The organism is Dyella sp. PARNA 12/25, assembly GCF_055702865.1.
The window spans coordinates 113656-169419 of sequence record NZ_JBVQCI010000003.1; the positions used below are offsets into that span (position 1 = coordinate 113656).

Consider the following 55764-nt stretch of genomic DNA (forward strand, 5'->3'; position numbering starts at 1 on the left):
GTCATGGCAGCCACATCCAGCATCTCGAACACACGCTGCTTGCGACGCAGCCCGAAATACCAATCCCATAGGCGCGGCTGGCGCACGCGGATCAATCGCGCCAGATCGATCAGTGCATACACGTCCGACAGCGCATCGTGCGCGCGTTCCTGTTTCAGGTGATTGGCGGCAGCCAGGTGCTCGAGCTTGAAGCTCGGTGTGCCGTCCTCGCGCTTGGGCCACTCGATGCCTTCGGGGCGAAGCGCCTGGCACATACGCACCAGGTCGATCAGGTCCCAGCGCGAATTGCCATTCTCCCACTCGCGGCCATAGGGTTCGAACATGTTGCGATAGAACAGCTGCCGGCTTACTTCGTCATCGAAGCGCAGCGAGTTGTAACCCACCCCGCAGGTGCCGGGCTGGGCTAGCTGCTCATGCACGCGTGCGGCAAAGTCGGCCTCGATCACACCCTCGCGCTCGGCCTGCTGTGGGGTGATGCCCGTGATCAGGCAGGCTTCTGGGTGGGGTGGCATTTCACGCGGCGGCTTGCCGTAAAACATCACCGGCTCGCCGACGATCTCCAGCTCCATCGTGGTGCGAATGCCAGCAAACTGCACCGGACGGTCGCGCCAGGGATCGGCCCCGAAGGTTTCGTAGTCATGCCAAAAGAAGGTCTGCATGCCGGGGATCATCGCATGCCCATCCCGGTCATGGATGCTGGAGAGCCGGTTCGCGCTTTCCCCCGTGTGGGCCATGGAGAAATCGTGAACAGGCTCTGCGGCCCGGATGGTAGACTGCGCGTCCAGGAGGGCGCATGAGCCTAGCGAACGAAGACAATCTGATCTGGATCGATCTGGAAATGACCGGGCTCGATACGGACAACGACTCCATCCTCGAGATCGCCACCATTGTCACTGACAAGGACCTTCGCATTCTGGCCGAAGGTCCGGTGTTCGCGATACGCCATCCGCTGGAGCGGCTGGAGGGCATGGATGCATGGAACCGCAACCAGCATCGCCGATCCGGTTTGTGGGATCAGGTGGTGGCGTCCGCCGACGACCATGCAGCGGCCGAGCGCGCCACGCTCGAGTTTCTGAAAGAGTGGGTGCCCCTGGGCAAATCGCCGATGTGCGGTAACTCCATCTGCCAGGATCGTCGCTTCCTGCATCGCCAGATGCCGCGCCTGGAGCGCTACTTCCACTATCGCAATCTCGACGTTTCCACGCTGAAAGAGCTGGCACGCCGCTGGGCGCCTGCCATCGGCAAGGGCTTTGCGAAGGAGTCGGCGCACACGGCGTTGTCGGACATTCGCGATTCCATCGATGAGCTGCGCTACTACCGCCAGTTCATGGGGCCGCTGAGCGGCGAGTCCTGACACCACCTCACGCGTCCACGGGAGTTGCCATGTCCACTGATCTGTTTGCTCCCGTGCTCGACTGTGCCGGCCGGCCTCTGCGGCTGGACCGGCCACGTGTGGTTGGCATCCTCAACGTCACCCCCGACTCGTTCTCCGACGGCGGCACCCATGCCACGGTGGAGGAAGCGGTGGCGCATGGTTTGCGCATGGTGGAAGAGGGTGCCGACATGCTCGATATCGGCGGCGAGTCCACCCGCCCCGGTTCCGAAGACGTGCCGCTGGAAGAAGAGCTGCGCCGCGTGGTGCCGGTGCTGCAACAGCTGGCCGCTCGCACCACGGTGCCGCTGGCCATCGACACCTCCAAGCCTGAAGTCATGCGCGCGGCGGTCGCGGCCGGCGCAGGCATGATCAATGACGTCTATGCCTTGCGGCGCGAGGGTGCCCTGGACGCAGCCGCCGAACTGGGCGTGCCGATCTGCCTGATGCATATGCTGGGCGAGCCGCGCAGCATGCAGAATGAGCCGCACTACGACGACGTGGTGGGCGACGTACATCGTTTCCTCACCGACCGTCTGTTCGCCTGCGAGCTGGCCGGTATCGACCGTCGCAAAGTCATGGTCGATCCCGGTTTCGGCTTCGGCAAGACGCTCGAACACAACCTGGCCCTGCTGCGCGCGCTGGAGCAGTTTGCCAACCTTGGCAGCGGGGTGTACGCAGGGCTGTCGCGCAAATCGATGATCGGCGCCATGACCGGCCGGCAAGTGCCTGCCGAGCGTGTGGCCGGGTCGGTCGGCGCGGCGCTGATCGCCGTTCAGCGTGGCGCGCGCATGGTGCGCGTACACGACGTGGCCGCTACCGTGGATGCCTTGGCCGTATGGCATGCCGTGCAGGCAGGCGACACGCCGGTACGCCGCGACAGCAAACCCGCCGCACCACGTTGGCCGGACGACGAATAAACACTTTCGCAGGATGCGGCGCCGCGACGAAACGCGAGTGCCTGGAGTTGAACATGACGCAACGCAAGTATTTCGGAACGGACGGCATTCGCGGCATGGTGGGCCAGTGGCCCATCAGCGCAGACTTCATGCTGCGGTTGGGGCGCGCAGTAGGCGTGGTGCTCGCGCGCTATGGCCATCCAAAACCGAAAGTGCTGATCGGCAAGGACACCCGAGTCTCGGGCTATATGTTCGAATCCGCGCTGGAGGCGGGCCTCGTGGCCGCGGGCGCCGATGTCGCGCTGCTTGGCCCGATGCCGACGCCCGGCGTGGCATTTCTTACGCGTTCGTTGCGTGCAGACGCAGGCATTGTCATCAGCGCCTCGCACAATCCGCATCACGACAACGGCATCAAGTTTTTCTCCGCCAACGGCGAAAAGCTTTCCGACGAGGTGGAGCTGGCCATTGAGCAAGAGCTGGATCTCGAATTCACCACCGTGCCGTCGGAGCAACTGGGCAAGGCCATTCGCGTTGCCGATGCGGTGACGCGCTATGCGGAGTTCTGCAAATCCACCGTCTCCGAAGACTTCAACCTGCGTGGGCTGAAGATGGTGCTCGACTGCGCCAACGGTGCCACGTATCAGGTAGCCCCTAAGGTTTTCACCGAGCTGGGCGCGCAAGTGTTTGCCATGGGCGACAAGCCCGACGGCTTCAACATCAATCGCGACGTCGGTTCCACCCACCCGCAAGCACTTCAGCGCGCGGTGGTGGAGCAGGGTGCGGATATCGGCATCGCGTTTGATGGTGACGGCGATCGCGTGCAGATGGTGGACCGCCACGGCAAGCTTGCCGATGGCGACGACCTGCTCTATGTGCTCGCCAACGCCTGGCACACCCAGGGCATGCTGCTCGGCCCCGTGGTCGGCACGCTGATGAGCAACTACGGCCTGCAGCTGGCACTGGGCACTCTCGGCGTCAAACTGATTCGCGCCAATGTCGGCGACCGCTACGTGTTGCAGCAGCTCAAGGAGCATCGCGGCAACCTTGGCGGAGAAACCTCGGGCCACATCCTGTGCCTGGATCGTGCGACCACGGGCGACGGCATTGTCTCCGCACTCGCCGTGCTCGAAGCCCTGTCTTATGCCGGCAAGGATCTCGCTGAGGCGCGCGAGGGTCTGCACAAAATGCCTCAGGTGATGATCAACGTGCGCGCCAATGGCGCCCGCGAAGCCCTGCACAGCGAACCCGTGCGCGAAGCCTTGGCAGAGACCGAACGGGCCCTGGCGGGGCGGGGCCGCGTGGTATTGCGCGCCTCCGGCACCGAGCCCCTGGTGCGCGTCACGGTGGAGGCCGCGGACGAGGCAGAAGTGCGCCAGTTGGCCGAACAGCTCGCAGGTGTCGTAAAATCTAGCGCTGAACGCTCGTGAGCCTGTCAGGGCCGGCCCAGCACTGCTGATACCGGCCCTACAACCCAGGTCGCCAAGGATTGGCCCGACGTGCCCGCCCCCGCGGTGGCGGTAGACAAATGGACCGCAGGCACACCTGGACCCGCCATGAAGAAAGTTCCTACCCTCGACATCCGTCGTTACGACACCGACCGCGCCGCTTTCGTTGCCGAACTGGGCAACGCCTATCGAGAATTCGGTTTCTGCTGCATCAGCGGCCACGGCATTCCGCGCGAACTGATTGACGGCGCCTACGAGTCGTTCCAGCAGTTCTTCGCCCTGCCCACCGAAACCAAGCTGAAGTACAACGTGCCCGGTAGCGGCGGCGCTCGCGGCTACACGCCGTACAAGGTGGAAACCGCCAAGGACAGCAAGCACGCCGACCTCAAGGAGTTCTGGCATGTGGGCCGCGAGATTCCGCGCGACTCGAAGTTTGCCGACGTGATGCCGCCCAACATCTGGCCGACCGAAGTAGAGAACTTCAAGAAGAACGGTTACGGCCTGTTCGAAGCACTCGACCAGCTCGGCTCGCGCGTGCTGCGCGCGCTGGCGTTGCACATCGACCTGCCTGAGCACTTCTTCGACGACAAGATCAACCAGGGCAACTCCATCCTGCGCCCGATCCACTACCCGCCAATCACCGAGGAAAACATTCCCAACGTGCGCGCGGGTGCGCATGAAGACATCAACTTCATCACCTTGCTGGTGGGCGCCAGCGCCGAGGGCCTCGAAGTGCTCACGCGCGAAGGCGAGTGGCTGCCCATCACCACCGAAGGCGATGCCATCGTGGTGAACATCGGCGACATGCTGCAGCGCCTGACTAACCATGTGTATCCGTCGACCACGCATCGCGTGGTGAATCCGCAGAACGAGAACGCGCGCAAGCCGCGCTACTCGGTTCCGTACTTCCTGCATCCGAATCCGGACGTGGCGCTCGATCCGCTGCCGCAGACGGTTTCGGCGGAAAACCCGAGTCGCTACGACACCAGCATCACCTCGCACGAGTATCTGCTGCAGCGTTTGCGTGAGATCAAGCTGATATAACGCGATGCCCATCTCCCTCTCCCCTCCGGGGAGAGGGTTGGGGTGAGGGGTGGGTGCTCGCGAGCACGCGTGTCCCCCTCACCGTCATCCCCGCGGAAGCGGGACAAGCGCGAAGCGCGCAGAGCGTCTGCAGGGGCTGGTGCTTGCGAGAACGAATGTTTCCCTCACCGTCATCCCTGCGAAGGCAGGGATCCAGTGACTTGGCTCTTGGCCTTGAATGTGGCGCTACCGCCAGCGTGCCGCCTACGCGGCGGGCGTTTCGACCTTCTGCCGAAGGCCGAGTCACTTTTCTTTTGCTGGCCCAAAAGAAAAGTAACCCAAAGAAAATGGCCTTCAGAGCGAGGTCGTCGTAGCGTCGTGACTAATACGAGCCTTGGCGTCCGCGAAGCCCGGATCGTCACGATCGTCCGACACGCGTGTCGGCTACACCGCAACGCGCCATCGCGAAGAGGACTTAAGGCAGTCACTCGCTTCGTCGTTAGTTATGGATTGCGCGATGCACCCCACTTCTCCCTCTCCCCTCCGGGGTGAGGGGCGGGTGCTTGCGGAAGCGCCCATGACTTCCGATCCATCCCCCAAACTATTCCAACCGCTACGCTCCCCCCCACTCGCAAGGAGCCAGCGATGCGCCTCTCCCCAATCCTTCTGCTCGCCTTCCTATCCTGCAGCAGCACCGCCATAGCCGCCGACGATCCCTTCCGCGAATACGCCGACCTGTTGGGCCACTGGACCTGCCACGGCGTATTCCCCGCCAGCGGCAAAACCATCGATTCCAACATCCGCTTTGAAACAGATATGAGCGGCAAGGCCCTCATCAAACACCACGATGACACCACGCCCTCAGCCCTCTATCACGCCATCGAAGCATGGGGCTACGACGCCAAATCAGGCCACTACAACGCCACCATCCTCGACAGCTTTGGCGGCGCGCGCATCTTCACTTCAACAGGCTGGAGTGACCAAGGGTTGGTGTGGGTCTCCGCACCCGAAGTAACGCCCGCGCAGCGCTTCGTCTATGTACGCATCGCGCCAAACCGCTTGCGCATCGACTGGCAAGTCGAGCGCAAGGGTGAGCTGGTGGTGGGTGATACGCTAACTTGCGACCGCCAAGCCAACTAGCACTACGCCGCATCTCCCAGCGCGCGGTAGCGCTTCGACTCCCGCGCCGACAACCACAACGTCAACCGATCCGGCAGCAACTTCACCAGCGCCTTGATGGAGCGATTCACACCGCCGGTCACATGCACCACGTCGCCACGTTCGACGGCATCGTGGCCTTCGCGCACCACCACTTCAGCCGTTTGCCACATGAAGCCCGGTAGCTTGTTCATTAGTTCGCGCGTGCCGGTGACATCGTGGAATTCCGACCAGGTGAAGCCCGGGCACAACGCGCAGACGTGCACGCCAAGATGCTGGTTCTCGAGCGCGAGTGATTGCGAGAACTTGATCAGATAAGCCTTGCTCGCCCCATACAACGTATGCCCAGCCGAGCCGGGTACATGGCCTGCAAGTGAGGCCACATTGATGATGCGGCCATAGCCCCGTTCACGCATGCCGGGCAGCAGGCGCCAGGCCAATTCCGCCGGGGCGGTCATCAGCACGCGGATAAAAGCCTCGTGCACGGCCCAGTCATTGGCCTCGAACGTACCCGGCACGCCATAGCCTGCATTGTTCACCAGCCAGTCCACCTTGAGTCCACGCGCCTCCAGGGCGTCGCAGAGTTGGTGCACGGCGGCAGGGTCGGCCAGGTCGGCGGGCAGCACGGTCACGGTGGTCTGATGCTTGTCCCGCAGTGCCTGCGCCAAGGCCTCAAGCCGCTCCACCCGGCGAGCCGTCAGCACCAGGTCATGGCCGCGCGCGGCCAGGTCGTGGGCAAAGGCGGCGCCGATACCGGCGGAGGCACCCGTGATCAGGGTCAATGGGCGGGCTGGCGTCATCAAGTGGTCTCCTTGTGGTGCTGTCGATTTTTGCCGTGAATGCAAGGGTTTGTCAGTCGTGCGTTGCCAGTGGCATGGTCGCTCGCTAAGCTTTCGGGTTTACACGCAACGGATCAGGGATATGCGCAAGAAACTCGTCGCCGGCAATTGGAAGATGCATGGCAGCCGCAGCATGGCGGCCGCACTGGTGGGCGACATTGTTGCCGCATTGCCGTCTTCCATCGACGTCGCCGTGTTTCCTCCCTTTCCGTACCTGGGTGAACTTGCTGCGCAACATGTCGGTTCCGGCCTCGGTTTTGGTGGCCAGGACGTGAGCGAGCATTTGGGGCAGGGTGCCTACACGGGCGAGGTCTCTGCCGCCATGTTGGCCGATACCGGCGCGCAGTGGGTACTGGTGGGCCATTCGGAGCGTCGTCAGTATCACCACGAAACCAACGAGCAGGTCGCCCGCAAATTTGCGGCAGCCCGCGCTGGTGGCCTCACCCCCATTCTTTGCGTGGGTGAAACGCTGGCCGAGCGCGAAAACAGCCTCACCGAAGCCGTGGTGGCCCGTCAGCTCAAGGCCGTGATCGAATTGAACGGCATCGCCGCGTTCGATACCGCCGTTATCGCCTATGAGCCCGTATGGGCCATTGGCACCGGCCATACCGCCACGCCAGAACAGGCGCAGCACGTTCATGCGTTCATCCGTAGCCAACTCGCAAAAGAAGATGCTATGATTGCCCGTCTGACCCGGCTGCTTTACGGCGGCAGTGTCAAAGCGACGAATGCTGCGGAATTGTTCGCGCAGTCGGACGTGGATGGAGGGTTGGTCGGGGGTGCCTCATTGGCCGCTGCCGATTTCCTGGGAATCTGCGCTGCGGCGCACTAAGCGCTACGGACTCTTAAGACAACCATGTTCGTCATCTTCAGCGTTTTCTACATCTTGATCGCCGCGGCGATGATCGTGCTGATTCTGATGCAGCGCGGTGCCGGCGCGGACGCAGGCTCCGGCTTCGGCGGCGGCGCGTCTGCCACGGTATTCGGTGCGCGCGGCTCTGCCAGCTTCCTTACCCGTACCACGGCTGTGCTCGCGGCGTTGTTCTTCGTGCTCAGCCTCAGTATGGGTATGTATCTCGGTCACCACGGTGCACCGCAGAGCAGTAACGGCAGCGATCTGGGCGTGATGTCCGGGGTTGCCAATAAGCCGGCAGCAACGCAGAATGCGCAGCCCGCCGCACCGGCCAACGCGGAAATCCCGCAGGCCACCAAGTCGGCGCAGGGCGACGTCCCCGCGGCAACGGCTCCGGCCAAGCCCGCAGGTGATGTGCCGGCAGCGACGGAACCGGCAAAGAAAAACTAAGTAAGACACCTGCCCAGGTGGCGGAATTGGTAGACGCACTACCTTGAGGTGGTAGCGCCGAGAGGCGTGGGGGTTCGAGTCCCCCCTTGGGCACCAATCGAAGTTTCAGGATGTCTCACGCGATCTCCTGATCTGCACTAAGCCCCGGTTTTCCGGGGTTTTTTGTATCTGGCGTTCTCACCTCTGCTCAGGGGGTCTTGGACATTTGGGTATGATTTTGGGCATGATCTTGCCATTCATACCCAAATTGGTCCCTCGTTATGCCACGCCTCGCCGACCCGCTGACTGAGCTTCAGGTACGCAAAGCCAAGCCTGCTGAGAAGGCGTACTCCTTGGCCGATGGCAATGGGCTGTCACTGTTGGTGAGCCCAGCAGGCCGAAAGACTTGGTCAGTGCGCTATCGCCTACCGGATGGGTCACGCCCCGCGCCAGCAACTATTGGCCACTATCCCGCGATGTCACTTGCTGACGCTCGCGTGCGTGCCATTGAGGTGCTGCGAGAAGCTGGGCAGGGGAAGATCACCGCAGGTATGCGCAAGGCACAGCAGCAGGTCATTGCTGCCGAGGGTGCTGAACAGTTAGCAGAGACACAGGCGCAGGCCGATACGCAACGTGCATCTTTCCAATCTGTTTCGAGCCGCTGGTTGTCCGAGAAGCGTTCTAGTTGGGCGGTCGAAACCTACCGTAAAGCACTGTTGGTAGTGAACTCGTACCTCGTGCCCAAGCTCGGGGATATGGATATGCGGACGCTTGAAACCAAGGATGTTCGTCCGGTGTTGCTCGCCATGTCATCGGACACGCCGCAGCTTGCTCGAAAGGCGCGCCAGTACGTTGGCAGCATCGTTGACCATGCCATCAATGAGGGGTTGAGACCTGATGAAAGCTCTCTCAGGTTGGCGCGGATACTTCCGTCTTTCCGTAGTGGCCACATGCCAGCGGTGACGGACGATGACAGCAAGTTAGGTGAAGTCATGCGCGCCATTGATCGTTATGAGAATCGCGTTGTGCGTGCCGCGTTAATCCTTGCAGCATTGACCGCGATGCGCTCCGGCGTGGTTGCTAGTGCCCGGTGGTCAGAAATCGACCTTGATGCTGGAGAGTGGAGGATACCGGGCAAGAATCCAGATGGTACTAACCGTATGAAGACCGGGCAGGACTACAGTACCTCACTGCCGGAGCAAGCCCTCGTTGTGCTGCGAGAGATGCACGAGCGAAACATGGGAGGGGAGTACGTCTTCCCTCCGCAAGCTCGTCAGATGACGCCGCATCTAAGCCGCGATGCATTAAGCAAGGCGCTTCGGGAAATGGGCTTTCAGGGTGAGCACACTACGCATGGGTTCCGCGCCTCATTGCGTACCCTTGGCCGGGAACGCCTTGGTATCGATGTGGACGTTTTGGAGGCACAGCTTGCTCATGCTCCGAAAGACGAGGTGGAGGCAGCTTATGCCCGCGTCAAATTCCGGGAGCAACGGCGAGAGGTTATGCAGGCTTGGGCCAACTATCTGGATGGGTTGAAGAGTGGTGCAAACGTGACGCCATTCAGGCGCAGGGCATAGGTATAGGCTCGGACAGGTGGCCTATCTGTTTCTTTTTCGGGGTGCTGAATAACGGTGGGGATAGCTGTTTGGGTGGCCCCGTCGCATGCCTGCCTGATAGAGGGTGACTGTTGCCGTCACCTTCTTCATTGCCCTTCCCGGGCCTGCAAAGTTTCGATGACAACGCCACCCAATTGGCGGGTGTTGTACTCGTTGCCGTTTCCGTTCTTCGTGCTCACACCAAGGGTCGCGGCCAATTTTCGAAGCTCCGGTTTGGCCGGAACGACCAGGTTGCCATGGTGGAAAACCTCGATGGTTCCACTCTCTAGCTCACGAACGACGCACTCACCAATCTTGCCAAAGCGGGCCACAGGAATTTCATCGGAGCCCGCCTTTCGCTCTCGCTTGAACTTGGATAGTGCAATGTCAAAGCCGCCATTACCGTTCGCTTTCATCAAGAGCCTGGCTTCTTCGAGTGAGCCATCAAAGAGGATTTCAACCTCTCGCTCCTCTCCATTGACGCGGAAGACCATTACGCGGTCCACGAACTGGAGAGTGTTCGCTGTAAAAGTGACGTGGCCCGCACTGCCCATCATGGCCGTGGTCTTGACAGAAATGCGCTCGCCACTTTTTGAGCGCACGTCATATCCTTTCTCGTTGACGGTCAAAGCAAGCTGGCCGTTGGTGACAACGCAGGCATAGAGCTCACCGATGCGGCCACACAGATGGCGGAGCTCCGTCTCCTTTACTCCCCAATTGATTTCTCGCTCCAACCAGGCAAGCGCATCGCCCAGGGACTGGATGAGTTGCATCTGAGTGAGTGACATGGGTTAGTAGCCCCGAACAACACCGACCAGCATGTGGCCAGAATGTTGAAATTGGTGGTCATCTTCCGGTGTCTTATCATTGCTCATGGCTTTGTAGTAGATGCCAAGAGCCTCCCATCCCCTCTTGCCCGCGTTGTAAAGCTCAGCGTTCGATGCGTCTCCGTAACGCTTGAGCTCCGCGTACCCTTTGCCGTGGTCCTTGAACAGGACCGTACCCTGCGCAATCCCGACCCCGCCCCACCAGACAAGCGCCCGTTGCTGGTCTTCCATACCACGAGACAAACGGTCTGCGGCGCCGAGAATGAAGTAGAGATACCGAAGCTTCTGTTGGTCGTCGTCAAACTCGACCACATCTTTGCCCATCGTCAGCATCAAATGCTGAAGGTTTAAGAAGTGCTGGAAGTGGCCATTGAAGAACGCAAACTCCGACTTTTGCTCCCTGTCGAAATCCACGCGCTTGGTTTTATTGAGCATCCGATAGAGCAAGCCCACACTCATGCTTCCTTTTAGTTGCTAGCGGCCATGGGCGCATCCCCGTCATCGCAATTCACATCATGGTCTATGGATATGCGCTTACCCGGAATGACGAGCCCGAGAAGGTTCCGGTCTTCGTCCGTGTTCTGGTTGCGAATGATTTTTCCGTTCTGAATGAAGAACCACCAAGTCTGGGCGCCGGTATAGCCGCCATAACCATTCTTCGCATTGATTGATGCGCAGACCGAATAGCCATAGATGGGATGCTTTTCAGCAACGGCCCACTCTTTCCGTGGCTTCGAGAAGTGGACGTACCGGGCGGACTCGGGATCCTTGAGGCTGGTTTCTGCCCAGGCTTTGATAAGCCCCTCTACATCTGGTGGATACGCCCCAAAGTCGGCGTGCTCCATGTCTGGGACAATCTGAGGGTCCTTGGCAAGGACGGGCATGGCCGCAACAGCGACAAAAAGACTCAGTGCAATCCATGACTTGCGCATATACATCCTCCCCTGTGGTCTTCGCATTATCTTGTGTGGAGCTATCCTCTTCCACTCTGTCCTTTGGTGAGGTTCTTTCGCAGACTAGAACCAGCGTCACCCTCCTCAGTGACCGCCTGAACTGTTCTAGGGTCTGTGCTTTGCGCATGGTATTCGCAGCGCTAGGTTTCGATCCGGTATAGGGATTACGGGTTCGATGAAGTCGTGCACTGATATTCCACGGTCACAAGTCTGTCGCCGCAGCTTCCAAATCCCCGCCGTGACTGACATGTAGTGCTTTGCGAGCCAAACGATTCCGCACCTTTGTAGCCCCAGGCCATGCACTTTTGTGTGGCCAGATGATTGGCTTGCACTTCGCTAGCGTTAGGCCGTTGAAATTCGTTGCTCTCATAAGAGAGGCGAACCACGCCATCTGCGCGGCTTCCTCCGGTGACCAGCCAGTCCTTTTGGGTGGCGCACCCACTGAGAAGAAGAACGGCGACGGTCGCGCAACACGCCATGAGCTGCTTCATGTAGTTCCCTCTTGAGTCTACGGCTATGAAAATTGACGGTCACAAGGCGCAAGGGAGTGCCGTTTGCCCCTGGTCCCTTGATTGATCGTAAAATGTTGCGATCAAATTGTCACTCATAGAGGGTGTCCTTATAGAGCGTGGCCCGATAAGGGCCTTCGTTCCATCGTTTCTCCTGGCCGGAGGAAGCGATGCCCAAGGATCCACTCACCCTCTTCGGGTTGCGACTTGCTGAAATTAGAAAGGCCAAGGGGCTCTCTCAGGAGCGCCTAGCTTTGGAGAGTGGGCTTGCTCGGAGTTACCTCGGCGGTGTCGAACGCGGGCAGCGCAACATAGCTTTGCTCAATATCCATCGCCTTGCCGAGGCGCTTGGGGTTTCGCCGGCGACACTGCTGGAACCGCCCGGTCGCTGACCTCTAACGGGCAGGTCGTCTAGATATTCCTGCTCACCCCGGAGCGACTTCGGGAGCGGGTTTCTGATTCGTCACCCTATAAAGACGAGAGAAACCCTGAGAGGAGGAACCCATGTTTGATGCAGAGCCAAGAAAGCTGGCTGCAGCCCTAGCGCTAAGTGAGCCACTAAACATCCGCACGGTAGCTTTTGATGTTCCGACCTTCGATCGGCTCAAGCAGTTTCAGCGACGGTTAGAGAGCTTGATCCGTAGGGATACGGGAAATGCAGAGGTACTGAAATACCTCATCTATACGCACCCGGAAGTGCGGGGTATGCCATGAGCCTTTGGGATGTCGTGGGCCAGCTAAGGGCAGCAGAAGCACGCATGTTGCCCCTGTCGGATGTAAGAACCCTGCCATCTCTTCAGCCCCGCAACGGGCGATTGGTACCTTTCAAAGACTGTGGCCGAGTCGAGCAACGCAGTGCTGAGCACAGCACCGCACTTGGTCTGGTGCTGGATTGCAGCAGAGACGCGCAGTTGGAACCGATCTTGGTGGCCGACATTTCAGACGATGGCGGCCCCAACGTGGCTACTGCCTTGTATGTTGTGGATGGGCATCATCGCCTCGCTGCTTATCAGGCAGCCAAACGGGAGGCCATTCCGGCTCGTGTTCTTCAGATGAGCCTCGCCACCGCCGTACTCGTCTCCAAGCCGATCAACTGCACTGGGCGATCCCTGGAGATGCATAGGGAACAGAGGCTGGATGCAGCATGGCAGTACTTGGCGGCGGTAACTGAGAGAGGCGCATCGGCACTGCCGGAAGGGGAGTCTACGCGTACCGTTGCCCGCAGCTTTGGCATAGGACACAACACGGTGGCGCGAATGCTGGCTGAGTTAAGCGGCGTCGATCTGAAAGACTTTCCACCAGGGACGCGAGATGCAGGTACTGGTTGGCCTTGCTGGCGCTACGTTCGTCAGCCCAAATCGCCGTGGCAGACGTCGCTAGAGTTGCTTCCCGAGGACGAGAAGGTGCAGCGAGTAGCAATGAAGCTTGCTCGTAGCATCGTAGATCTCATGGATAAGTCTTGCCCGTTATCCCGGGCGCGAGCATTGGAGATACTTGCGCACGAGGAGATTGAAGTGTCCGGCTCCATTGAAGCCGTGGACTTTCTCGCCAAGGCGGTGCGTCCGCACGGGACATGTGTGGAGCTTGTCCTGTCCCAATGGGACAGAGGCATTGGTCTGTCCATCTAGGCTCCCCGGTGGTGTCCCAGAACAGCTTGCACATGGGGACAGCCATGCTCGAAGCAGAGCCCCAGCCTGTGACCTAAATTTGAACTACGAATCCGAGGCGGCAATTAGATCCGTTTAGGGTCGAGTTCCCCCCATATCCCGCCGCCTTTCAGGCGAGTGGTCAGAGATGGACATGACACGGCAAGAACATCTGCCGCTGTCTCGACGCGCATAAAGGAATGAATGCATGAAAGAAAATACACAATGCTTGCCAGCCATCCTCCGGCTTCCAGAGGTGCTTCGCATGGTTGGCCTGTCACGCCCAAGCATCTACCGCATGATGAAGGCGGGGGCGTTCCCGGGGCAGGTGCAGCTCAGTCCGGGTGCTGTTGGTTGGCTTTGCTCGGAAATAATTGGATGGTTGGCGAGCAGGGTTGCCGCTAGAGAAGTGCAGGGAAGTGGTGCGAGCGTTTCGGTTTGATGCCCGAATAGGGACTACAATCGACCGAGCTTCCTGGTGTCTCCGCTGAGTGGTGTGTACCCAAGCGGTTCATTTTGGGTATGAAGTTGGGTAGGAATGGTTGTTGGCTGGACTCGACTTCCTTAAGAATCAGATGGTTGTGGCTCGATGCGGGTCTCCCCTTGGGCACCATTAACGAAAATTTAACATATTGGCAAGGGATTGTCGATTTGTTGAATTAAGGAAAACAACGACTTAGGCCATCCGAAAGGGTGGCCTAAGTCGTTTCAGGCGGCAAAAAATGCACCCGTGCACCAAGATTGCACACAGAAGTGCACCATCCGCCGGCGCTTTACGATTGATCGCTTTTCCGTCCCCGATGATGCGCTTTTTTGCCGGCAAGCTAACCTCCTTGAAGCTCTCTAACGGCGCGCTAAGAATGTCTGCTTCCGCTTGTAGCAGGCATGGTCTTGCTGCTTGGCAAGCCACTGCAAAACAACATTCGTGGACAGGATGCCCAATACGATTGTTTGTCAATCGAAGGGGTGAGTTTGCGACATTGTAGGGGCCGATCATAAAGTGAGTGCTCGGCTTGCACGCTAGCTAGCAATCTGCCTAAATTTGCTCGATAGGCACTTGCGCCATTCTTTTAGCTGTTTTCTACCAACAGGGACAGGGGATTAAAATGAGCAGCGCTGGTGAAGCAACAACGAAGGTTGTTGAAATTCTTGCCGCATTTGAGACAGAGCAGCGGCTTCGTATCGTGAAAGCGTCTCTCACTCTCCTCGGGGACGACTTTATTGCTGCAAAGCCACAGGGCCGCCTTGATGGGGAAGGCAGGTCGCGTATGAATCAAGGCGGCGAAGACCCTGACAACATGTCCATCCACGCGTCAGCACAGAAGTGGATGCACAAGAATGGCATCACCCTGGAAAAAATTGAGAATTATTTTCATTTTGATCAGGGGCAGGTTTCCGTTATTGCGCTGCTTGGTAATGCAACGTCCAAGCGGGAGCAGACGATGGATGCGTACCTTACTCAGGGTCTGGCTGCATATTTGATAACGGGTGAGGCCTCATTTTCTGACGCGGATGCGCGCCAACTATGTGTGTCGCAAGGCTGCTACGACGCGGGCAATCATCAGAAGTCTATTAAGGCGCTCCAGAATAAGATTACTGGGAACAAGTCATCTGGATTTAAGCTGACGGCGCCCGGATTGAGCGCGGCCGCTGAACTTATCAAGTAACCGCAAGGCGAAAGATGCTTAATCCGTCTTTAGCTTTCTCAAATTTGCCGAAAGAATTACGGGATGAATTGATTGAGTGCTATCAGTCAATCATTACAAACTATTCAGAGGGGCGCTGGGAGCCCGCCGAGCTAAATGGCGGTAAATTCTGTGAGATTGTTTATTCAATTGTTCGTGGCGCGCTGACTGGATCGTATCCAATTCGGGCATCGAAGCCGGCCAATATGGTTGATGCGTGTCGGGCATTGGAGGCAATGCAACCAACGCCGAATACCATCGGTAGTCGATCGCTGAGAATCCAAATTCCCCGCCTGCTTCCTTACCTATATGAAATAAGGAACAATCGAGGAGTTGGTCATGTTGGTGGTGATGTAAGTCCGAACGCGGCTGACTCGGCAATGGTGCTGTCTGCGACGTCGTGGGTCATGGCTGAGTTGGTGAGAATTTTCCACGGAATGACGCTCAGTGAAGCGCAGGAGGTGGTCAACGCATTGGTTAGTCGTCGTCACCCCCTGGTCTGGGGTGTGGCTGATGTAAAGCGAGTTTTAGATTCGTCGCTCAAGAAGTCTGATCAAGTTCTTGTCTTGCTTTATTCCGAGCCGAGTTGGGTTGACGTGGAGTCGCTCCGAGGTTGGGTCGAATACGCAAATAAGACCCAATTTAAAAGCAAGGTTTTATCCCCTCTTCACAAGCGAAGGGATATCGAATTCGATCAAAAGAGCGCACGTGTTCAAATCACACCCAAAGGAATGGCTGACGTCGAAAGGAGGCTTATGCCTGCCGTTTAAGGGTAGTCATACTGGCTGCCAGCACTCGGTGACATTCGGCTGACGTCGGGCTCAATTAGGGCGCATGTACAGCATGTCATTAGTGTTCTTCGGCTCAAATATGCGATGCGGGTGTACCCCGACCCGGTGCTCGAAGGACATGAAGAAGCCTAAGGTGTTTGAAGCTTCCGCTTTTGAGCCGCAGCGGACCTTTTGAAATTGGCCTGCACCGGGCAGTAGCAGCAGAGTGACCATTGCCAGCGCGCTGTTCAGACCGCGCCGGAACACAGTGCAGCCGTCACCGGATCCGGACAAGTAACCATTCTTCGGTTCTGGTCCCCGTTGGGGACTCGACGAAATTGGTGCACCAAAATTGCACCAAAATCGGTGGTAGCCCTTACGCAGCCTCGTTTCTGGTTGCCCCCCTTGGGCACCAATCAGCGATAACGATGTTTTGCATCGATATCCAGTAAGAACAAAGAAACCGCCGAAAGGCGGTTTTTTTGTGTCTTGATCGGTCGACATGCACACTTGAGTTAGCGCTTCTTAGGGTCCGCATTCTCTCTCGGTGGTGATTAGGGGGGGGCTTGATAGAGTGACTCGAAGCTCAAGAAAAGCACTCTGACCCCTTTTGGCTGCGGAAGCGGATACCCAGTTGCAGGTGGCTAAGGCGCAATGGGTTGATCTTGGCGAAAGCCGCGCGCACTACGAGCACGCCATCGCGACACTTGTTGGCGTGCCGCCTTCTGCACTGGACCTGTCAGCGTCGACATCGCCGATGGTTTTGCCGAGTTCGCCCGTTGGCGTTCCATCGATGCTGCTGCAACGCCGGCCCGATATCGCTGCCGCGGAACGACGCGTCGCCGCGGCCAATGCGGATGTGGGCGAAGCGACTTCGGCATTCTTCCCGGAGCTGATGCTGTCGGCTTCGGGCGGCTTTGAGGCGTCAAATTTTGCGCAATGGGCGTCGCTGCCCAGTCGCTTCTGGGCCATAGGACCAGCCTTGGTCGGCACGATCTTCGATGGCGGTCGCCGCAAGCACCAGCTGGAGGCGGCGCAGGCCCGAGAAGATGCGGCTGCGGCGGACTATCGGCAAACGGTGCTGACGGCCTTTCAGGATGTCGAGGACAATCTGGCCTCATTGCGCGTGCTGTCCGACGAGGCGACAGTTCGACAGCGGGCCGTCGACTGAGCGCTTCAGGCGGAAACGTTAGCCATGACGCGTTACAAGGCAGGTGTCACGGACTACCTGGAAGTGGTGACGACAAAGGCCACCAGCCTCGCGCAACGCCGCGCGTATGACGACCTGACGCGGCGGCAACTGGAGAGCAGCATCCGCCTGATCAAGGGGCTTGGCGGAAGCTGGCAGGGTCTCGCGGCACGGATTTCGCTGGGCTCAAAGGTCGGTACACATACAGCTCGTCACGGCGCGGCAAATGCCTCAGCTATTCATGTGTCCAGCGATTAGGGCCAGTTATCGTGGGTAAGGCGGGCGTCTGAAACTCGACTCGGATACTTTTAAGTTGAGTTAGAAGCAAGGTCGCGCATGGAAATGTGGATCATTTCTTAAGGTGCGTCCGAGCCTCTCTTTCTTTCATCTTTTTCCTAAGCGCCTCACCAGATCCGGCTGGCGACTTTTTCTGATCAGGATTCGCTTGATTGCGACCCGTGTCCTGGCGTTCCTTATCGGGTTTCTTGGGTGGTTCGGATTCAATGCCCATGAGTAATATCCAGTTGGCTAAGGCCGGCTATCGCGAACATAAGCAATTGCAGAGTCACGCCAGTCAGAAGTGACCAGCCAGCACGCGCAACTGCATCGGCCGTCTTATCGTTTTGGTCTGAATTTCGAGCGGTCGCTACAGCAAGGTCGGCGATCCGATCATCGAGAAATTCTTCATTGCTAACAGGGTTGTCTGGCCATGACGCAATCAGGTCTTCGGGTGCCGATGGACTTTCAAAGTTCTTTATGCGAACGGCGTAAATGCTCAGGGCCAATGCAGCCAGAAAACAAAGCGCTGTCGGTGGCACCAATCCTATAGGCACTTTGAACTCGGTTATAAAAACCCTTACCTCGTCGAGCTTGAACGCAAGGGATCCAATGTAGAAGGTAATGATAGTGATGTATAGCTTTGCTTTGCTTTCCAGTGATTCGTAACGATCATTCTCCTCATCGTAAAGAGAACGGAAGTACTGATACTGAATTTCAGTAGCCATGGCATCGTATACCCAAGCATCTGAACTGGCCGAAAGTACTTGTGACAACGGTGGCGTCGCGAAGTCGCTTCGACATCGGCCAAACGGCCGACTTCAGGACGGCATCCGGATGAAGTGACGATATTTGCCTTCCCGCATCGAAGGCACGCCAAGTTGTCAGGCACGAGTCACCGCGATCGTCAAACTCACTTGACCACTATTGTTGCCGTAATACCCCAGTCGGTCGTTGGCAAAGACGAACAGTAGACCGGATCGGTCTGCGACAATCTCAGATGCGCTTCCTATTACGAATGTCTTGCGTTGATCGTCAACATGTGGCTCGCTTTCTTCGAAGATGCGCCCCATTAGCCGGAAATACCTGCCGGAATCCTGGATTCGCGGTGGGTACCCTATGAAATATAGAACGCGTCCATCATAACCATCGGCGTTGCAGGTGATGAACCAGTCTTTCCATGTCCCTGTGGTAGTGAAAACCAAGTGGTCCTTCGCACTCACGAGCACATTTGTTGGCACCCACTCGCTTCCACTGGGAACATCAACGACGGCTACGGAAGTAGGCATAAGTGTGATTAGCCGTATAGTTCTGCGCACAGAGTCTTTAACATGGGTTCCTTCGCAAACGCTGCCAGAGAGGATGCTCTTTGCCAGTTACCGGCAGTGCCATGACATCTTCGCTCTCATGGTTGAGTGACGCAAAGTACTGCGGTGAATGTCGCGCCGGTTTTTCCTTGGGATCAATATGCCAATCGGATGACTCGGGTGAGCAACAGCGCTGCTTATGGGCGTCATCGAAACGTGGGTCTCAAGTAATAGAGGAGGAGCCCGGGTTCTTCTATCGGCAATTCAGGCCGCCAGTCGGAAATTTCGACAGTGTGATCGTCAAATAACTGCCGGCATCTCTAGCAGAGTTTCATCAGCCGGTTGGCGACTGCTCGGCCAATTGGTTTATTTCACCCAACAACGTGCCGTGTTATTCCAGCCCAGAGTCGCCAGCCAACCACTCAAGCCAACGGGAGCATAGGAGAGCCACCGACATGACTCTTGGCAATTGGATGAAGTCGACTGCCCCCGTCACCGTTCTGTTCACTGATGGCATCTATCTACTGGTTCTAGTCCTTATCTGGCGACTGACCACTGAAGTCGCATCCGGGGGTAGCTCCGCATGGATTAACCGACTGGTGGCGCTTGTCGGTGGCCTGTGTGGCTGGGTCGTCGGCACAGGCTTGGCGCCCTACACGGAGAAGGAGCGAAAACGGTTCAAGGATATCTCCGTAACGGTATCGGCATTTCTTTCAGGCTACGTCGTGAGCAAGCTGGATCGGCTGCTTGAGGTGACGTTGTTTCAAAGCACTGCCACCAACGACATTGCGTGGGAGCGTGCCGGCTTGTTCATTGCGACCTTCTTGGCCACGGGCGTCACGGTCTTTATTAATCGCTTTTATGCCAAGGAAGAGTAGACAACTGCCAATATGTCCTCGTGCCCGTGTGGGGAGTCATCTGGCAGCGTGGAAAGCGGGAGGGGCAGGTAACGCCTCCAAGGAGCTGGGGTTCTACTGTGTCCGCTAAATAGCTATCACGAGGAGATGTCATGGCCGGGAAGACGATCGTGTTTTGTGCTGATGGAACCTGGAACGGCCCCGGGCGGGACGATGACGATACGATCCAAGCGAATTTCACCAATGTATACAAGCTTTTCCTGTCGCTGAAGGGTCAGGATACGCCCGGCACCATGATGCTCGCCGACGAGCAGGAGCGTGTTTGCGATCCCGGCGGTGGGGCGACGCAGGTTGCCAAGTACATCCATGGTGTTGGTGACTCGCGCAACGCCATCATCAAACTACTCGGTGGTGCGATGGGTGCCGGCATCATTGCCCGCATTGTGCGCGGCTACACCTACGTTTCGCGAAATTACCGGGATCAAGACAGAATCGTGTTAGTCGGCTTTAGCCGTGGCGCTTACACAGCCAGGGCGCTGGCGGGGCTGATTACCACCAAAGGTCTACTGAATCCTGGCAAGGTTGACTTCACCGACAAGGAAAACGCCTATCGCATGGGGGCCTCTGCCTGGTACAGCTACCGCCAGGCCGTGCTGTCCAATGGCGCCGTGTGGAATAGGTTTACGGATGCAATCTCCAATCTGCCCGGATTCCTTACCAACGCCATTGACCCGGCCACGTTCATAACGGATATCCCAGTGAGAGCGGTGGCGGTGTGGGACACGGTTGGTGCGTACGGCATTCCTCAATATGCGTTGGATGGCACGCGCTTTGACACATTCCAGTTTGCGTCGACGGCGTTGAGCGATCAAGTCAAGTACGGTATCCATGCCGTTTCCATCGACGAGCAGCGCTGTGACTTCACCCCGACACTATGGAGTGAACGCAATGCGGGCAATATTGTTCAGGCGCTATTTCCTGGTGCGCATGCGGATGTGGGAGGCGGCTATCCCACTTCCAACGACGAAAGTGGTTTGTCAGATTCAGCGCTCCAGTGGATGCAAACTCGCTTGGCTGTACCAGACATCGCTGTGCAGTTCGATGCGTGTAGCTACCCGTTTTGTCCCGATTCAAAAGGCGTAGCTCACCAGCCCTGGAATGAATTGCCTTGGACTGCACTCGCAAGTGGCCATCTACCACGTGCATTTCCTGGCGTCATCGGTTGCGCTTCGATGGGACTTCATCAATCGGTGATCGATCGCTGGCAGCAATTGGTGCCATGTTCCGCAGATGGGCGGTGCGCGATCTATGAGCCGACCAATATCGGCGGCGTCTTCATTGGGGCGGCATGTTCACTACCTTCAAACAAGATCTACACATAGGGTGTGGACATTTGATTGCTGGCGCCGTCGCACCGGCCTCGCTTGCCGCATTCTGGTGGCAGTGAGGTTGCATCAGTCGATTAGCCCGTGTTATCGAGGGTAGGGGAGAGTCTGCGTGGTGTGACGTGAGATCACCAATACTCGCTTTAGCGGCAGGTCTAAGCGAATCTGTGCGATACATTGTCAAGCTCAACTTGCCGAACAATGTTGAAACGGCAACGATTTAGTGGGATGCCGTCGAAGGCAAGCTCGACCTTACGCAGCGTTGATCAAGTGCGGGTAACTTTGCGGGTAACTTCTAAGACCACATCGGAGAAGTTTAGGCGTACCATGGCATAGACGATGCTTGGCGAGTCCCCCCCCCTTGGCACGAATCAGTGATAACGATGTTCTGCATCGATATCCAGTAAGAACAAAGAAACCGTCGAAAGGCGGTTTCTTTGTGTCTTTTGACTTAAGCGCTTGCAGAAGGATCCGAACAATCGGCAGAGAAAGAGGTGGTTGATTGCCGAGTGGCAGGGCTTAACTACCTCTGGAGTACCCCTGATTTCACGGGCAGATCTATAAAGGCAACGGACGCAAATAGTCTTCGTCGTCGATGACATCGACACAGATGCAGTTGCTTCGCGCACTATCCACGATCATCCGCGATACCTGATCACTCCCAAACACAAGCACACGATCTGACTGGAGCAGGGCGACCAGCAGTCCGCGCCAACGCTCGGGGCCATCACCAAACTCCGGCAGGGCGGGCACGATGTCGACGTTGGTGCCGGTTCGTTTGGCCCAGCGTTTTGCAAGACGGTCGGCGCCCGGGCGGTTGCCGATGATCAGCAAGTTGATGTCGTGGGTGTCGAGCACGCGCTCCATCAGGAGGGCGTTGTGATAGTCGCTCGCGCCACAGACAAACACGATCGGATAGGTCTCGGACACGGCTGAATTTCCTGTCAGGCACGGTAAAACGACGACTCGGCGGGGTCGCTGAATCGTGTAGGCGAATGCCTTGTTCAAAGGTCAATGAACACCGAAGGATGGCGCACCGAACCTAGCTTCGATGCGCCACGGGGGCGATCATCGAACGCGGTCAGCTGGCGACGGTGGGTGGGTGTTGTGACCCATCGGCCGTGTGCTCGAGACAGCAACGTGCTGCCTCAAAGCCGGCCTTCATGTCACCGGAAGCCCGCAGCGCCACCGGCTGAGCCCACCGTACCCGCGCGGTGGCCCGACGCTGGCGCCAGCGGTCACGCTGCATTCGCAACGTGGTTGCTACCGCAGACGCCAGCAGTATCGGGTGACGCATGGGAGGGTGGACGGGGGCCAGGCCGTGGACTGGCGAGCCGCCGGTGAGCGCCGTAGCACCTCTGCCATCGGCAGGTGGCAGGCGTAGGCGTGTCGTATGATCGTGAGCAGCCATCATCAACTCTCTTCAAGTTGGTTTTGGTTAGCGGGTCGGGAGTGTTGTCGCACTCTCGGCCCGCGCCTCATGACGCGGTGGTCATGGCCACTCGCCCAAGCACAACCTCTGCCCCCGCGAGTGACACCGCGACGTTAGCAAAACGGCGACGGTATCGCCTGTCAGTGATGGCCGATACTTTTTGCGCGTATGACGGTGGGTGTGGTGGTCAGTGATATCGCATCTGCGCGCCATGACCAAGCGTGGATGACGAAAATCGCCGGCATCCCCGCGTGTCGGTAAGTCAACCTGGTACCTATTTTCCATTCGCGACGAAGCTCAAGTAGTCGAGTCCCCGACGACGTCGATCTCGGCACTGTTGCTGAATACAGGTCACTCGCGCTGAATGCGAAGCTCCTTATTGAGCGCTGCAAGGGGTTCCTCAATCCTGCTGCGTCCGGTGACTTGATCGAAGAGGCTCAGGCCTTCGGAATCTTCGCCAATCCCAATATCCGCGCGCAACGCGACTCGTAGCAATTTCCTGGCTCGACGAATGCGTTTGAATGCCTCGTCACTTCCGTCGTAGTCCCATAGCGCCGTCTGAAAGGCCAGTGCGGCAGCTCTTGTGGATTCCTCAGCGATCAATCCCCCGCCGCTATACCTCCACGACTCGATATCGCTGGCAATCTTTCGTGCACTGTCTTGATTAAGCGTCTCTGATTGGTGAGTGTGTCGGGTCACCGACTTCACCAAGAGCCAAATTTTGGAGTATTCGGCAAGCCTTGCGTCAACGTTCTTTAGCGCAAGCTGAGTGGCGAGTTGCTCACGCCACTTGGACTTTTCATATTCAAATCTTTGTTTTTCAATCGTCGCTTGATGATTGAACTTCAACACTTCAAGCTGGCTCTGCTTCTCCGCCATCTTGTCGGCGTGCCTGTCCCTGGTGAAGCCGTAGACAAGTTGCCAGATGACGCCGATCGCGGCGATTAACGTTGCCCAGCCCACGCCATGGCTGAGCGTATCGACCAAGATCTTGAAGTCGACCATGACCGGATTCTCCGGTGGGCTCTTTGCTTTGGCAGGCGGTTAGGTGCTCTGCTTCTGGGCAGCCACCATGAACATCTATGGCGAAGGGACCATTGGATTTTTTGGACGGCGCTTCTCGACAGGTTGTCGAGCATCCCAGGGGTGTTGAATAGTGGCCATTTAGTCTATTTCCCCCAGAACGCGGCGAAATGATTCTATGGAGAGGGAAGTGGCCTGTCCGCGCCGCGACTTTTCACGCTTGTGAGTTCCACGGTTTTTCCGCGGGGTACGGTTGCGCAGATCTATCGACCGGCGTGGTACGGGCGAGGCATGGTGAGCGGACGGAAAGCCGATAGACTCATGCTCAGGCAGCGTGGGCTGACGTTTGCCGAAGTAAGCGTCGGAAGGCGCTTTCAGGAAATCGCGCTCTGATCTGCGTTTCGCATGCGTTACCAGCAAGTAGATGTCATCAGACAACGCCCTGGGAACAAGAGTATGAGTACTCATGTCGATAAAGCCCGAGAGAGCGCACGACAACCCGCCGGTCAGGAAGGCGCTCAAAGGCATGGCAGCGACGGGTTGCTCCAGCCGTTTGTTGACGATCGATCCACGGCCATTGCACAAAGAAAGTTGCAGGACATGGCCAACGCTGGGCCGCAGTCTGAAAGGGCCAGGCATATGCAGCTGATGGCCGACGACCATAGCCAGTCGCATCGGCAGGTCGCTCAGAAGAAGGAAAACCGTACAGGCTTACCCGATGCGCTCAAGTCGGGTATCGAGAACCTCTCCGGTGTTTCGATGGACGACGTAAAGGTGCACTACAACTCCGATAAGCCAAGTCAAATGCAAGCGCACGCGTATGCGCAGGGGCACGATATTCACATCGCCCCGGGCCAGGAGCGACATTTGCCGCACGAAGCCTGGCATGTGGTGCAGCAGGCACAGGGCCGGGTGCGGCCAACCATGCAGCTGAAAGGCGGCATCGCCGTCAATGGCGACCCGTCGCTGGAGCATGAAGCGGATGTGATGGGTGCTAGGGCGCGGCAGTCGTCCGCGCGTGCGTCAGGTGAGGTGGTCTACGCTCAAGCGGCGCCGCCAGGCCATGTCGTGCAACGCGAGATTGGCGACGGGGCCGAGGAGGGGGATATCGTCGTCTCGGTGAGTGGCGCGCTGTGGATCATCATCAAAGTGGAGGGTGATGAAAGTACGGGCTATCGCTACAAGGTGGAGCAGATCAGCGGCAGGCCTGTCATGTGGAATCCACGGACGGTCACCGGCGACGATCCGCTCTGGAATCGTTTCCAGGGCGAGTCCGACCTGTCCGAGGAGGAGTCGGAATTGTCCCATGGTTACTCCGACTCGGAAGCCATCGATTCGCCCAGCGAGGGCGAATCGGTGGACCTGTATCGACCGACCACCAAAGAGACTGTCCCTACCCGGTTGCAGACGCCGCACTCTGCGGAATTGCGTGGCGCTGGCGATATCCGCGATATGCGTGCCAACCGAGAGCTCCGCCACGGCGGGCCGTTCGTGATCCGCATCGGTGGCTCTCATTTCGAATTAAGCCCGACACCCGTACGCAAGGATTTCGGCGTAACGCCCCTGGTGCCAAACGAGCAGGGCAGTTACTCCCGCCGTGGTAGCGCGAAGCCATACCCGGATGTTGCCAAGGTTCTGGACCAGGACGTCGTACGGACCAAGGCCACCGTGGAGCAATTCAACCAGTGCCTCCATCACATTTTGCGCATAGACAGCAACGCCAGCTTAGAGGAGCTGCAAAATGAGCACTGTAAAACCCTTGACGCGGAAAGCCTGGGGCATTTGCACGAGCTGGTCGCGATTCTGCGGCTGGATCAGGCTCGGTCAAGTAAGGCGCGAGCCGTAATTGATGAGCAGGTGTTCAGCAATACCTCGTTCCAGAAGCGTTTTGGCGCGCCCGGTTCCAGGACCGGTCCTGACTACATGGGCGCACGCGCCGTCGCCCGGCACGGCGGCTTGGGCGGCGTGCAGTCGCTGGTGCAGTCGGATGCGACCAAGTACGCGCCGAAAAAGCGGGATAAGGGAGAGAAGGGAGAGAAGGCGAGTCCGTCGTCATCCGGTGGTTTGAGCGGCACCTATCTGACCGGGGAGGCGAGCGACGAGGAATTGCGTCAGCTCATCAATCGGGCGTTGGACAGGGATCAAAAATGGGCGCTTCAGTTGTCGGCGCATTACGAGGGAAATGCCGCCCGGATCATCGCGGCCACGAGGGCGACCTTCACGAAGCTCACGGTTTTGCCGGACGGCAGAATCTTCCCGCATCTTCGTGGAGGCTAACGCGTCGCTGTCTGCCATCAGGTTTTAAAATGCGGATTCCGGTCTGGCTGACCACTCGTTCCGGTAATTGTTGACCGCTGTGCCGGTGTTGACCACTTGGACGCACCGTGTCCTCCGTGCTGCACTGAACTTCAGCAACCGATCTGGCGCAATCTTAGGTGGATGGGGACAGGCCTATACTTGGTTGACCGTCACGGCCATTCATGGCTCGGGCGGAGTGCCGTCGGCGCGGTTCAGTTTTGCATGATGCCTCGACTCGAGCGGCGCGCAACGGGTCGTTCCGTGTTCTTCTTTGAACGGAGAGTAGTGCCATGAGTAAGCCGGCAGTCGTACTGGTACATGGCTTCTGGGGCGGTGCAGCCCATTGGACCAAGGTCATTCTTGAGCTGAAGAAGCTCGGCTACGAAAACCTCCACGCGGTGGAAAATCCGTTGACCTCGCTGGCCGACGATGCGGAGCGCACGCGCAAGATGGTTGCGCAGATCAGTGGTCCGGTCGTGCTGGTCGGCCATTCCTATGGCGGCGCCGTCATCAGCGAGGCCGGCAATCAGCCCAACGTGGCGGCACTGGTCTACATCGCGGCGTTCGCTCCCGACGCTGGCGAGAGTCCAGGCGGCATCACGCAGCAACACCTTCCAGTGGCGGCGCCGAACCTGGCCCCGGACAGCGACGGCTATCTGTGGGTGAAGCCAGATAAATTTCACGAGAGCTTCTGCCAGGATCTCACCGCTGACGAAGGCCTGGTGATGGCGGTGACCCAGAAGGCGCCGCTGGCGAGCACGTTTGGCGACACGGTCACCGACCCTGCATGGAAGCACAAGCCGTGCTGGTATCAGATTTCCAGCCAGGACCGCATGATCGCGCCGGAAAACGAGACGCGGATGTCCGGCCGTATGAATGCGCGCAAGGTCGTCACGCTCGACGCCAGCCATGCATCCCTGGCATCGCGCCCGGCCGAGGTGGCGGCATTGATCGACGAAGCTGCTAAGACGACCACCAGCTGAAAGCCCACCACAGCGCTCTTTCGCCGAAACTGAAGGCCCCGCTACGCGGGGCCTTCTCATTTCATGGAAATGACCGGGACGATTTGTGCGATGGCAATGTCTGCAACCTGCCGGCCCGACACTTGGGTCCTTCTTGTCTTGGTAAGAGAACGTAACGAGCCGAAGCCTCGACAAACGGCGAGCGAACACGCTTGCACGGCTCGGGCAGCTCCGTCACTGACATGACACGAAGGCTGGTCGATACCAGCTAGTGGTCAACATTTTCCTGCGGGCTGGTCAGCGTTTGCCGGAATACGCACAGAGCCGCGATCCAGCTTTTTCAACTTGTTCATCCCAAGGCAAACAAAGGGGTCAGAACCCTTAGGGAGCAAAGTAGAACAAAAGGGGTCAAGAACAAAGGGGTCAGAACCCTTTAGGAGGGCGGCCTTGAGGCCGCACATTTGCGACCCGTCCCAGTTCGGCTATCGACGATAGCCTGGAATCGACCGGTTCCGAGTACTCGTTGTTGTTGAAGATGGGTACGTATTTCGCAGAGCCTCTCGTCGCTGAGAGCCTGCTTGAAGAGGTCGCGATAAGCGGCTTGTCGTAGATGGGCCTCGGAGCCAAGGGCGAGGTATTCCGGGTGTGGATGTATGAGGGGATCGCTCCTACCCAGTGCGTTGGGGTGAAAGCTGGTTCAAGGGTAGTTTTCCGGGGCGGCAACCATCGCAGGGAAAAGGGTTCTGACCCCTTTGTTGTCACGCACCCTGCTCGTGCACGGCGCCCGATCGGCGCTGCGAACGGCACCTACCAAGGACGATCGACTGAGTCAGTGGGTCGTTCGACTCTCGCAGCGAGCGCATCCCAATGTGGCCTGTGTGGCACTGGCCAACAAAACCGCCCGGCTGGCCTGGGCGCTTCTGCGTCATCAATGTGCTTACCAACCGGCCCGCGCGGCCGCCCGAAAGAGACGTCCAAACACCATCTGATAACGATTGCTGAGCCCATCGCATGATGGCGAACCGGTCGAGCGGGCGCCGGCAAAACCCGCAAATGTCTGTGTGCTCTCAAGCACGAGGAAGCGATTGGGAGCCGGCGCGCGACTAGCCCATCATGGCCGACACCGCTAAGCGGTGTGGTTGTTAGAGGCCGGATATACGTGTGCAGTCGACGCGGACGCCAGAGCACGGGGGGCTTGCAATGGGGAGGAGTCCATATACGGACATTTCCCAAGTCGCCATCAGCCAGTCCACTTTCCCCGGGTGAGCCCTCAATAGACCCATGGGATTAGTCGCTTGGTGCGTGAGGCGTACCGTTGAAACGCCTCCCCAAACGCGGCTGACATTGCCGCCTCCTCTTCGCGAATACGGTAGAGGTAGAGGCACGTCGTTAGGCTCAACATCACCACCACACTTAGCCAGTTGCCCAGCGCAAGGGTGAATCCAAGGAACGCGATCAGTGCGCCCAGGTAGCTAGGGTGGCGTACGTACCCATACAAACCATCCTCCTTGAGTTGATGGTCACTCCGAACCGCTACGTTTGGAGTGTGGAGGCGGCCAAGCTGGAGGATCGCCAACGAACGGACCATGATGCCAACGCTCAAGACAAGCAGACCCGTCATCTGCAGCGCCGTTGAATGAAATGCGCCAATAGTCCCGTACGACAGGGCGATGCTTACGGCGTAGACCAGGGGGCTGCCAATCATGAGTAACTTCAGCGACAGATGATCCCGATTTTCAGCCTCACTCGTCTTGAGGCGAAAGACGATGAACGCATCAATGGTAAGCCACACAAAAAAGGCGACGAGAGCGATGCCGCGCACGATGTTCATATCCTTGTAGCCTCTGGTGCTTCAGTAAGGAAACATTACGTCGTCGATGCATTGAGCGAGAACGGTCGCGGTATTTGATCCCCGGCAATCGGTCTGTGTCACCTTGGTTTGGCCTCAGCCCCAAGCCCTGCAGTCCGATAGCGAGGAATGTCTTCTACGGGTCGAAAGCGGATGCCACACGAGCGGCGAAACACGGAGGCTAAGGATATTCAAAACGTCAGCATCGACGTGCTCAGGTCATCAGACGACCTTCGGCAGCTGCCAGCCGAAATGAACCGCCAACATTCGCAACACAAAGCAGACCACACCGCCAAGTGCCGTCGCTGCCGCCGGCGGACACCCGAACCGCCGGGCGAGGACGACTACCGATGCACCGAGTAGGGCTGCGCTTGCGTAGATATTCTCGACCAGCACCATTGGGATTCGCGCGAGAAGCATGTCGCGCAAGACACCTCCGCCACAGCCGGTCATTGCGCCCATCAGCACCGCGATAAAAGGGTGTATCTGGAAATCGAGTGCTTTCTCTGCACCGGCTACCGCGAAGAGTGCGAGGCCCGCGGCATCGAGCGTCGTCAGCAGCAACACAGGCGTCGTGGTGAATTGCCTATGAAGCAGAAACGTAATTAACCCCGCGACAAACGCTAGCACAGGGTAGCGCCAGTCTCGAATGGCACTCGGCGGCGTCGCGCCGATCAGCACGTCGCGGATCATGCCGCCGCCCAGGGCGACAACGAAGGAGAGCACCAAGACGCCAAGCAGGTCCAGCCCGGCACCGATGGCCGCATTGGCACCCTCTATCGCAAACACCACGGTGCCTCCAAGATCGGCGGCAAGAACGACCCGCTTACGTATCATCACTAACTTACCTCTCCCGAAAGTCGTGGCTACTTTGTCTCTTCAAAATGAGGCTGTCACGGACCGGAAAGGTCCGCTTTGGGTCGGAAGCGGACCTACTTTAGCCACGAATATCCGTGTGTGCCTGCTTCGCGAAATACGTGGCAACCGTCCTGACTTTGAATAGATAGAATCCCGCTGCGGTGACCACCAGTGCGCCGACTAGTCCCCAAATGGGATCTCCGAGGGCTGGATAGGGGATGACTAGTCCGATGGTCGCGAACCCTAGATATAGCGGGCGCGCCCATGCCATTTTCCTCAGAAGGGCCACTCCTGCGATTAGACCAAAAACGCCGACGAGTGATGCAAAGAACCCAGCGCCGCTGCTCCACCATCCCGCTTGGGAGACATGCCGTCCGTTGATCGCAAAAGAATCATTCGGCACCACGGACACTACAAGGAAGATTACGCACGCCATTGCGTGAGCAGTCATGAGCCTGAGAAGCTTTGGCATTGCCCAAAAGTTTGCCCACATTTCACTATTTCCTCTTTGCCATCCAAGCCAGCCGAAAGCGCTGTGCCACTCCTACAAACCGAAAGGTCCGCTATGGGTCGGAAGCGGACCTCACCGGAAGCGTAATTGGCAAGAGTCCATCAGACCTTGGCATCTTCAAAGAAATGGCGTGCAGCCTGTGCAAGGGCTGGCAACTGCCCAAGCTCGCTTCCGATGCCGGCCGATACTCGCCATTCCTCGTTGCTGCCAGGAAGCCCACTCAGTGTCACCACGAACGTTACAGCGCCCCCAGAAGTGCTCGTGGCAGATATCTCGAACTCACCTTCAAGGGTTGCCCAGGACTTTTCGCCCTTCCAAGGCAGCTCATTGGCGGCTAGCTCCTCCATCCACCGAGCGAACCCATCGGAGTCAGTGAAAGCCGACACCCACTGTGTGGCTGCGACCCCACGACCCGCGAGCTCCACGATGAATTCGTCCCCCCGTCGATCGAGGAAACGAACTTCCCTATCCGATGAGTTCGAGTGAATAGCGAACATCCAGGCTTTCCCAAGGGTAGTTGCTGTCCAAAACAATAAGTTCGCGAGTGTCCGCTTTGGGTCGGAAGCGGACCTAACAGTGCCGCGCTCGCAGCAAGAAAGCGACAGCTGTAGAGAAGCGCGCTTCAGCCAGAGCGGCTATTTGAACCGGTCGGTTGGACGTGCACTGATCGAAAGGTCGAGAAAATATTCCTTCTCTTCGCTCAAATCCTGCTCTACCTTTTTATTTGAGAAGTCTTCACGCTTGCGACGAGCGTTATCTATCACGAGGCTTACGTAGATATCGTCTGTTTCTAGATCAAACGGCGTCATACCGATGATCTTTACCTCGGGATCTAGAAAGGCTGCCCTTGCATCCTCGTAGTTCCGGATGATGGGGACAAATTTCGGAGCATTCCTCTCTTGCTCTTCAATGAAGAAAGGCGAGGCGGCTCGCCCTTGCTGGGGTCCATTAGGGGATCGGAGGTGGGCGCCCTGCGCAACAAACCAGTCATCAAGTCGCTTGGCAGTGGATAGAGCCTCATCCAAGGTGAGTGGACGATTCTGAAATGTGATCTGCAGATGATTGATCACCCTATCGCGGTCGGAGGTTGATATGGCAGTCATGAAGTTCTCCCCGCCAATATTCGCCTCCCTTAGCTCGTGGCCTCGGTATTGGAAATCTAAATCGTAAGGGGCTGTGATCGTCCACATTAAGGACGCTTGAGGTACTGCATAAGCCATCCCGCCACCCGCTTCGTTGAGGTTTGAAGTGAACTTAAACGGGTAGGACGAACCCCTCCGAAGCTGTTCGGCAGTCATCCCTATAGAGACGCTCACGGTTGACTGCCTGTCAGCAGCGCTCGCGGCATGCATCCAGAGCCCTAACAACACTGGGGCCGCCGCGGCCAACGCCACCCAGAACTTCGAGCGATTCCTCATCAGTGTCCCCCCCCTCATCAGTCAAGCAAGAATCGCAGCTTTGGAACCCGCGTGTTCATTTTCGATGCGGAAAGGTCCGCTGTGGGTCGGAAGCGGACTTATCCGAAGCTCAGTCTTTCGACTACCTCCACAAGAAGATCGGCTTCAAGATGATGGCCTGACATCTGGTTTGCAGCCACTGACGCAGCGAAAATAGGCCGCCTCGTGCGGATAATCGATTGTCATCACGAAGTAGCGAAACACGTTGCCTCCCACTGTGCCTTCGGTGGGCTTGTCCATCATTTGCGCCATGTATTCGTGGTAAGTCCTGTCGGGTTGTTCGGTAAACCAAACCGGACCTACAGTCCAACCGGCAATTTCCAGCTCCGGCACTTCAATAATGCGCTTTAGTGGACGTGCAGCGACCTTCTCGTCGGCGTTCTCCACCACGCGCCAATTCGGGTGTGCCTTGTGCCAGCGCTCGAGCACTCCCGTGGTGATGTAGCTCGTAACACCTTCGCCTTGCACGGTCGCCGTGCCGCTGATGCGGGCAGCCACCGGCGTGGGGTACGACGAAGCGCCGGTGTCGAGCAACATGTCCAACGGTTGGCCGTCTACACGAATGGTGATGCGTGCGAATCCGGAACCCGGCATGCCCTCGGCGTTGTGCGGGAAGCCTAATGGAGTCTGTTTTGCAGAGGGGTCAGGCCGCCAAGCGTCGCTTTCCAACATTAACCGGCGTGCGGGGTAATCGAAGGTCCAAGTGCGCCCAGGCAAATATCCGGCGCCTAGTTGGCCGTCGTAACTGCCGTCCGCTGTCGGGAGGACGAGCAGCGCCGCGCCGCACAGACCATTACCCGGTGGCGGCAAGCCACGCCCGGCTTCGTAGTCAGGTGGATTGGCGACAGTCAGCTGCTCGCCATCAGCCACGCATATGCGTGTTTTTAATTGCAGGCGCTGCGCGGCCGCCTTGTCGATCCAGTACATGCCCTGGCCACCGCCACCTCCGGTATCAACCAGCAATCTCAGCCGCCGACCATCCTGGGTCTCAGGAGTGGCAAAGAAGTGTCCTGCTTCATACACCGTCGGTAATACCTGCGCCGGCGCGGCAGCGAAAGCAGGCGTCGGCGCAGCAGCAACCAACAGCAGTCCAGCCAAAAACTTCGTCATCCGCATCTAGATTCCTTTCCGACTTGTCAACTGGAACGTTAGGTGGCGCACGCTCAATAAGAGGTAATCGCAAGGTCTGCTCCGGGTCGGAAGCGGACAGTACAAAGGCGTTCAATCTACTTTTGCTTCAGCGCTTTGATTTGCGTCAACCGAGGCTCGTTTCTTCGCCTTGCCCACACCAAAGGCACGTAAGAAAAGCACGCCCATGGCGGTGGCGAGTACCACCCCAAGCATCGCCGGAACTATCGCCCCGGGTCCGGACCGGATAGAGAGTGCCACATGGAGGGCGGCTAAGACGCCATAGAGGATGGTCGCCCAGATCTGATTACGCTTCAGGCCTATCCACAGGTAGCCGAACAACATGCAATACGCAGGAACGAACACGATCAGAATGATTAGATGAGTGACAGACACGGCTCCCCCTTATTGAGCGTCTCGTGATCTTCTAAATATCTAGCATGATTTTCACTGACCCATGTTCACACACATAGATTGTCGATTTCTCGATGTCCGCTTTGGGTCGAAAGCGGACGTGTGTCGCGACTAGCGCAGCCGCGTGTTTCAGTGATTTGCAAGCCGCGAAATTGCAATAGCTATCGCAATTGACAGACCGGCAATCATCGTTACGTACGTCAGGCGCCGCCCACTTTCGCGCGCGAAGCGCGGAGCCTCAAAGGGCGCCCAATGTGAGTCGCCGGCAACCTGCATTTGCCATGGCCCAAAGTTTTCACGGCGGTAAAACAACACCTTGTAAGGCTGCAAAGCCTTGCCAAGGCTAAGGAGTAGCGATTCAAACCCAACGAGGCCACCATCGATTCTAGCTATCACGACGTCGCTCCCATCTACCAACCAGGAATCCGTGCCACTGCGCGGCGCCGTCGCGATGATCACCTGTTTGATCCTTGAAAGCGGGATCGAACGGGTACGGAACGCGCCCGTGATGTTTATGCTCTCGGGTCCGATCTGAATGCTATAGCGTCGAACATACAGATATCCCCATGCCAATAGGGTCAGTCCGCAGGCGCCAATCACTCCAAAGACAACAGCAGCGCCAATGCTGGGGCACGCTGCTGGGGAAATGATCGCGTATAGACCAAGCGCGATCACCGACACCATGACGCCCAGTAGCGTGTAGGGGATCCAACTCGGGAAGCGGTATTCCATAGTTCCTCAATCGCTACTGGCCAGGTCTTGCAGGTCCGCTTTGGGTCGGAAGCGGACCTAACAGGCTTGCCAGCCTCGCAGGTGGAATCAGAGATGACTAGCACCGACAGCAACAAGTGCCAGCGCTATCGCACCTGTCCCCAATAGTGCGGCTAACTCTACAAGATTCAGTGACACCTTAAGCAAACCGCCCAGCTTAAAACCTTCGTTTGCAGCCATTCCCCGACGCCTGAACTGTCTTGCGATGATGAGGTTTCCGCCGACCAACCACACCAATGCGCCGAGAATGATGAGGAGAAAGTGGCCGTCTAGCGACCCGGTGCTGGCAGGAAGTTGCTTGATCAAGCCGATCTCCTATCAACGTTGGAATGTCTGTTTCGGGTCGGAAGCGGACGCTCAGTCAAGCGTGCTTTTTTGAAAGTCTGCTGGCCAGCCCCCTGCCAGCAACGCATGCGACCATGCAAAGCACAGCACCGTTCCGCAGCCAGTCCATAAGATCAGACTGCTTCCAAGTCACATAGAACACGCGATCGTGATCTTGCATCGGAACCACATGTCTGGTCGCCGGGTCGGGTGACGTCGACCCCTTGGCGAAACCACCGAATGCGGCAATCGAAAGCAGGCCAGCGAAGATCCCGGCAAGTCCAAATGCATGAGATCCGAAGTTCACAATCTTCAGGAGTCTGTCGCGATTCAAAGCCATCCACCGCCCCCTAAGGATGTCCGCTCCGGGTCGGAAGCGGACATTTTACTCAGCCGTACAGACCAAGCTCGTACTTGCACTGAGTCTGGCACAGAGAAACGCGGACGCTCGGCGCCGCGGCCCCAAATCCGTTTCCGGTTCTGCTTCGACGGGCAGATCGCTCAGGGAGCTCGGCAAGGAACTGACGCCGGCCGCATCGCACAGAAGATCGAAGTAGTAATAGTCGGCATCATTTGTATCGACGGGCGAGCCTTGTAGAAAGAACTCCAAACCTTCTTCGCTCGCGATGTACCCCGGCACCTCGTCGAACCGATCGGTCTCCACTAGCCGCTGAGGTGCCAAGAGGACATTCAGCTCATCGGCAACAGCGTTAAGTGGCCGATCCGCGACGATCGTGACGGCTCCCCAGTAGCGCTTTGTCATCATCTCCCCCTCAGAATCCCTTCCGTTCCGTGATGTCCGCTATGGGTCGGAAGCGGACCTTGTTAGCTTGCCAAGCAAGCCGGCCATTCACAATGTATCGACTAAGTCGTGGATGGCAGTTTGAAGTCGCCCCAGGCCGAGGATGGGGCACCCCTGCATGCCGATTCCTAAAGCGGCTATGCTTGCCGCCATTTTGTGAGGGAAGGACCCCATGCATCGTCTACCAGGCCTGGATTTACTGCGGGCTGTCGCGATCGTCTCGGTGCTATGCACCCATGCATGGATTGCCGGTGGCATGGGGTACGGATTCGGTTGGATTGAAGAGTACGGCTGGATGGGCGTCGACCTGTTCTTCGTACTCAGCGGTTACCTCATTGGCCGACAAGTTCTTGTGCGCTACGAGCGCGGCGATGGCGTGGACTTCAAGGCTTTCTATCGGCAACGGGCCTACCGCATACTCCCGGCGTATCTGGTTGTTGTGGCGCTCTACTTCTTGTTTCCCGGACTGAGAGAGCAAGAGGCGATCCAGCCGCTCTGGCAGTTTCTCACCTTCACGATGAACCTGTTCGTCGACCCGAGTACCTTGCACGCCTTTTCATCGGCCTGGTCACTATGCGTCGAGGAGCACTTCTACCTGGTCTTTCCACTGGCAGTAGTTCTTGTTGCGCCACGGCTAGGTGCAAAAGGCGTATTTCGCATACTGCTTGGCCTGGTGCTAGTCGGAATGGCATGGCGTGGATTTGCCTGGTGGCAATCCGCTGCGCCTGCAGCTGGTGGTGGGACCTGGGAAATGGACGGGCACCGCTACATGGAGCTCGTTTACTACCCCACCTATGCGCGCCTTGATGGTTTGCTGTGCGGCGTTGGGCTAGCGATCCTGAGCGTCTATCGGGTGCCCCGATGGGAGCGGCTCCAACAGCATCCAAACGTGGTCGCGCTGCTCGGGCTCGTGACAGTTCTATTCGCAGCCTGGATCTTCCGGGATGTTTTCACCTTCGGTGCTTGCGTTTTTGGTTTTCCAATCTTGTCAATCGGCCTCGCTATGCTCGTCGCATCGGCCGCAAGTCCCTCAGGCGCGCTTGCTCGCATTCACTTGCCGGGAGCGGCTTGGGTGGCGGCCACCTCCTATAGCATCTACCTAAGTCACAAGGCGATGCTGAAGCTGGCCTCAAGGCATATTCCGGACTATCTCAACCACCTCGGTGTTCTTACGTTCCTGTGCTGCCTACTCGTGGCCATCGTTGCCGCGGCACTTCTGCACTACCTTGTCGAGCGCCCCTTCCTCGTCCTGCGCGATCGAGGCCGACGGATGGTAGATCCGTTGCCCTCCATGGGGACCAGCGGCGCCACATAGAGAGGCTGCGCTTGGTTACGGGATGCCAACGAATGTCTGCTTCGGGTCGGAAGCAGACCTTAACTGATCTGCTGAAGGGTCTTCCAACCGACTAAAAGAACTACGAACGCGACGAAGGCGGCAGCACTGGCCATGAGCAACTTGCGCGACAGGCCCCCTAGCTCCCGCAAATCAGGCTCGGGGAGATCCTTGTAGCGCTTCGCCTCCAAGTACTTCACCTTCGATGGGAGGATGGGCCCGTACCTTGTGCCGATCATCGGCGGCGGAAACGCTTCACCTAGCTCTGGGTGCCGAGCGATCAGTCGCTCGAAAAACCGGTCGGAAACGATCTTGGTTGCTACCGCGAGCCCAAATGCGGAGAGACCCGCGATGACGGCCAGCGACACCATAAACGCTGTTTGCATGAAATATGGCCTCAATGTCGCCGCAGTAGGGTCCGCTTCGGGTCGGAAGCAGACATTTGGTCAACATGTGTGCCTCGTTCAGTTCCCGGCCGAAGCTTCTGATTCTTCCCTTTCGAAGCCTCGGTGAAGTTTGAAAACCGCAAGTGAGCCTCGGACGCCCATCCATACGGCAAAGCCAAACATGAGGCCTCCACTAAAGTGCGGAGGCATGGCCGCTAGCAGGAGGAAGCTGAAACAAATGAGCAGAACCCCCATGGTCGCTGCGAGGCGACTCTTTTGGACTCTAGTGCAATAGCCGCAGGCCCCGAGAGGAATGGCGAAGCCCACAAAGAGAAAGTGGTTAGACAGTAGCGCGAAAACGACCAACAGCACCGCACACCCGAAGTAGGCATCCCCGGTCCACTTGGCAAGATCAACAGCGGTCTCTCTATCGGAGATCTTTCCAAAAAGTGCCTTCTGAAGCGTAATCATTACCCCATCCCTTTGTTTGATTGCGCCAGCGAGAACCCGCCCTCTCTGAGCTGAGCGGAAACATCCGACGGTGTTCCGGGCTTAAGATAATGTCCGCTCTGGGTCGCAAGCGGACCCTCGCAGAATATAGCTGGTAGTGCCACACGGCACCGCTGATCAACACCAGCGGGGTGTTCAGTGCTTACCAGAATTGATGTTCGAATCGACCGGAATCCGCATGCTCATCCTGTGTATATGGGGTGGAGTGGTTCTGAGTGGGGCTAAGCCATGCGGCCTATCGGTTTGTCTCGAGTCTAGATTGGTGGAAATAGCGCTGAGGCGAAGACTGCAGCGTACGATCCACGCGCCCCTTTGCTATATGTGCGTCGCGGCGAAGAGTGTGGAGCACCGCTCCACTTGATGCCTCGGCAGCCCTTGGAGGTCCTATGTGCAAACTGGTCAGAACGCCACCGCTCATAGTGAAGCAGCGTCGGTATTGGTGTGTCTGCTTTTGGATCTGGAACGTCATCCACTACGGACTCGGGCTCGTTGCCAGTGTCGGGGCCATCCTCGTTGCACAAAATGTAACCGCGAGTGGTCACCTGCCCATCGTCGTCGCCATAGCGGCATCCGCTTTGACTTTCTTGAAGGCGACGGCCAAGGCGGATGCATACATTGCCGCATGGAGAGTCCTCAACGCCGAATGCGTTCGCTTCGAATTGGATCCCCAGTGCACCCTTCAGATGCTTCTTGAAGCACATCGAGCGGGCGAAACCATCATTGGGAAGGCGGACTAATTCAAGAGGAAAGGGGCGGAGGTCATGAAAGGTTCTCGATGCTGGTTTCGTTTCCCTCGTGATCAATGTCACTCCATCTCAACTCCATCGACTGACCCCGAAACGGAATGAGGGAAGTCGTGAGCCGTCAGAGGGTTCAAGTCAGGCGGCAAAAGCCCGGGGCTGGCCGGGCTTTTGCCGTGCGCGATGAATCGCCGCTACCTGCGATCGTCAATGGCCGCTGGCGTCCGTCGCACGAGTCAGGTGGAGAAGTAGATGATCCGTACCGGATTCGGCAAGCCAGAGCTCTCCCTGGCGACCCATCATCTGGCGTACGTTGGCGTGGTCGCGCGGCAGCGTCAACACATCGAACCGCTCCGTTCGCGGATCGAATCGCACCAGGGCGTTGGCACTCCATTCGCTGAGCCAGACGATGTCGTGGTCGTCGACGAAGATGGCGTACGCATGAGGGTTGCTGCCAGGCAATACCCATTCGCGCCATTGATGTTTCGCTGGGTCGAACATGGCGACCTTGCCGGCGGTCCATTCGCTCATCCAAACGTGCCCCTTTGAATCAGCCCATACCCGGCGTGCCCCTTGGTTCGCTGTGGGCGGTTCGATGACTTGCGCCGCACCGCTTGCGGGGTCGATATGGCCCAGGTAATTGCCCGCCAGTGATGCGTAGTACAGGCCCCCATCAGGGGTGACGCAGATGCCGTAGGGTCCGCGTCCACGCGGTGCATCGAAGACGCGCATCTGCGTGCTGGCAGGATCGAGTTCGCCGTAGATGCCGTTCTGTCCGGTAAACCACAGATGTCCACGCTTGTCGAAGACGGCCGTATTGAGATTCGCGTTTTGTCGTTCCTTAGGCAACGGAAAGCTCGTGATGGCGAGTGTCTTCGAGTCGACGCGTACGATGGCGTTCAGGCCGCCGTCGGTGATCCAGGCGGCGTGATCAGGGCCGATGATCACGCCGTGCGGCGCAGACCCTTCGCCGAGTGCAATCCAGTCTGCCTTGCCGTCGCGCGGGTTTAGCCGTCCAACCGCGCCTCGTGCTTGCGCCGTGTACCACACCGTGCCATCGGGTGATGGTGCGACATCGTGCGGCCCGGCGCCGGCCGGCACGGCAAACGATTCAAAAGGTGGAGATTGCGCTTGCGCAGTGCCCGTGATGGGTAGGGCGACCGATAGCGCCAGTGCACACAACTTGAGAGGTGTGCCGTTCAGAAGCCACTTCAGAAATAGGGTGTGGATCCTTATCCAAATGTTCGGCATAGCCGCCTCCTGCTCTGAATGAGGTACGAGGGCCGCAACGAGCCTCATTGTGGCACCTATCTCGACCTCGAGATTGCGCGGTGACGTCGCTCCTCATCACACGTAAGCGGCTGGGCGCGCGCCCGCATTCGGTGCTTGATACGCAAGTGTTCACTTGGCTGTATGCAGACATGGAATGCAGTGAGTACGCACGCCCCACCAGAGTTGCAGCGCCGCGTCCATGATCTATCTCCTTGCTCGTCACGCAGGTCATTTGCAGCATGCAGCGATTCGACAAGGCGGAGTGTGGGCGTATGGCGGTGGTGGTTGGCAGGTATCTGGTGGACGCGGCTGCGAGCGAAGGTGAATCCCACGGGGCGAGGACCTGGCTTGGCGCCTGGAGCCTTCATGCTTGCCCGGAGGATGATGGCTTCAATTGGCGTCTGGTCGAGCGGGGGCAGACGGCGCATGGATTCCCGTCACCCTCGGCTGCATGTAGCGCGGCCGAGCAGCTGGGCATCGAACACGCGCGTGGATTGCAGGGCGGTGATGAGGTTGAGCCGAGTCCGTGGCCGGAAAGCTAGTCGGATTCGGTTCTCGGCTTACGCTGCACGTTGCTAAGCGATGTCCGTCAGAGGGAGCAGCCGCGAATCCTCGATGGCTGCCGTGCGGTGCCCCAGGCCTGCCAGATAGGCCTGATGCGAGGCGAAGCTCAGGAACGATTCGACGCTGTGCTGCCGGATAAGCATGGCCATATCCCAGCGTTCGTTCGGCGGCCCGATAAGAAGCGGCCCACCTTTGCCCAGAAACTCCACGCTGCCGCCCGACTCGAGCAGGAACGGCATCGTGTGCGCGATATAGCGCTGAAAAGCCTCCTCACCGGTGATGGGTGACTCCGGTGCCAGCTCGGGCGTTGCCGAGTAGTCTGCCCAATCGCGCAAGCGGAGCAGGTTGAGCATGACGATGTTGCCTGTCAGTCGACGCATGACCAAGGCACGCCCCGCGGCTTCGGTTGGCTCCAGATATCGAACGAGAGGTTGGGCGGGTGCCATGCAAAGGGCTCCTTGTCGCTGTGTGGTGTAGAGGCGATGGCGATAAATATACCCGGGTAAATTTATTGTCGTCAATTATGCCCGGGTAAAAGTTGGGCTGGAGAGGCCTGTCTGACACCAGCACGGACGTAGTGCGCCGCCAGCGGGTGTGCCTTTTGAACCCCTCCCCACATCAAGGCGATAGGGCCCAGACATAGAGTGGCCATGACGCATCTGCCGATGATGCGGGTGTGGCGCTGCGCCCCTGTGCCATGATGTTTGCGACAGCCTGAAGATGAGCGGGCACTGGCCGGGTTCCGCGATCAGGCTTGGGCAATACTCTCGGAGTGGGCATGAGCCGAACGCTGCTCGCGTTGATGGTGCCGGAGGCCGAGACGGTGGTCGGCAGCTTTCGCGACCAATATGACCCCTCCGCCAGGCGCGGTCTTGGCGCGCATATCACGCTCATCTATCCCTTCATGGAAAGCCAGTGGTTGTCGCCTCCGGTGCTGGCGCGGCTGCGTGATGTGGTTGCCGGCGTGCCTGCACCGATGTTTCGCCTGGTTGAGGTGCGTACGTTTCCCTCGGTGGTTTGGCTGGCGCCGGAGTCCGCCAAGCCCATCATCGAGCTGGCCGATGCGCTGGTTGCCGCGTTTCCCGATCAACCGAAGGGTGGTGGCGCTTTTCCCGATTACGTGCCCCACCTCACGGCAGCGCGTGGCGTGCAACACGAGAAGGAAGCGGTGGCCAATGAGCTGCGCGAGAGACTGGCTGACTACGGTCCCGTGTATTGCTGGTGCGAAAACGTCACCTTGCTGGTGAGTGAGGATCGCCGCTGGAAGGTGGTCTCCCAGTTTCCACTTCTGCACTGAAGGGCTTGCTCTCGACAAGGCTGCATGTGCGTTGCACGTGCAGCGCGCGGTCGCCGTTTTGCCCTTGGAAAAAGGCAAAACAGGGCCGGCGGCGCGGTTGGCACAATCCTTGATTCATCTGGTCATAGACCAACCACATTCTGGCTTCCCCACACCTTCGCAGTTGCGGCATCGCAGATAGCTGGACGCGGCGCCGGGTATGGCTATGCCTGAAAACTAGAAGGGGCTCCTTCTATGGATACCAACTTCACGCTTATCGACGATCAAGGGCAGCCCATTGAGGTTTTCTGCGAAGTGTTTGAGCGCGGCGAGGGCGTGTACTGGCGCGCCTGGCTGTACGGATTCGCCAGTTTGCTGGACACGATGGAGGGGCGCGCCCCGGTTGAAGCCGCCATTCCCGGGCAAATCCAGGCCGAAATCATGGTCCGAGGCATCCGCGCTTCCGGCTCGGCTGACCTCAAGGGGCATTAAGTGACCCATCGAGATGCTGCCGATGGCGGGCACCTGTTACGCGGGTGATACGCGCTCTGTGCATTCGAGCGATGCCAGTTCGCAGTCCGGACGACCTCTAAAGCGTTATGTTGTGAGCCGGTCCTTGGCAGAGGGCCGGCTTTTCTTGTGCTCGCCTTGACCTTTCGGGGCATAGCATCACGCAGGTAGGCAGGCTGCCGGTGGGGTCGCAGGGCCCGAGCGATTGGCTTTTGCGTGGATTGTCATCACACGACGGTACGCTGCCCGCCACTTCCCATGCTGGCCGCTGCACAGGTGCTTCGTGAATCAGCCGTCCGAAGAAAGTCCTTGGAAGAAACCCACCACGCTGCTTGCTGCCATTGGTGCGCTTGGCGTGGTGTTTGGCGATATCGGCACCAGTCCGCTGTACACGTTCAAGACGGTGTTGGATCTGACCGGTGGTAACAACCCTCCCACCATTCTTGGCGTCATTTCTCTGCTGGTATGGACGCTGATCATCGTTACGACGGTGAAGTACGCCGGTTTCGCCATGCGCATCGACAACGATGGCGAAGGCGGCATCCTGGCATTGATGGCCTTGCTTGGCGTGAAGCGACAAAAGCGCCCGGCGATTGTTGCGACGGGTTTGTTCGGCGCGGCGTTGATCTACGGTGATGGCGCCATAACGCCAGCGATTTCGGTGTTGTCGGCACTGGAGGGTCTGGACATCGCCGCGCCTTCGCTGAAGCACTACGTGCTTCCACTGACGGTGATCATTCTGCTGGCATTGTTCGCGTTGCAGCCGGTAGGTACAGCGAGAATAGGTCGCGCGTTTGGGCCGATCATGGCCCTGTGGTTTTTGACCATGGCCGTGTTGGGCGTGTGGGGCGTGGTGCGCCATCCATCGATTCTGTGGGCGCTCAATCCCTATTACGCACTCAGCTATCTGTTTCACAGTGGCGGCAGCGGTTTTCTGGTGCTGGGTGGCGTCTTTCTGTGTGTGACTGGCGCAGAGGCGCTGTATGCGGATATGGGCCATTTCGGGGCCGGCCCGATCAAGCTGGCGTGGTCCACGCTGGTGTTTCCCAGCCTCGTGCTGAACTATGCGGGGCAGGGCGCCATCGTGCTGGAGGGCGCACCGACGGCGGGGAATATCTTCTATCGACTGTGCCCGGCGTCGCTGACGTTGCCGCTGATTATTCTCTCCACCGTTGCCACCATCATCGCCAGCCAGTCGATCATCACGGGTGCGTTCTCCATGACGCGGCAGGCCATTCAGTTGGGGTGGATGCCACGGCTGAAGATCCAGCAGACGTCCAGCGAAGGCTACGGCCAGATCTACGTGGGGGCGGTCAACTGGGCGCTGATGGTGGTAACCATTGGCCTGGCACTTGGCTTCAAGAGGTCGGACAACCTGGCCGGTGCCTACGGTATTGCCGTATCCGCCACCATGCTGATGACGAGCGCGCTGTTGTTCATTGCCATGCGTGAGATATGGAAATGGAACATCGTGGCCTGTGTCGCCGTGGCCAGCGTTTTCTTCATCGTGGATGCATCGTTCTTTGCATCGAACATGATGAAGCTGCTGGAAGGCGGCTATGTGCCGCTGCTGCTCGCAGGTGCGGTGTATCTAGTGATGTTTGTCTGGCACAAGGGCATCACGGCGGTGGCGATGCGACTGGGTGAAAACCCCGTTCCGGTCGAGGCATTTTTCAAAGAGATCGCCGACGAAGGCGTGGCGCGCGTGCCGGGCACGGCCGTGTTTCTCACCAGGGCCAAAACCACCACGCCACCGGTGATGATGTGGTACGTCAAGCACAGTCGCGCCCTGCATGAGCGCGTATTGGCGGTGACGCTGGACGTCGCGTCCATTCCGTATATCCCGGTACGCAAGCGCCTCACCATGACCGAGGTGTATCCGAACTACTGGGCCATCACGGCGTGCTATGGCTTCATGCAACGGCCTGATTTGCCGGCGCTCATGTCGCAGATCGTCGCACATGGCTGCAGCATGGATTCCAACGAGCTGACCTATTTCATCGGCATGGAAAAGATCGTGCCGCGTGGTGATCGCCGCGGTTTGCCGCGTTGGCTGTCAAAGTTCTTTGGAGTACTGCTGCGCAACAGCGTGCGTGTTACCGAATATCTCCATGTACCACCGGAGCAGGTGGTGGATATTGGCAGGCAAGTGTCGATCTAATCGGTGCGTGGCTTCCAGATGCAGAAAACCCCGCGCATGGCGGGGTTTTCTGGTCAGGCCGACACAGCAAGGGTGGCCTGGAGGCGGTGTTGGTAGGTGGTCTCGGTTTCCTGGTACAGGCCGGACCACGGGTCCAGCACGTAGCCTTCAATGGGGTCCGGTGATACACGGCGGACGTCGATGGGCTGGCTCTCGCTGGCAAATGGTGCATCTAGGGTCGTGGGATCCATAGGCACTCCTTCAAGTTTGTCGCGGGAGTATCAGGCTATCCATTCGGGTGTTCGCGAGCAGTTAAAGCAGCGGCCTGTTTTGGCCAACGCAAAACTTATGACCGGCATCGCTGAGATTTCTCTTACGATTCGATGACGTAGCAAATATTGACGACTTTATGCACGGACTTTTCCAAGATCGTGCTGCCAACGTGCCACAATGCGTGTCCCTCATCGCTCCCACTCGTTCCGCGATGGCTATGAATAAAGATGCCTATCGTCAGTTCCAGGAAGAACTGGCTGCCTTGGACAAGGAGCAGGATCGTCGTCATCAGCAAGCCAAAGAACTCCCCGCGCAGCGCGCGAAGCGGGAGTTTCTGGAGTTGCGCCAGCGCTATGGCTTGAGCGTGGCGGATGTCGTTGCATTTTTCCCCGAAGAAGAGGGCATTGCCTATCTGCAGGGGTTGATTGCCGCCGCCGAAGCAAAACCTGCAGTTACGCGGAAACGTCGCACCAAGCCCTCGGCGGAAGAGTGACGTGAAGCGGCCGTGACGCGTCCGTAACGCGGGTTTTGCGATACAGGTTGGCGTCGAACCCAGGGAGGCTTGCCATGATCGAGCAGATCGCAGGGTTGCCACCAGGCACACTGGGTTTTCGTGCCAGTGGACAGGTAACCGCAACGGATTACGAGCGCGTGCTGGTGCCTGATATCGAAGCGGCGTTTGCGGTGAATCGCAAGCTGCGTTTGCTCTACCACGTCGGTCCTGACTTCACCGGTTTCGAGCCTGGCGCCATGTGGGAAGACGCCATGCTGGGCTTTCGCCACTTTAGCGGGTGGGATCGGGTGGCGCTGGTGACCGACGTGCATTGGCTGCGCATCGCGGCTTTGGCTATGGGGTTTGCGGTGCCGGCGCAGTTCAAGTTGTTCCGCAACGCAGAGCTGGATGCAGCCATGGACTGGGTGCGTGAGCCCCGGCCGGAAGCTGAAGAAGGGAACAAATGAAACCGTTTTCAGTACTTGTCAGCGAACGCGGCATGTGTTGAAGTCACTGCCATGTCCAGCCTTTATGCCCACTTTCTTGCCATGACCGCCGCCGCCGCGACGGCCAGCGAGTGCGTGCGCGCGCTGAACAACAATAACGCCAATAACAATACCCGCATCCACGGGTGGGCCGGCGTGTAAGCAGTAATTCCACACATACACACGCAAAAAGGCCCGCTCTCAGCGGGCCTTTTTGTTTTTCCGCCATCTGAAAAACAACCCCGGGAATATCAAGCCATGTGTTCGATCTTCGGTATGTTCGATCTGCAGCCAGGTGATGATCTGGCTGCGCTACGCCAGCAGGCGCTGGAGCTTTCCCAGCGCCAACGTCATCGCGGACCCGACTGGAGCGGCGTGTTCGTCGACGCCGGGGTCATCCTGGTGCACGAGCGACTGGCCATCGTCGACCCCGCCAGCGGCGCACAGCCGTTGCACTCGCGCGACGGCGCACTGGCGCTGGCCGTGAATGGCGAGATCTACAACCATCGCGAGCTGCGCGTGGCCAGTGACTATGATTTCACCACCGGCTCCGATTGCGAAGTGATCAACGCGCTCTACCGCGAAGGCAGTGAACCTGCCGACTGGGTATCCCGTCTCAACGGCATCTTTGCTTTTGCACTGTGGGATGCAGACGCGGCGCGTTACGTGATCGCCCGCGACCCCATCGGCGTATGCCCGTTGTATTGGGGGCACGATAGCGTCGGGCGTGTGTGCGTAGCGTCGGAGATGAAAGCGCTGGCTGGCATTTGCGCTGACGTGGCCGCATTTCCTCCAGGGCACATCTATGACAGCGCCGTTGGCGAGCTACGCCGTTACTACCACAAGCCGTGGCGCGACTATGTATACACGCAGGGGCATGATGTCGCGCCGGGCGCATTGCGTGAAGCCTTTGAGCAGGCCGTGCATCGCCAGCTGATGACGGATGTGCCCTACGGCGTACTGTTGTCCGGCGGCCTGGACTCGTCGCTGGTGGCCGCTTGTGCCGCACGTTTTGCGCGTCATCGTGTGGAGGATGACGACAGGGCTGAAGCCTGGTGGCCACGTCTGCACTCCTTTGCGATTGGCCTGGAAGGCTCGCCCGATCTTGCCGCAGCGCAGGTCGCAGCCGATGCACTGGGCACGGTGCATCACGGTTTCGTCTACACCTTCTGGGAAGGCCTGGATGCGTTGCCCGAGGTGATTCGTCATATCGAAACCTATGACGTCACCACCATTCGCGCCTCCACGCCGATGTATCTGCTGGCGCGTCGTATCAAGGCCATGGGCGTGAAGATGGTGCTGTCGGGCGAAGGCTCGGATGAGATCTTCGGCGGCTACCTGTACTTCCACAAAGCGCCGTCGGCAGAAGCCTTTCACGAGGAAACCGTGCGCAAGCTCGACGCGCTGCACAGCTACGACTGTCTGCGCGCCAACAAATCGATGATGGCTTGGGGCGTGGAAGCTCGCGTGCCATTCCTCGATCTGGAATTTCTCGATGTGGCCATGGGCATGGATGCGCGCCACAAGATGGCCGGGCAGGGCCGCATCGAAAAGGCGGTGTTGCGCGAGGCATTTCAGGGCGCCTTGCCCGATGAAATCCTGTGGCGGCAGAAAGAGCAATTCAGCGATGGCGTGGGCTATGGATGGATCGATGGGCTCAAAGCGCATGCGGAGCAAGCAGTGAGTGACCGCGAATTTGCGGCGGCAGCCACGCGGTTTTCGCACAACCCGCCGGCTACGAAGGAGGCGTATTTGTATCGGCGCATCTTTGAGCGTTTCTATCCGGGGCAGGCGTGTGCGGCGACGGTACCGGGAGGCAAGTCGATTGCGTGCTCGTCGCCCGCGGCGTTGGCGTGGGACCCGGCGTTTGCGGGGGCAGCGGATCCGTCAGGGAGGGCGGTGAAGGGGGTGCATCAGCAGGCGTTGGGGTAGGTGGTGCTGTTGGCGGAGTTGTTGTCTCTGCTTTTTTAGGCCTTTCCCAACGTCAGCTTGGCAAAAGCCGGAAGCGCTTTACAACAGCGAAGCTGGTCAACCCGTGGCGTCACAGGCTTGGATTGTCGTGCTGCCGCCTCGTTGCAGTTGTGGAGGCAGCACGGTGGCGATATCGGCAAAACCGACAACTGACGCCACTGGACCCCGGCCTACGCCGGGGTGACGACTCGTTTGAGATGGTGAGGCAAGATTGGCCCCTCACCCCAGCCCTCTCCTCGCTCATCAAATCCGCGGCCGTCCATGGCCGCTCCCCGCGTACCCCGGAGGGGAGAGGGAGAAGTGCGTTGCATCGCGAACTCCCCAGTCTGCAACAAGGAGTGCGCCTGCTTTAAGTCCTCTTCGCCATGGCGCGTTGCGGTGTAGCCGTACCGCGTGTCGTGCGATCGTGACGATCCGGGCTTCACGGGCGCCAAGTCTTTTATTCAGCACGACGCTACGACCACCCCGCTCTTAAGGCCGTTTTCTTTGGGTTACTTTTCTTTTGGGCCAGCAAAAGAAAAGTGACTCGAGCGTCGGCAGACGACATTGCCACCTTCACGGTGGTCGAAACGCCCGCCGCGTAGGCGGCAAGCTGGCGGCAGCGCCACATTCGAAGCCGAGATCAGAGTCACTGGATGACCAGCCATTCGGCTGTTGAAAAGCGCCTCCCGCTTTCGCGGGGATGACGGTGAGGAAGAGTATGTGTTCCCGCAAGCGCCCCACCTCCCCCCCCTTTTTTTGGGCTTACCTCGGCCCTCTCTCAAGGCGGGGAGAGGGAGGAGTGCCGGGCCTCACAAGGTGCCACACCCCTTGCCAACCCCTCTCTGTTACCATGACAGACCGTTTTCCCATGATTTCCCATCCATGATCGAAACCAATCCGATCCTTGCGCAGATTGCGGACCTGAAGGGCCGCGTCGAGTCGCTTAGGGGGTATCTTTGACTACGCCACCAAGCGTGAGCGTCTCGAGGAAGTAAGCCGCGAACTGGAAAGCCCCACCGTGTGGGACGATCCGCCGCGCGCGCAGGAACTGGGTCGCGAACGCGCCCGTCTCGACACCATCGTCAGCGGTATCGATTCGCTGACCTCCGGTCTCACCGATGCCGGCGAACTGCTGGAAATGGCCGCCGCCGACCAAGACGAGAGCACCGTGCAGTCCGTGGTCGACGACCTCAAGGGTCTGGAAGCCAAGGTGGCCAAGCTGGAATTCCAGCGCATGTTCTCCGGCAAGATGGACGCCAATAACGCCTTCGTGGACATCCAGGCTGGCGCCGGTGGCACCGAGGCGCAGGACTGGGCGGAAATTCTGCTGCGCATGTACCTGCGTTGGTGCGAGTCGCGCGGATGGAAGGCCGAGCTGATGGAAGTCAGCGGTGGCGAAGTGGCCGGCATTAAGTCCGCCACGTTCCGCGTGGAAGGTGATTACGCCTACGGCTGGCTGAAGACCGAGATCGGCGTGCACCGCCTGGTGCGCAAGAGCCCGTTCGATTCCGACAACCGCCGCCACACCAGTTTCACGTCGGTGTTTGTGTCGCCGGAAGTGGATGACGATATCGACATCGACATCAATCCGGCCGACCTGCGAACCGACGTGTACCGTTCGTCCGGCGCGGGCGGTCAGCACGTCAACAAGACCGAGTCGGCTGTGCGTATTACGCATATTCCGACCAATACGGTCGTGGCCTGCCAGACCGAACGCAGTCAGCACGCTAACCGCGATCGCGCGATGAAGATGCTGGCCGCGAAGCTGTACGAACTGGAGCTGCAGAAGCGCAATGCTGAGAAGGACGCGCTGGAAGCTTCCAAGTCCGATATCGGCTGGGGCAGCCAGATCCGCAACTACGTGCTGGACCAGAGCCGCATCAAGGATCTGCGTACTGGTATTGAGCGTTCGGACACGCAGAAGGTGCTCGACGGCGACCTCGACGAGTTTGTCGAAGCCAGCCTGAAGTCGGGCCTGGATGCGGGCGCCAAGCGCGTGGACGCCTGATCATTCGCTATTGAATCTGCCGACGGAGGCGGTGCCCGCATGAACAGCAGGAAAATTTTCCAGATGGTGGTCCTGTGGGCATCGCTGGCGGCATGCCAGGGCGTGGCCACCGCACAGGACAGTGGTTCTGCCGGTCAGGGCATCAAGGAAGATGCACGCTCTGCCGGCAAGAGTGTCGGTGACGCCGGTCGTGACGTGGGGCACGCCACCAAGGATGCGGCCGTGACCGTAGGGCACGGCGCGAGAGATGCGGGTGTGGCGGTCGGCCACGGTACGCGAGATGCCGCCGTCACTGTCGGGCACGGCGCAAAAGAAGTCGGCCAAGGCATAGGCCACGGCGCGAAAGAAGGTTGGGACGCCACCAAACACGCGGTGAAACACGTGTTCGGCAAGGACGATTGACCGTCGGCGTGACGGGAAAGCAGTGCCCCGCCTGTTCGATGATGCAACGACAAAACAAGACATGCGCCCACCGAACGATGCGGGCGCCCGCAGCTACGGAAACCTCATGACTGACACGACCGAAATCCAGCCCATCGACGAGAACAAGCTGATCGCCGAGCGTCGCGAGAAACTGAAAGCGTTGCGCGGGCAGGGCGTGGCATTTCCGAACGACTTCAAGATGGACGCCTTCGCTGGCGACCTGCAGGCCGAATTCGCCGATGTCGAGAAGTGGACGGCCGAGGCCGTCGAGGCGCTGGCTCGCCGCGTGAAGGTGGCCGGTCGCATCATCCTCAAGCGTGACCAGGGCAAGGTCGCCTTCGTGCAGATGCAGGATTTCAACGGCCGCATCCAGCTATTCATTCACCAGGGCACCGTGGGTGAGGACACCTACAAGGCGTTCAAGAGCTGGGACATGGGCGACATCGTGGGTGCCGAAGGCACGCTGATGCGCACCCGCACCGGCGAGCTGTCGGTGAAGGTGGATTCGCTGCGCCTGCTCACCAAGAGCCTGCGCCCGCTGCCGGACAAGCACCACGGCATGGCCGACGTGGAGCAGCGCTATCGCCAGCGCTATATCGACCTCATCGTCACCGAGGAAGCGCGCCGCACGTTTGCGCAGCGCTCGAAGATCATCGGCTTTATGCGCAAGTGGCTCGAGGCCGAGCCGCGCCGCTTCATGGAAGTGGAAACGCCGATGATGCACGTGATCCCGGGCGGCGCCGCGGCGCGCCCATTCGTCACGCACCACAATGCGCTGGACATGGATCTGTACCTGCGCGTGGCGCCGGAGCTTTACCTTAAGCGTCTGGTGGTGGGCGGTTTCGACCGCGTATACGAAATCAACCGCAACTTCCGCAACGAGGGTGTGTCGACCCGGCACAACCCCGAGTTCACCATGCTTGAGCTGTACCAGGCCTACGCCACGTACACCGAGATCATGGACCTGACGGAGGGTGTCATCCGTGACGCCGCCAAAGACGTCATCGGCACCACCAAGCTCAGCTGGGAAGGCACCGAAATCGACGTGGGCCCGGCCTTCCGCCGCTGGAGCATGGAAGACGCCGTGCTCGAGTTGAACCCGGAGATTCGCCGCGAAGACCTGCGCAATCGCGACGCGATGGCAGCACACGCCAAGCGCCTCGGCTGCCAGGTGAAGAACGACTTCGGCTGGGGCCGCTTGTTGCTGGAAATCTTCGAGAAGACGGTGGAGCACACCCTGATCCAGCCGACCTTCATCACCCAGCATCCGGTGGAAGTCTCGCCGCTGGCGCGCGAAAGCGACACGGACAAGGGTATCACCGACCGTTTCGAGCTGTTCGTCAACGGCAAGGAGATCGCCAACGGCTTCTCCGAGCTCAACGATCCGGAAGACCAGGCAGCGCGTTTCCTGGCTCAGGTGGAAGCCAAGGCCTCCGGCGACGATGAAGCCATGCACTTCGATGCTGACTACATCCGCGCGCTGGAAGTGGGCTTGCCGCCGACGGGCGGCCTGGGCATCGGCATTGACCGTCTGGTGATGCTGCTGACCAACGCCTCGTCGATCCGCGACGTGCTGTTGTTCCCCTATATGCGCCCGGAGGCCTGATCCATGTGGTTTGCGATTATTGGCACGGACGTGCCCAACTCACTCGAACAGCGCAAGGCTGCCCGCCCGGCGCACATCGAGCGTTTGCAGAAATTGCTGGATGAAGGCCGCCTGCTGATCGCCGGCCCGTTTCCGGCGATCGAATCGGAGGATCCGGGTCCGGCCGGCTTTACTGGCAGCCTGATCCTGGCGGAATTCCCGTCGCAGGCGGATGCGGAAGCCTGGGCCAAGGCTGATCCGTATGTGGCGGCCGGCGTCTACGCCGACGTCAGCATCAAGCCGTTCCGCAAGGCGTTGCCCGCAGCATGAGCGCGCCGATGGTGGAGCAGATCCGCGAGCGCCTGCAGCAGGCGCTCGACCCGGTGGCGCTGGAAGTGCTGGACGAGGGTCACAAGCATGCCGGCCATGCCGGTGAAGGCAAGGGGCATTTTCATGTGCGCATCGTCAGTGCAGCCTTTGCCGGCCAGCTGTCGATCAAGCGTCACCGCCTGGTCTATGCCGCCGTGCAGGGGCTGATGGACAACGGCATCCACGCGCTCTCCATCGACGCCAAGGCGCCGGGCGAGTAAGCGCCGGGGGTTTTCGATCGTCGTCCCCGCGTAGGCGGGGACCCAGTGACTTTGGCTTTTTCGGCGACCCACATGGCACCGGATTTCCGCGTTTGCGGGGTTGGCCGCCAACGCCTGGGTAATAAATTGTTCTATAACATCGACTTGCGTTTCGGTGTTAAAGTGAAACATAGAGCCAGAACGCATTGCGGCAGGGACCTGCGTTTGGCACAGTGACCCATCGCCCGAATGCCTCGGGCCTCACCTTTTTTGGCTGCTGACGCCCGCATGCGCCTGACCACGATCAAACTCGCCGGTTTCAAGTCCTTTGTGGACCCCACCACTTTGCATTTGCCGACCAATATGACCGGCGTAGTGGGTCCCAACGGGTGCGGTAAGTCCAACATCATCGACGCCATCCGCTGGGTGATGGGCGAAAGCGCGGCAAGCCGTCTGCGCGGTGATTCGCTTACTGACGTGATCTTCTCCGGTTCCAACTCGCGCAAGCCGGTCGGGCAGGCAACGGTCGAGCTGATCTTCGACAACGCCGACGGCACCATCCAGGGCGAGTACGGCCAGTACGCCGAAATCTCAGTGAAGCGTCAGGTAACGCGCGACGGGCAGTCTGCGTATTTCCTCAATGGCGCACGTTGCCGCCGTCGTGACATCACCGATCTGTTCCTGGGCACCGGTTTGGGCCCGCGCAGTTACTCGATCATCGAGCAGGGCATGATCAGCCAGATCGTCGAGGCAGCACCCGACGAACTGCGCACGCATCTCGAAGAAGCGGCCGGCATCTCCAAGTACAAGGAGCGCCGCAAGGAAACCGAGAGCCGTATCAAGTCCACCCGCGAAAACCTCGACCGTGTACGCGACGTGCGTGACGAGGTCGACAAGCAGCTTGAGCACCTCAACCGTCAGGCTCGCGCGGCCGAGCGCTGGAAGGCGTTGAAGGAAGAGCAGACGCGCAAGGAAGCCGAACTGCGCGCACTCGAATATCGCGGCTTGAAGGGTCAGCACGACAAGGAAGGTTCTGGCCTGTCGGCGGCCGAGATAGAAATCGAAAAGCACGTCGCCACACAGCGCCATCACGAGGCGCAGATGGAGACGGTGCGCGAGCGCCACACCGAAGCCACCGAGCATCTGAACAAGGTGCAGGCCGAGGTCTACAAGGTCGGTTCCGAGATCGCCCGCGTCGAACAGCAGGTGCGTTTCAACCGCGAGACGGCCGACCGCCTGCAGCGCGCTCAGGGCGATACCGAACGCGAGCATGCCGAGCTGGCCGAACACATCGCCAATGATCGTACGCAGGTGGAAACCCTGCGGATGGCGCTGGCCGAAGGCGAACCCAAGCTTGAGTCGCTGCAGCAGATGCAGGACGACACGGGGGAATCGCTGCGTGAAACGGAGACCAAGCTGGCCGACTGGCAGCAGCGCTGGGACTCGCACACGCGTACCGCGGGTGAATCGAGCCGTGCCGCTGAAGTCGAACGCACCAAGCTGAACTATCTGGACCGCCAGGCCATCGACCTGTCGCGCCGCCGCGAAACATTGGAAGCCGAACAGAAGGCCACCGACGTGGCGGCGCTCGATGCCGCCGCTGAGCAGCTGCATGTCGAGCACGACACGCAGCGTGAGCGCGTGGAGTCCCTCGGCGGCCTGCTTGATCAGCACAAGCTCGCGCACGAAAAGGTGCAGGACGAAGAACGTCAGGTGCAGTCCTCGCTCAATGAGGCGCGTCAGCAATTGCAGACCGCACGTGGCCGTCAGGCCTCACTCGAAGCATTGCAGCACGCGGCACTGGGTCAAGAAGAGAGCGCCGCCAGTGGCTGGCTGGCCCGTCTCGGCCTGGACAAATCGCGCCGCCTCGGCGAATCGCTGCAGGTGGAGGCCGGTTGGGAAACTGCCGTGGAGACCGCGCTCGCTGGCTTCCTCGACGCCGTGCTGGTTGACGAGTCGCACGCACTCGCCAAGGAATTTGGCGCGCTCGAGAACGCCGACGTGGCGCTGGTGGATGGCTCCGAAGGCGGCGCCAACACGGCAGGTACGCTGGCGGCGCATGTGCGCGGGCCGGCGTCTGCCATTTCCATTCTTAATCACGTGTTGACGGCCGACTCGATTGAGCACGCACATCAGGTCGTTGCCGGGCTTTCCGCGCTGGCGCCGTACCAGTCGGTGATGACGCGCAACGGTGAGTGGCTGGGGCCGGGCTGGGCACGCGTCCGTCGCGCGCAGGGCAACCAGGTCGGTGTGCTGGCGCGCGAGCGCGAGATGCGCACGCTGGCCGACCAGATCCTTGCGCTGGAAGAGCGCATCGAAGAAGCCACCCAGACGCTGGATGATCTGCGCACCAGCAAGTTCGAGGCCGAACGCGCGCGCGACGACGCGCAGCGTGAGCTTTACAACGCCCATCGGCGTCAGTCGGAGCTGGCCGGTCAGGTGCAGAGTCATCGCGGCAAGATGGAAACCGCGCGCGCCCGCGCCGAAAAGGTGGCTGGCGAAATCAACGATCTGGTCAATCAGCTCGACGACCTGCAGACGCAGACGCGCGATGCGCGTGCGCGCCTGGACGAGTCCGTCGGCCACATGGGTGATCTGGAAGACCAGCGCCGCGAACTGGAAAACGAACGCCGCGCCTTGCTCGAAGCGCGTGAGGAAGCGCGTATGAACGCGCGTGAGGCGGCCGACCAGGCGCATGCGCTGGCGTTGTCGATGGAGTCCAAGCGTTCCTCGCTGACCTCGCTGGAGCAGGCGCTGGCCCGCATGGAAACCCAGCTGCGCCAGATCGACGCGCGTCGCAGCGAAATCACCGAGCAGCTGGCTGCCGGTACCGACCCCATTGCCGAGCTGGAAGCCGAGCGCCAGACCTACCTCGATCAGCGCTTGCTGGTCGACAAGCAGCTGGTGGACGCGCGTCGTGCGCTGGACGATTGTGATGGCGAGTTCCGCCGTCTTGAACATGAGCGTCAGCGCATTGAGCAGTTGCTCAATGGGCTGCGCGAAAACCTCTCGCAGAAGCGCCTTGCCGCCCAGGCCCTGCAGCTGCGTGCCGAACAGCTGGCCGAAGCCATCACCGCCTCCGGCCTCGAACTGGAACCGCTGCTGGCCGAGCTGGCCGAGAACGCCGACGCCAGCCAATGGCGCACGCAGCTCGTGGAAATCGGCCAGAAGATTGTGCGCCTGGAGCCGGTGAACCTCGCTGCGATCCAGGAACATGCTGAGCAGAGCGAGCGCAAGACCTATCTCGACAACCAGCTTGCCGATCTCACCAGCGCCATGGAGACGCTGGAAGCTGCCATCAAGAAGATCGACCGCGAAACGCGCCAACGCTTCAAGGAAACCTTCGACCGCGTCAACGCCGGCGTGCAGGAGCTGTTCCCACGTCTGTTCGGTGGTGGCCACGCCTATCTCGAACTCACCGGTGACGATCTGCTCGACACTGGCGTGGCGATCATGGCGCGTCCGCCGGGCAAGCGCGTGTCCAATATCACGCTGCTGTCCGGTGGTGAAAAGGCGCTCACCGCGGTGTCGCTGGTGTTTGCGATCTTCGGCCTCAACCCTGCACCGTTCTGCTTGCTGGACGAGGTGGACGCGCCGCTGGACGAAGCCAACGTGGGTCGCTTCTCCAACATGGTGAAGGAGATGAGCGAGAAGGTGCAGTTCATCTTTGTCAGTCACAACAAGGCAACCATGGAAGCGGCTTCGCAGTTGTGCGGCGTGACCATGCGCGAGCCGGGTGTTTCGCGACTGGTGCAGGTGGATCTCGCCGAAGCAGCTAAACTTGCGGGCGCAGCTTGAGGAACGACTATGACCGCGCAACCCGTACTTGCTTTTGCCTGGAATGCCGCCGTTGGCGTTCCGATGCTGATCGTTGGCCTGATCGTGCTCGCATTGATCTGGGTGTTCGGCCAGCCGAAGAAGGAGCAGGGCAAGCGGCGCGTGGTGCCCAATCCTTCCGGTGAGCGCCGCGAACCCACTTTCGGTGACGAGGGCGAGGTGCTGGACGAACCCTCGTTCAACGCGCACGACGATTTCCACATGGATCCGCTCGACGAGCGCAAGCCGCATCAGGGCGAGCTGGACGTGGGTCTGCGCGAAGAACTGGAGCGTCTCGGCGCGACGCTTGCCGGCGGCAAGGACAAGATGGAATCGGCGCCTATCGGCAAGCCGCAGGGCATTGCCGCTTCTATCGTCGACGCACTGCGCGCACCGCCGGAGAAGTTCGAGGAAAGTCTGGCCCATGCCACGAGTGCCGACCCTCTGGCACCGAAACACGTCGCCGAGCCGGCACCGATGATCGCCGCTGCCGCGCCCGCGTCGGCACCGGTAGCAGAAGCACCGCGCGTGCCGCCGCGCTCCGACGTCGGTCGTCGCCCGGAACGCCTGCCGGTCGAACGG

General features: G+C 59.3%; 61 protein-coding genes and 1 tRNA gene (2 of these 62 cut by a window edge). 38 read left to right on the plus strand and 24 right to left on the minus strand.

Annotated elements, in window-relative coordinates; all coding sequences use genetic code 11:
- Positions 1-659, minus strand: partial view of an exodeoxyribonuclease I gene (gene sbcB / locus AC0GUR_RS08220; protein ID WP_472876973.1) — the 5' portion only. 790 nt of this gene lie to the left of the window's left edge; 659 of the gene's 1449 nt are visible here — the first part of the coding sequence; its start codon is at positions 657-659; its stop codon lies beyond the left edge, outside the window.
- A gap of 134 nt (positions 660-793) precedes the next feature.
- Here sbcB and orn point away from each other — a divergent pair, with 134 nt between their 5' ends.
- From orn to AC0GUR_RS08245, 5 genes are all read left to right on the plus strand, one after another.
- The gene (orn, locus tag AC0GUR_RS08225; RefSeq protein WP_472876974.1) at positions 794-1354 is read left to right on the plus strand and encodes an oligoribonuclease; all 561 of its coding nucleotides are present in this window, start codon (positions 794-796) and stop codon (positions 1352-1354) included.
- A gap of 29 nt (positions 1355-1383) precedes the next feature.
- Positions 1384-2292 carry a dihydropteroate synthase gene (gene folP / locus AC0GUR_RS08230; protein WP_472876975.1) on the plus strand — a complete coding sequence of 303 codons (909 nt, stop codon included), beginning with the start codon at positions 1384-1386 and terminating at the stop codon, positions 2290-2292.
- Positions 2293-2345: 53 nt separating this feature from the next.
- Complete coding sequence (glmM, locus tag AC0GUR_RS08235) at positions 2346-3698, plus strand: phosphoglucosamine mutase (protein WP_472876976.1); 1353 nt, start codon at positions 2346-2348, stop codon at positions 3696-3698.
- 126 nt (positions 3699-3824) lie between these two features.
- Positions 3825-4760 carry an isopenicillin N synthase family dioxygenase gene (locus AC0GUR_RS08240; RefSeq protein WP_472876977.1) on the plus strand — a complete coding sequence of 312 codons (936 nt, stop codon included), beginning with the start codon at positions 3825-3827 and terminating at the stop codon, positions 4758-4760.
- A gap of 624 nt (positions 4761-5384) precedes the next feature.
- Positions 5385-5879 (plus strand): hypothetical protein, encoded by a 495-nt coding sequence (locus tag AC0GUR_RS08245; RefSeq protein WP_472876978.1) that lies wholly within the window; start codon positions 5385-5387, stop codon positions 5877-5879.
- 2 nt (positions 5880-5881) lie between these two features.
- Here the strand turns inward: AC0GUR_RS08245 and AC0GUR_RS08250 are convergent, their stop codons facing one another.
- Positions 5882-6697 carry an SDR family NAD(P)-dependent oxidoreductase gene (locus AC0GUR_RS08250; RefSeq protein ID WP_472876979.1) on the minus strand — a complete coding sequence of 272 codons (816 nt, stop codon included), beginning with the start codon at positions 6695-6697 and terminating at the stop codon, positions 5882-5884.
- Between the two features lie 121 nt (positions 6698-6818).
- Here AC0GUR_RS08250 and tpiA point away from each other — a divergent pair, with 121 nt between their 5' ends.
- From tpiA to AC0GUR_RS08270, 4 genes are all read left to right on the plus strand, one after another.
- Positions 6819-7568, plus strand: coding sequence for a triose-phosphate isomerase (gene tpiA / locus AC0GUR_RS08255; RefSeq protein WP_472876980.1), 750 nt, complete (start codon positions 6819-6821; stop codon positions 7566-7568).
- A 24-nt stretch (positions 7569-7592) separates the two neighbouring features.
- The gene (gene secG / locus AC0GUR_RS08260) at positions 7593-8039 is read left to right on the plus strand and encodes a preprotein translocase subunit SecG (RefSeq protein WP_472876981.1); all 447 of its coding nucleotides are present in this window, start codon (positions 7593-7595) and stop codon (positions 8037-8039) included.
- 11 nt (positions 8040-8050) lie between these two features.
- A tRNA-Leu gene (locus AC0GUR_RS08265) sits at positions 8051-8135 on the plus strand.
- Between the two features lie 164 nt (positions 8136-8299).
- Positions 8300-9595, plus strand: a complete 1296-nt coding sequence (locus tag AC0GUR_RS08270) for a tyrosine-type recombinase/integrase (RefSeq protein ID WP_472876982.1) — start codon at positions 8300-8302, stop codon at positions 9593-9595.
- 125 nt (positions 9596-9720) lie between these two features.
- On the opposite strand, the gene AC0GUR_RS08275 is transcribed toward AC0GUR_RS08270, so the two are convergent.
- The 4 genes from AC0GUR_RS08275 to yecR all read right to left on the minus strand — a co-directional run bounded on the left by AC0GUR_RS08275 (position 9721) and on the right by yecR (position 11884).
- Positions 9721-10401: a DUF6998 domain-containing protein gene (locus AC0GUR_RS08275; protein WP_472876983.1), complete on the minus strand. Its 681-nt coding sequence runs from the start codon at positions 10399-10401 to the stop codon at positions 9721-9723.
- Between the two features lie 3 nt (positions 10402-10404).
- A complete protein-coding gene (locus tag AC0GUR_RS08280; RefSeq protein WP_472876984.1) occupies positions 10405-10899 on the minus strand; it encodes a hypothetical protein in 495 nt (164 codons plus the stop codon).
- Positions 10900-10907: 8 nt separating this feature from the next.
- Positions 10908-11372, minus strand: coding sequence for a hypothetical protein (locus AC0GUR_RS08285; protein ID WP_472876985.1), 465 nt, complete (start codon positions 11370-11372; stop codon positions 10908-10910).
- A gap of 185 nt (positions 11373-11557) precedes the next feature.
- Complete coding sequence (gene yecR, locus AC0GUR_RS08290; protein WP_472876986.1) at positions 11558-11884, minus strand: YecR family lipoprotein; 327 nt, start codon at positions 11882-11884, stop codon at positions 11558-11560.
- A 188-nt stretch (positions 11885-12072) separates the two neighbouring features.
- On the opposite strand from yecR, the gene AC0GUR_RS08295 reads away from it, so the two are divergent.
- The 6 genes from AC0GUR_RS08295 (at position 12073) to AC0GUR_RS08320 (ending at position 16003) form a co-directional block, all read left to right on the plus strand.
- On the plus strand, positions 12073-12294 hold the full coding sequence (locus AC0GUR_RS08295; protein WP_472876987.1) for a helix-turn-helix domain-containing protein: 222 nt from the start codon (positions 12073-12075) through the stop codon (positions 12292-12294).
- 112 nt (positions 12295-12406) lie between these two features.
- Positions 12407-12616, plus strand: a complete 210-nt coding sequence (locus AC0GUR_RS08300) for a hypothetical protein (RefSeq protein ID WP_472876988.1) — start codon at positions 12407-12409, stop codon at positions 12614-12616.
- Positions 12613-13530: a DNA-binding protein gene (locus AC0GUR_RS08305; RefSeq protein WP_472876989.1), complete on the plus strand. Its 918-nt coding sequence runs from the start codon at positions 12613-12615 to the stop codon at positions 13528-13530. Before AC0GUR_RS08300 ends, AC0GUR_RS08305 begins: the two co-directional genes overlap by 4 nt.
- Positions 13531-13756: 226 nt before the next feature.
- Entirely contained in the window at positions 13757-13990 is a 234-nt protein-coding gene (locus AC0GUR_RS08310) for a helix-turn-helix transcriptional regulator (protein WP_472876990.1), read from the plus strand.
- 664 nt (positions 13991-14654) lie between these two features.
- Positions 14655-15215 carry a hypothetical protein gene (locus tag AC0GUR_RS08315; protein WP_472876991.1) on the plus strand — a complete coding sequence of 187 codons (561 nt, stop codon included), beginning with the start codon at positions 14655-14657 and terminating at the stop codon, positions 15213-15215.
- Positions 15216-15229: 14 nt separating this feature from the next.
- Positions 15230-16003: a hypothetical protein gene (locus AC0GUR_RS08320; RefSeq protein WP_472876992.1), complete on the plus strand. Its 774-nt coding sequence runs from the start codon at positions 15230-15232 to the stop codon at positions 16001-16003.
- Between the two features lie 51 nt (positions 16004-16054).
- Here AC0GUR_RS08320 and AC0GUR_RS08325 read toward each other — a convergent pair whose 3' ends face one another.
- On the minus strand, positions 16055-16507 hold the full coding sequence (locus tag AC0GUR_RS08325) for a hypothetical protein (RefSeq protein ID WP_472876993.1): 453 nt from the start codon (positions 16505-16507) through the stop codon (positions 16055-16057).
- Positions 16508-16643: 136 nt separating this feature from the next.
- On the opposite strand from AC0GUR_RS08325, the gene AC0GUR_RS08330 reads away from it, so the two are divergent.
- Both AC0GUR_RS08330 and AC0GUR_RS08335 read left to right on the plus strand, forming a co-directional pair.
- A complete protein-coding gene (locus tag AC0GUR_RS08330; RefSeq protein WP_472877365.1) occupies positions 16644-17174 on the plus strand; it encodes a TolC family protein in 531 nt (176 codons plus the stop codon).
- Positions 17175-17198: 24 nt separating this feature from the next.
- Positions 17199-17450 (plus strand): hypothetical protein, encoded by a 252-nt coding sequence (locus AC0GUR_RS08335; protein ID WP_472876994.1) that lies wholly within the window; start codon positions 17199-17201, stop codon positions 17448-17450.
- A 242-nt stretch (positions 17451-17692) separates the two neighbouring features.
- Here the strand turns inward: AC0GUR_RS08335 and AC0GUR_RS08340 are convergent, their stop codons facing one another.
- Positions 17693-18196 carry a hypothetical protein gene (locus AC0GUR_RS08340; protein WP_472876995.1) on the minus strand — a complete coding sequence of 168 codons (504 nt, stop codon included), beginning with the start codon at positions 18194-18196 and terminating at the stop codon, positions 17693-17695.
- A gap of 1034 nt (positions 18197-19230) precedes the next feature.
- On the opposite strand from AC0GUR_RS08340, the gene AC0GUR_RS08345 reads away from it, so the two are divergent.
- Positions 19231-19653, plus strand: a complete 423-nt coding sequence (locus tag AC0GUR_RS08345; protein ID WP_472876996.1) for a hypothetical protein — start codon at positions 19231-19233, stop codon at positions 19651-19653.
- Between the two features lie 131 nt (positions 19654-19784).
- Positions 19785-21014: a DUF2235 domain-containing protein gene (locus AC0GUR_RS08350; RefSeq protein ID WP_472876997.1), complete on the plus strand. Its 1230-nt coding sequence runs from the start codon at positions 19785-19787 to the stop codon at positions 21012-21014.
- Between the two features lie 561 nt (positions 21015-21575).
- Here the strand turns inward: AC0GUR_RS08350 and AC0GUR_RS08355 are convergent.
- Positions 21576-21947 carry an SLOG family protein gene (locus AC0GUR_RS08355; RefSeq protein WP_472876998.1) on the minus strand — a complete coding sequence of 124 codons (372 nt, stop codon included), beginning with the start codon at positions 21945-21947 and terminating at the stop codon, positions 21576-21578.
- A gap of 853 nt (positions 21948-22800) precedes the next feature.
- Entirely contained in the window at positions 22801-23454 is a 654-nt protein-coding gene (locus AC0GUR_RS08360; protein ID WP_472876999.1) for a hypothetical protein, read from the minus strand.
- 474 nt (positions 23455-23928) lie between these two features.
- Here AC0GUR_RS08360 and AC0GUR_RS08365 point away from each other — a divergent pair, with 474 nt between their 5' ends.
- Both AC0GUR_RS08365 and AC0GUR_RS08370 read left to right on the plus strand, forming a co-directional pair.
- A complete protein-coding gene (locus AC0GUR_RS08365; RefSeq protein ID WP_472877000.1) occupies positions 23929-25749 on the plus strand; it encodes an eCIS core domain-containing protein in 1821 nt (606 codons plus the stop codon).
- 311 nt (positions 25750-26060) lie between these two features.
- Positions 26061-26753, plus strand: coding sequence for an alpha/beta hydrolase (locus tag AC0GUR_RS08370; RefSeq protein ID WP_472877001.1), 693 nt, complete (start codon positions 26061-26063; stop codon positions 26751-26753).
- 1249 nt (positions 26754-28002) lie between these two features.
- On the opposite strand, the gene AC0GUR_RS08375 is transcribed toward AC0GUR_RS08370, so the two are convergent.
- From AC0GUR_RS08375 to AC0GUR_RS08420, 10 genes are all read right to left on the minus strand, one after another.
- Positions 28003-28563 carry a methyltransferase family protein gene (locus AC0GUR_RS08375; protein ID WP_472877002.1) on the minus strand — a complete coding sequence of 187 codons (561 nt, stop codon included), beginning with the start codon at positions 28561-28563 and terminating at the stop codon, positions 28003-28005.
- Positions 28564-28803: 240 nt separating this feature from the next.
- Positions 28804-29418 (minus strand): trimeric intracellular cation channel family protein, encoded by a 615-nt coding sequence (locus tag AC0GUR_RS08380; protein ID WP_472877003.1) that lies wholly within the window; start codon positions 29416-29418, stop codon positions 28804-28806.
- A gap of 633 nt (positions 29419-30051) precedes the next feature.
- Positions 30052-30447 (minus strand): DUF6228 family protein, encoded by a 396-nt coding sequence (locus AC0GUR_RS08385; RefSeq protein ID WP_472877004.1) that lies wholly within the window; start codon positions 30445-30447, stop codon positions 30052-30054.
- Between the two features lie 138 nt (positions 30448-30585).
- Entirely contained in the window at positions 30586-31368 is a 783-nt protein-coding gene (locus AC0GUR_RS08390; RefSeq protein WP_472877005.1) for a hypothetical protein, read from the minus strand.
- Between the two features lie 144 nt (positions 31369-31512).
- Positions 31513-32523, minus strand: a complete 1011-nt coding sequence (locus tag AC0GUR_RS08395) for a hypothetical protein (protein WP_472877006.1) — start codon at positions 32521-32523, stop codon at positions 31513-31515.
- 105 nt (positions 32524-32628) lie between these two features.
- Entirely contained in the window at positions 32629-32931 is a 303-nt protein-coding gene (locus AC0GUR_RS08400) for a hypothetical protein (RefSeq protein WP_472877007.1), read from the minus strand.
- A 147-nt stretch (positions 32932-33078) separates the two neighbouring features.
- Complete coding sequence (locus tag AC0GUR_RS08405) at positions 33079-33681, minus strand: hypothetical protein (protein ID WP_472877008.1); 603 nt, start codon at positions 33679-33681, stop codon at positions 33079-33081.
- Between the two features lie 87 nt (positions 33682-33768).
- On the minus strand, positions 33769-34026 hold the full coding sequence (locus tag AC0GUR_RS08410; RefSeq protein WP_472877009.1) for a hypothetical protein: 258 nt from the start codon (positions 34024-34026) through the stop codon (positions 33769-33771).
- Between the two features lie 55 nt (positions 34027-34081).
- Entirely contained in the window at positions 34082-34384 is a 303-nt protein-coding gene (locus AC0GUR_RS08415; protein WP_472877010.1) for a hypothetical protein, read from the minus strand.
- A gap of 45 nt (positions 34385-34429) precedes the next feature.
- Positions 34430-34807: a hypothetical protein gene (locus tag AC0GUR_RS08420; RefSeq protein ID WP_472877011.1), complete on the minus strand. Its 378-nt coding sequence runs from the start codon at positions 34805-34807 to the stop codon at positions 34430-34432.
- A gap of 211 nt (positions 34808-35018) precedes the next feature.
- On the opposite strand from AC0GUR_RS08420, the gene AC0GUR_RS08425 reads away from it, so the two are divergent.
- A complete protein-coding gene (locus tag AC0GUR_RS08425) occupies positions 35019-36161 on the plus strand; it encodes an acyltransferase family protein (RefSeq protein ID WP_472877012.1) in 1143 nt (380 codons plus the stop codon).
- A 59-nt stretch (positions 36162-36220) separates the two neighbouring features.
- Here AC0GUR_RS08425 and AC0GUR_RS08430 read toward each other — a convergent pair whose 3' ends face one another.
- Positions 36221-36565, minus strand: coding sequence for a hypothetical protein (locus AC0GUR_RS08430; RefSeq protein ID WP_472877013.1), 345 nt, complete (start codon positions 36563-36565; stop codon positions 36221-36223).
- An 896-nt stretch (positions 36566-37461) separates the two neighbouring features.
- Between AC0GUR_RS08430 and AC0GUR_RS08435 the strand changes: the two genes are divergently transcribed.
- Entirely contained in the window at positions 37462-37812 is a 351-nt protein-coding gene (locus AC0GUR_RS08435; RefSeq protein ID WP_472877014.1) for a hypothetical protein, read from the plus strand.
- A gap of 210 nt (positions 37813-38022) precedes the next feature.
- On the opposite strand, the gene AC0GUR_RS08440 is transcribed toward AC0GUR_RS08435, so the two are convergent.
- A complete protein-coding gene (locus AC0GUR_RS08440) occupies positions 38023-39066 on the minus strand; it encodes a Vgb family protein (protein WP_472877015.1) in 1044 nt (347 codons plus the stop codon).
- A gap of 260 nt (positions 39067-39326) precedes the next feature.
- Here AC0GUR_RS08440 and AC0GUR_RS08445 point away from each other — a divergent pair, with 260 nt between their 5' ends.
- On the plus strand, positions 39327-39629 hold the full coding sequence (locus tag AC0GUR_RS08445) for a hypothetical protein (protein ID WP_472877016.1): 303 nt from the start codon (positions 39327-39329) through the stop codon (positions 39627-39629).
- 33 nt (positions 39630-39662) lie between these two features.
- On the opposite strand, the gene AC0GUR_RS08450 is transcribed toward AC0GUR_RS08445, so the two are convergent.
- Positions 39663-40097, minus strand: a complete 435-nt coding sequence (locus tag AC0GUR_RS08450; protein ID WP_472877017.1) for a hypothetical protein — start codon at positions 40095-40097, stop codon at positions 39663-39665.
- A gap of 332 nt (positions 40098-40429) precedes the next feature.
- On the opposite strand from AC0GUR_RS08450, the gene AC0GUR_RS08455 reads away from it, so the two are divergent.
- The 3 genes from AC0GUR_RS08455 (at position 40430) to AC0GUR_RS08465 (ending at position 43598) form a co-directional block, all read left to right on the plus strand.
- The gene (locus AC0GUR_RS08455) at positions 40430-40948 is read left to right on the plus strand and encodes a 2'-5' RNA ligase family protein (RefSeq protein WP_472877018.1); all 519 of its coding nucleotides are present in this window, start codon (positions 40430-40432) and stop codon (positions 40946-40948) included.
- 234 nt (positions 40949-41182) lie between these two features.
- Complete coding sequence (locus AC0GUR_RS08460; RefSeq protein ID WP_472877019.1) at positions 41183-41419, plus strand: hypothetical protein; 237 nt, start codon at positions 41183-41185, stop codon at positions 41417-41419.
- Between the two features lie 301 nt (positions 41420-41720).
- Positions 41721-43598 (plus strand): potassium transporter Kup, encoded by a 1878-nt coding sequence (locus AC0GUR_RS08465; protein ID WP_472877020.1) that lies wholly within the window; start codon positions 41721-41723, stop codon positions 43596-43598.
- Between the two features lie 53 nt (positions 43599-43651).
- Here AC0GUR_RS08465 and AC0GUR_RS08470 read toward each other — a convergent pair whose 3' ends face one another.
- Positions 43652-43828: a hypothetical protein gene (locus AC0GUR_RS08470; RefSeq protein WP_472877021.1), complete on the minus strand. Its 177-nt coding sequence runs from the start codon at positions 43826-43828 to the stop codon at positions 43652-43654.
- 233 nt (positions 43829-44061) lie between these two features.
- On the opposite strand from AC0GUR_RS08470, the gene AC0GUR_RS08475 reads away from it, so the two are divergent.
- The 11 genes from AC0GUR_RS08475 to zipA all read left to right on the plus strand — a co-directional run.
- A complete protein-coding gene (locus AC0GUR_RS08475) occupies positions 44062-44343 on the plus strand; it encodes a 2-hydroxyacyl-CoA dehydratase (RefSeq protein WP_472877366.1) in 282 nt (93 codons plus the stop codon).
- Between the two features lie 74 nt (positions 44344-44417).
- Positions 44418-44810, plus strand: a complete 393-nt coding sequence (locus AC0GUR_RS08480) for a SpoIIAA family protein (RefSeq protein WP_472877022.1) — start codon at positions 44418-44420, stop codon at positions 44808-44810.
- A 51-nt stretch (positions 44811-44861) separates the two neighbouring features.
- Complete coding sequence (locus tag AC0GUR_RS08485; protein ID WP_472877023.1) at positions 44862-44990, plus strand: hypothetical protein; 129 nt, start codon at positions 44862-44864, stop codon at positions 44988-44990.
- A 96-nt stretch (positions 44991-45086) separates the two neighbouring features.
- Positions 45087-46760: an asparagine synthase B gene (asnB, locus tag AC0GUR_RS08490; RefSeq protein ID WP_472877024.1), complete on the plus strand. Its 1674-nt coding sequence runs from the start codon at positions 45087-45089 to the stop codon at positions 46758-46760.
- A 903-nt stretch (positions 46761-47663) separates the two neighbouring features.
- Positions 47664-48789 (plus strand): peptide chain release factor 2 gene (gene prfB, locus AC0GUR_RS08495; protein ID WP_472877025.1). Its coding sequence is split into 2 segments (ribosomal slippage): positions 47664-47738 and positions 47740-48789, totalling 1125 coding nucleotides; the frame shifts between segments, so codons are not numbered across the junction.
- Between the two features lie 39 nt (positions 48790-48828).
- Positions 48829-49191, plus strand: coding sequence for a hypothetical protein (locus tag AC0GUR_RS08500; protein WP_472877026.1), 363 nt, complete (start codon positions 48829-48831; stop codon positions 49189-49191).
- Positions 49192-49297: 106 nt separating this feature from the next.
- Positions 49298-50818: a lysine--tRNA ligase gene (gene lysS, locus AC0GUR_RS08505; protein WP_472877027.1), complete on the plus strand. Its 1521-nt coding sequence runs from the start codon at positions 49298-49300 to the stop codon at positions 50816-50818.
- A 3-nt stretch (positions 50819-50821) separates the two neighbouring features.
- Complete coding sequence (locus AC0GUR_RS08510; protein ID WP_472877028.1) at positions 50822-51127, plus strand: YciI family protein; 306 nt, start codon at positions 50822-50824, stop codon at positions 51125-51127.
- Positions 51124-51387: a BolA family protein gene (locus AC0GUR_RS08515; protein ID WP_472877029.1), complete on the plus strand. Its 264-nt coding sequence runs from the start codon at positions 51124-51126 to the stop codon at positions 51385-51387. Before AC0GUR_RS08510 ends, AC0GUR_RS08515 begins: the two co-directional genes overlap by 4 nt.
- 267 nt (positions 51388-51654) lie before the next feature.
- Entirely contained in the window at positions 51655-55164 is a 3510-nt protein-coding gene (smc, locus tag AC0GUR_RS08520; RefSeq protein WP_472877030.1) for a chromosome segregation protein SMC, read from the plus strand.
- A 63-nt stretch (positions 55165-55227) separates the two neighbouring features.
- Positions 55228-55764, plus strand: the 5' portion of a protein-coding gene (gene zipA, locus AC0GUR_RS08525) for a cell division protein ZipA (RefSeq protein WP_472877367.1). The gene runs 435 nt beyond the window's last position; only the first 537 of its 972 coding nucleotides appear in the window; the start codon lies at positions 55228-55230; the stop codon falls past the right edge of the window.

Coding starts and splice junctions, on each gene's coding strand:
- orn (WP_472876974.1), top strand. CDS start 794: ATGAGCCTAGCGAACGAAGACAATCTGATCTGGATCGATCTGGAAATG.
- folP (WP_472876975.1), top strand. CDS start 1,384: ATGTCCACTGATCTGTTTGCTCCCGTGCTCGACTGTGCCGGCCGGCCT.
- glmM (WP_472876976.1), top strand. CDS start 2,346: ATGACGCAACGCAAGTATTTCGGAACGGACGGCATTCGCGGCATGGTG.
- AC0GUR_RS08240 (WP_472876977.1), top strand. CDS start 3,825: ATGAAGAAAGTTCCTACCCTCGACATCCGTCGTTACGACACCGACCGC.
- AC0GUR_RS08245 (WP_472876978.1), top strand. CDS start 5,385: ATGCGCCTCTCCCCAATCCTTCTGCTCGCCTTCCTATCCTGCAGCAGC.
- AC0GUR_RS08250 (WP_472876979.1), bottom strand. CDS start 6,697: ATGACGCCAGCCCGCCCATTGACCCTGATCACGGGTGCCTCCGCCGGT.
- tpiA (WP_472876980.1), top strand. CDS start 6,819: ATGCGCAAGAAACTCGTCGCCGGCAATTGGAAGATGCATGGCAGCCGC.
- secG (WP_472876981.1), top strand. CDS start 7,593: ATGTTCGTCATCTTCAGCGTTTTCTACATCTTGATCGCCGCGGCGATG.
- AC0GUR_RS08270 (WP_472876982.1), top strand. CDS start 8,300: ATGCCACGCCTCGCCGACCCGCTGACTGAGCTTCAGGTACGCAAAGCC.
- AC0GUR_RS08275 (WP_472876983.1), bottom strand. CDS start 10,401: ATGTCACTCACTCAGATGCAACTCATCCAGTCCCTGGGCGATGCGCTT.
- AC0GUR_RS08280 (WP_472876984.1), bottom strand. CDS start 10,899: ATGAGTGTGGGCTTGCTCTATCGGATGCTCAATAAAACCAAGCGCGTG.
- AC0GUR_RS08285 (WP_472876985.1), bottom strand. CDS start 11,372: ATGCGCAAGTCATGGATTGCACTGAGTCTTTTTGTCGCTGTTGCGGCC.
- yecR (WP_472876986.1), bottom strand. CDS start 11,884: ATGAAGCAGCTCATGGCGTGTTGCGCGACCGTCGCCGTTCTTCTTCTC.
- AC0GUR_RS08295 (WP_472876987.1), top strand. CDS start 12,073: ATGCCCAAGGATCCACTCACCCTCTTCGGGTTGCGACTTGCTGAAATT.
- AC0GUR_RS08300 (WP_472876988.1), top strand. CDS start 12,407: ATGTTTGATGCAGAGCCAAGAAAGCTGGCTGCAGCCCTAGCGCTAAGT.
- AC0GUR_RS08305 (WP_472876989.1), top strand. CDS start 12,613: ATGAGCCTTTGGGATGTCGTGGGCCAGCTAAGGGCAGCAGAAGCACGC.
- AC0GUR_RS08310 (WP_472876990.1), top strand. CDS start 13,757: ATGAAAGAAAATACACAATGCTTGCCAGCCATCCTCCGGCTTCCAGAG.
- AC0GUR_RS08315 (WP_472876991.1), top strand. CDS start 14,655: ATGAGCAGCGCTGGTGAAGCAACAACGAAGGTTGTTGAAATTCTTGCC.
- AC0GUR_RS08320 (WP_472876992.1), top strand. CDS start 15,230: ATGCTTAATCCGTCTTTAGCTTTCTCAAATTTGCCGAAAGAATTACGG.
- AC0GUR_RS08325 (WP_472876993.1), bottom strand. CDS start 16,507: ATGTCGACCGATCAAGACACAAAAAAACCGCCTTTCGGCGGTTTCTTT.
- AC0GUR_RS08335 (WP_472876994.1), top strand. CDS start 17,199: ATGACGCGTTACAAGGCAGGTGTCACGGACTACCTGGAAGTGGTGACG.
- AC0GUR_RS08340 (WP_472876995.1), bottom strand. CDS start 18,196: ATGGCTACTGAAATTCAGTATCAGTACTTCCGTTCTCTTTACGATGAG.
- AC0GUR_RS08345 (WP_472876996.1), top strand. CDS start 19,231: ATGACTCTTGGCAATTGGATGAAGTCGACTGCCCCCGTCACCGTTCTG.
- AC0GUR_RS08350 (WP_472876997.1), top strand. CDS start 19,785: ATGGCCGGGAAGACGATCGTGTTTTGTGCTGATGGAACCTGGAACGGC.
- AC0GUR_RS08360 (WP_472876999.1), bottom strand. CDS start 23,454: ATGGTCGACTTCAAGATCTTGGTCGATACGCTCAGCCATGGCGTGGGC.
- AC0GUR_RS08365 (WP_472877000.1), top strand. CDS start 23,929: ATGAGTACTCATGTCGATAAAGCCCGAGAGAGCGCACGACAACCCGCC.
- AC0GUR_RS08370 (WP_472877001.1), top strand. CDS start 26,061: ATGAGTAAGCCGGCAGTCGTACTGGTACATGGCTTCTGGGGCGGTGCA.
- AC0GUR_RS08375 (WP_472877002.1), bottom strand. CDS start 28,563: ATGAACATCGTGCGCGGCATCGCTCTCGTCGCCTTTTTTGTGTGGCTT.
- AC0GUR_RS08380 (WP_472877003.1), bottom strand. CDS start 29,418: ATGATACGTAAGCGGGTCGTTCTTGCCGCCGATCTTGGAGGCACCGTG.
- AC0GUR_RS08385 (WP_472877004.1), bottom strand. CDS start 30,447: ATGTTCGCTATTCACTCGAACTCATCGGATAGGGAAGTTCGTTTCCTC.
- AC0GUR_RS08390 (WP_472877005.1), bottom strand. CDS start 31,368: ATGAGGAATCGCTCGAAGTTCTGGGTGGCGTTGGCCGCGGCGGCCCCA.
- AC0GUR_RS08395 (WP_472877006.1), bottom strand. CDS start 32,523: ATGCGGATGACGAAGTTTTTGGCTGGACTGCTGTTGGTTGCTGCTGCG.
- AC0GUR_RS08405 (WP_472877008.1), bottom strand. CDS start 33,681: ATGGAATACCGCTTCCCGAGTTGGATCCCCTACACGCTACTGGGCGTC.
- AC0GUR_RS08415 (WP_472877010.1), bottom strand. CDS start 34,384: ATGGCTTTGAATCGCGACAGACTCCTGAAGATTGTGAACTTCGGATCT.
- AC0GUR_RS08420 (WP_472877011.1), bottom strand. CDS start 34,807: ATGACAAAGCGCTACTGGGGAGCCGTCACGATCGTCGCGGATCGGCCA.
- AC0GUR_RS08425 (WP_472877012.1), top strand. CDS start 35,019: ATGCATCGTCTACCAGGCCTGGATTTACTGCGGGCTGTCGCGATCGTC.
- AC0GUR_RS08430 (WP_472877013.1), bottom strand. CDS start 36,565: ATGCAAACAGCGTTTATGGTGTCGCTGGCCGTCATCGCGGGTCTCTCC.
- AC0GUR_RS08435 (WP_472877014.1), top strand. CDS start 37,462: ATGTGCAAACTGGTCAGAACGCCACCGCTCATAGTGAAGCAGCGTCGG.
- AC0GUR_RS08440 (WP_472877015.1), bottom strand. CDS start 39,066: ATGCCGAACATTTGGATAAGGATCCACACCCTATTTCTGAAGTGGCTT.
- AC0GUR_RS08445 (WP_472877016.1), top strand. CDS start 39,327: ATGCAGCGATTCGACAAGGCGGAGTGTGGGCGTATGGCGGTGGTGGTT.
- AC0GUR_RS08450 (WP_472877017.1), bottom strand. CDS start 40,097: ATGGCACCCGCCCAACCTCTCGTTCGATATCTGGAGCCAACCGAAGCC.
- AC0GUR_RS08455 (WP_472877018.1), top strand. CDS start 40,430: ATGAGCCGAACGCTGCTCGCGTTGATGGTGCCGGAGGCCGAGACGGTG.
- AC0GUR_RS08460 (WP_472877019.1), top strand. CDS start 41,183: ATGGATACCAACTTCACGCTTATCGACGATCAAGGGCAGCCCATTGAG.
- AC0GUR_RS08470 (WP_472877021.1), bottom strand. CDS start 43,828: ATGGATCCCACGACCCTAGATGCACCATTTGCCAGCGAGAGCCAGCCC.
- AC0GUR_RS08475 (WP_472877366.1), top strand. CDS start 44,062: ATGGCTATGAATAAAGATGCCTATCGTCAGTTCCAGGAAGAACTGGCT.
- AC0GUR_RS08480 (WP_472877022.1), top strand. CDS start 44,418: ATGATCGAGCAGATCGCAGGGTTGCCACCAGGCACACTGGGTTTTCGT.
- AC0GUR_RS08485 (WP_472877023.1), top strand. CDS start 44,862: ATGTCCAGCCTTTATGCCCACTTTCTTGCCATGACCGCCGCCGCCGCG.
- asnB (WP_472877024.1), top strand. CDS start 45,087: ATGTGTTCGATCTTCGGTATGTTCGATCTGCAGCCAGGTGATGATCTG.
- AC0GUR_RS08500 (WP_472877026.1), top strand. CDS start 48,829: ATGAACAGCAGGAAAATTTTCCAGATGGTGGTCCTGTGGGCATCGCTG.
- lysS (WP_472877027.1), top strand. CDS start 49,298: ATGACTGACACGACCGAAATCCAGCCCATCGACGAGAACAAGCTGATC.
- AC0GUR_RS08510 (WP_472877028.1), top strand. CDS start 50,822: ATGTGGTTTGCGATTATTGGCACGGACGTGCCCAACTCACTCGAACAG.
- AC0GUR_RS08515 (WP_472877029.1), top strand. CDS start 51,124: ATGAGCGCGCCGATGGTGGAGCAGATCCGCGAGCGCCTGCAGCAGGCG.
- smc (WP_472877030.1), top strand. CDS start 51,655: ATGCGCCTGACCACGATCAAACTCGCCGGTTTCAAGTCCTTTGTGGAC.